At 26.4% G+C, this 57,671-nt stretch carries 56 protein-coding genes, 1 tRNA gene and 1 pseudogene (2 of these 58 only partly in view); 33 read left to right on the top strand and 25 right to left on the bottom strand.

Annotated features, from left to right (window positions below):
- The 4 genes in view from trpC to H0H47_RS01110 are tightly spaced (at most 6 nt apart) and all read right to left on the bottom strand, a layout consistent with a single transcriptional unit that may run on beyond the window.
- Positions 1–787, bottom strand: the 5' portion of a protein-coding gene (gene trpC, locus H0H47_RS01095) for an indole-3-glycerol phosphate synthase TrpC (RefSeq protein ID WP_185866201.1). The gene continues 5 nt to the left of window position 1, outside the view; 787 of the gene's 792 nt are visible here — the first part of the coding sequence; its start codon is at positions 785–787; its stop codon lies beyond the left edge, outside the window.
- The gene (gene trpD / locus H0H47_RS01100) at positions 784–1,785 is read right to left on the bottom strand and encodes an anthranilate phosphoribosyltransferase (RefSeq protein ID WP_185866202.1); all 1,002 of its coding nucleotides are present in this window, start codon (positions 1,783–1,785) and stop codon (positions 784–786) included. The genes trpC and trpD overlap by 4 nt, the downstream gene beginning before the upstream one ends.
- Before the next feature lie 2 nt (positions 1,786–1,787).
- On the bottom strand, positions 1,788–2,363 hold the full coding sequence (locus tag H0H47_RS01105) for an anthranilate synthase component II (protein WP_185866203.1): 576 nt from the start codon (positions 2,361–2,363) through the stop codon (positions 1,788–1,790).
- A gap of 6 nt (positions 2,364–2,369) precedes the next feature.
- Complete coding sequence (locus tag H0H47_RS01110) at positions 2,370–3,779, bottom strand: anthranilate synthase component I family protein (protein WP_185866204.1); 1,410 nt, start codon at positions 3,777–3,779, stop codon at positions 2,370–2,372.
- Positions 3,780–3,942: 163 nt separating this feature from the next.
- Between H0H47_RS01110 and H0H47_RS01115 the strand changes: the two genes are divergently transcribed.
- The 10 genes from H0H47_RS01115 (at position 3,943) to H0H47_RS01160 (ending at position 15,524) form a co-directional block, all read left to right on the top strand.
- Positions 3,943–5,799 carry a putative porin gene (locus H0H47_RS01115; protein ID WP_185866205.1) on the top strand — a complete coding sequence of 619 codons (1,857 nt, stop codon included), beginning with the start codon at positions 3,943–3,945 and terminating at the stop codon, positions 5,797–5,799.
- A 41-nt stretch (positions 5,800–5,840) separates the two neighbouring features.
- Positions 5,841–6,536 carry a glycoside hydrolase family 73 protein gene (locus tag H0H47_RS01120; RefSeq protein ID WP_185866206.1) on the top strand — a complete coding sequence of 232 codons (696 nt, stop codon included), beginning with the start codon at positions 5,841–5,843 and terminating at the stop codon, positions 6,534–6,536.
- A gap of 15 nt (positions 6,537–6,551) precedes the next feature.
- Positions 6,552–6,950: a glycine cleavage system protein GcvH gene (gcvH, locus tag H0H47_RS01125; protein WP_185866207.1), complete on the top strand. Its 399-nt coding sequence runs from the start codon at positions 6,552–6,554 to the stop codon at positions 6,948–6,950.
- 21 nt (positions 6,951–6,971) lie between these two features.
- A complete protein-coding gene (locus H0H47_RS01130; protein WP_185866208.1) occupies positions 6,972–9,197 on the top strand; it encodes a heavy metal translocating P-type ATPase in 2,226 nt (741 codons plus the stop codon).
- Between the two features lie 20 nt (positions 9,198–9,217).
- Entirely contained in the window at positions 9,218–9,367 is a 150-nt protein-coding gene (gene ccoS / locus H0H47_RS01135; protein ID WP_185859510.1) for a cbb3-type cytochrome oxidase assembly protein CcoS, read from the top strand.
- 17 nt (positions 9,368–9,384) lie between these two features.
- Entirely contained in the window at positions 9,385–11,580 is a 2,196-nt protein-coding gene (gene ccoN / locus H0H47_RS01140) for a cytochrome-c oxidase, cbb3-type subunit I (protein ID WP_185866209.1), read from the top strand.
- Positions 11,581–11,587: 7 nt separating this feature from the next.
- Positions 11,588–11,782: a CcoQ/FixQ family Cbb3-type cytochrome c oxidase assembly chaperone gene (locus H0H47_RS03225; protein WP_185866210.1), complete on the top strand. Its 195-nt coding sequence runs from the start codon at positions 11,588–11,590 to the stop codon at positions 11,780–11,782.
- Positions 11,772–12,656 carry a cbb3-type cytochrome c oxidase N-terminal domain-containing protein gene (locus tag H0H47_RS01150; protein ID WP_185866211.1) on the top strand — a complete coding sequence of 295 codons (885 nt, stop codon included), beginning with the start codon at positions 11,772–11,774 and terminating at the stop codon, positions 12,654–12,656. Before H0H47_RS03225 ends, H0H47_RS01150 begins: the two co-directional genes overlap by 11 nt.
- Positions 12,657–12,734: 78 nt before the next feature.
- Positions 12,735–13,184, top strand: a complete 450-nt coding sequence (locus tag H0H47_RS01155; protein WP_238785096.1) for a FixH family protein — start codon at positions 12,735–12,737, stop codon at positions 13,182–13,184.
- A gap of 60 nt (positions 13,185–13,244) precedes the next feature.
- A complete protein-coding gene (locus H0H47_RS01160; RefSeq protein WP_185866212.1) occupies positions 13,245–15,524 on the top strand; it encodes an NADP-dependent malic enzyme in 2,280 nt (759 codons plus the stop codon).
- Here the strand turns inward: H0H47_RS01160 and murI are convergent.
- From murI to H0H47_RS01180, 4 genes are all read right to left on the bottom strand, one after another.
- Entirely contained in the window at positions 15,511–16,320 is an 810-nt protein-coding gene (gene murI, locus H0H47_RS01165; RefSeq protein ID WP_185866213.1) for a glutamate racemase, read from the bottom strand. The two genes, H0H47_RS01160 and murI, sit on opposite strands and share 14 nt — an antisense overlap.
- A gap of 10 nt (positions 16,321–16,330) precedes the next feature.
- Complete coding sequence (locus H0H47_RS01170; RefSeq protein ID WP_185866214.1) at positions 16,331–16,756, bottom strand: hypothetical protein; 426 nt, start codon at positions 16,754–16,756, stop codon at positions 16,331–16,333.
- A 7-nt stretch (positions 16,757–16,763) separates the two neighbouring features.
- Positions 16,764–17,003 carry a 30S ribosomal protein S20 gene (gene rpsT / locus H0H47_RS01175; RefSeq protein ID WP_185866215.1) on the bottom strand — a complete coding sequence of 80 codons (240 nt, stop codon included), beginning with the start codon at positions 17,001–17,003 and terminating at the stop codon, positions 16,764–16,766.
- A gap of 20 nt (positions 17,004–17,023) precedes the next feature.
- Positions 17,024–17,095: transfer RNA gene (locus H0H47_RS01180), tRNA-Glu, on the bottom strand.
- A 335-nt stretch (positions 17,096–17,430) separates the two neighbouring features.
- On the opposite strand from H0H47_RS01180, the gene H0H47_RS03140 reads away from it, so the two are divergent.
- Complete coding sequence (locus tag H0H47_RS03140) at positions 17,431–17,781, top strand: C40 family peptidase (protein ID WP_238785097.1); 351 nt, start codon at positions 17,431–17,433, stop codon at positions 17,779–17,781.
- Here H0H47_RS03140 and H0H47_RS01190 read toward each other — a convergent pair.
- Genes H0H47_RS01190 through H0H47_RS01205 form a run of 4 tightly spaced genes read right to left on the bottom strand, consistent with a single transcriptional unit; the run spans position 17,772 to position 21,214 of the window.
- Positions 17,772–19,022: a 3-phosphoshikimate 1-carboxyvinyltransferase gene (locus H0H47_RS01190; RefSeq protein WP_185866216.1), complete on the bottom strand. Its 1,251-nt coding sequence runs from the start codon at positions 19,020–19,022 to the stop codon at positions 17,772–17,774. The two genes, H0H47_RS03140 and H0H47_RS01190, sit on opposite strands and share 10 nt — an antisense overlap.
- 3 nt (positions 19,023–19,025) lie before the next feature.
- Positions 19,026–19,355, bottom strand: a complete 330-nt coding sequence (locus H0H47_RS01195; RefSeq protein ID WP_185866217.1) for a MazG nucleotide pyrophosphohydrolase domain-containing protein — start codon at positions 19,353–19,355, stop codon at positions 19,026–19,028.
- Positions 19,356–19,358: 3 nt separating this feature from the next.
- The gene (locus tag H0H47_RS01200) at positions 19,359–20,327 is read right to left on the bottom strand and encodes a transketolase family protein (protein ID WP_185866218.1); all 969 of its coding nucleotides are present in this window, start codon (positions 20,325–20,327) and stop codon (positions 19,359–19,361) included.
- Positions 20,328–20,350: 23 nt separating this feature from the next.
- Positions 20,351–21,214, bottom strand: a complete 864-nt coding sequence (locus tag H0H47_RS01205; RefSeq protein WP_185866219.1) for a transketolase — start codon at positions 21,212–21,214, stop codon at positions 20,351–20,353.
- A gap of 93 nt (positions 21,215–21,307) precedes the next feature.
- On the opposite strand from H0H47_RS01205, the gene smpB reads away from it, so the two are divergent.
- Both smpB and H0H47_RS01215 read left to right on the top strand, forming a co-directional pair.
- Entirely contained in the window at positions 21,308–21,757 is a 450-nt protein-coding gene (gene smpB, locus H0H47_RS01210; protein WP_185866220.1) for an SsrA-binding protein SmpB, read from the top strand.
- A gap of 56 nt (positions 21,758–21,813) precedes the next feature.
- Positions 21,814–23,046, top strand: a complete 1,233-nt coding sequence (locus H0H47_RS01215; protein ID WP_185866221.1) for an OmpA family protein — start codon at positions 21,814–21,816, stop codon at positions 23,044–23,046.
- A gap of 39 nt (positions 23,047–23,085) precedes the next feature.
- On the opposite strand, the gene tatC is transcribed toward H0H47_RS01215, so the two are convergent.
- Positions 23,086–23,886, bottom strand: a complete 801-nt coding sequence (gene tatC / locus H0H47_RS01220; RefSeq protein ID WP_185866222.1) for a twin-arginine translocase subunit TatC — start codon at positions 23,884–23,886, stop codon at positions 23,086–23,088.
- Positions 23,887–23,967: 81 nt separating this feature from the next.
- Between tatC and H0H47_RS01225 the strand changes: the two genes are divergently transcribed.
- Positions 23,968–24,984 carry a redox-regulated ATPase YchF gene (locus H0H47_RS01225; RefSeq protein ID WP_185866223.1) on the top strand — a complete coding sequence of 339 codons (1,017 nt, stop codon included), beginning with the start codon at positions 23,968–23,970 and terminating at the stop codon, positions 24,982–24,984.
- Here the strand turns inward: H0H47_RS01225 and H0H47_RS01230 are convergent.
- Together H0H47_RS01230 and dapF are read right to left on the bottom strand one after the other, a co-directional pair.
- Positions 24,974–26,059 carry a M42 family peptidase gene (locus H0H47_RS01230; protein ID WP_455737537.1) on the bottom strand — a complete coding sequence of 362 codons (1,086 nt, stop codon included), beginning with the start codon at positions 26,057–26,059 and terminating at the stop codon, positions 24,974–24,976. The genes H0H47_RS01225 and H0H47_RS01230 overlap by 11 nt on opposite strands.
- A 2-nt stretch (positions 26,060–26,061) precedes the next feature.
- Positions 26,062–26,874, bottom strand: a complete 813-nt coding sequence (dapF, locus tag H0H47_RS01235; protein WP_185866225.1) for a diaminopimelate epimerase — start codon at positions 26,872–26,874, stop codon at positions 26,062–26,064.
- Between the two features lie 79 nt (positions 26,875–26,953).
- Between dapF and H0H47_RS01240 the strand changes: the two genes are divergently transcribed.
- Positions 26,954–28,456 (top strand): Do family serine endopeptidase, encoded by a 1,503-nt coding sequence (locus tag H0H47_RS01240; protein WP_185866226.1) that lies wholly within the window; start codon positions 26,954–26,956, stop codon positions 28,454–28,456.
- Here H0H47_RS01240 and H0H47_RS01245 read toward each other — a convergent pair.
- Both H0H47_RS01245 and tgt read right to left on the bottom strand, forming a co-directional pair.
- Entirely contained in the window at positions 28,453–29,523 is a 1,071-nt protein-coding gene (locus H0H47_RS01245; RefSeq protein ID WP_185866227.1) for an LptF/LptG family permease, read from the bottom strand. The two genes, H0H47_RS01240 and H0H47_RS01245, sit on opposite strands and share 4 nt — an antisense overlap.
- Complete coding sequence (gene tgt / locus H0H47_RS01250; RefSeq protein WP_185866228.1) at positions 29,520–30,644, bottom strand: tRNA guanosine(34) transglycosylase Tgt; 1,125 nt, start codon at positions 30,642–30,644, stop codon at positions 29,520–29,522. The genes H0H47_RS01245 and tgt overlap by 4 nt, the downstream gene beginning before the upstream one ends.
- An 84-nt stretch (positions 30,645–30,728) precedes the next feature.
- Here tgt and rsmH point away from each other — a divergent pair, with 84 nt between their 5' ends.
- The 13 genes and pseudogenes from rsmH (at position 30,729) to hisS (ending at position 46,603) form a co-directional block, all read left to right on the top strand.
- On the top strand, positions 30,729–31,619 hold the full coding sequence (gene rsmH, locus H0H47_RS01255) for a 16S rRNA (cytosine(1402)-N(4))-methyltransferase RsmH (protein ID WP_185866300.1): 891 nt from the start codon (positions 30,729–30,731) through the stop codon (positions 31,617–31,619).
- 29 nt (positions 31,620–31,648) lie between these two features.
- Positions 31,649–31,984 (top strand): FtsL-like putative cell division protein, encoded by a 336-nt coding sequence (locus H0H47_RS01260; RefSeq protein ID WP_185866229.1) that lies wholly within the window; start codon positions 31,649–31,651, stop codon positions 31,982–31,984.
- Positions 31,985–31,990: 6 nt separating this feature from the next.
- Complete coding sequence (locus H0H47_RS01265; protein ID WP_185866230.1) at positions 31,991–33,964, top strand: penicillin-binding protein; 1,974 nt, start codon at positions 31,991–31,993, stop codon at positions 33,962–33,964.
- Positions 33,965–33,966: 2 nt separating this feature from the next.
- The gene (locus tag H0H47_RS01270) at positions 33,967–35,466 is read left to right on the top strand and encodes a UDP-N-acetylmuramoyl-L-alanyl-D-glutamate--2,6-diaminopimelate ligase (RefSeq protein WP_185866301.1); all 1,500 of its coding nucleotides are present in this window, start codon (positions 33,967–33,969) and stop codon (positions 35,464–35,466) included.
- 4 nt (positions 35,467–35,470) lie between these two features.
- Entirely contained in the window at positions 35,471–36,655 is a 1,185-nt protein-coding gene (mraY, locus tag H0H47_RS01275; RefSeq protein WP_185866302.1) for a phospho-N-acetylmuramoyl-pentapeptide-transferase, read from the top strand.
- 2 nt (positions 36,656–36,657) lie between these two features.
- Positions 36,658–38,018 (top strand): annotated as a pseudogene (gene murD, locus H0H47_RS03215) (UDP-N-acetylmuramoyl-L-alanine--D-glutamate ligase).
- On the top strand, positions 38,015–39,202 hold the full coding sequence (locus tag H0H47_RS01285) for an FtsW/RodA/SpoVE family cell cycle protein (RefSeq protein ID WP_185866231.1): 1,188 nt from the start codon (positions 38,015–38,017) through the stop codon (positions 39,200–39,202). Before murD ends, H0H47_RS01285 begins: the two are co-directional and overlap by 4 nt.
- Entirely contained in the window at positions 39,192–40,298 is a 1,107-nt protein-coding gene (gene murG, locus H0H47_RS01290; protein WP_185866232.1) for an undecaprenyldiphospho-muramoylpentapeptide beta-N-acetylglucosaminyltransferase, read from the top strand. Before H0H47_RS01285 ends, murG begins: the two co-directional genes overlap by 11 nt.
- A complete protein-coding gene (gene murC, locus H0H47_RS01295) occupies positions 40,295–41,671 on the top strand; it encodes a UDP-N-acetylmuramate--L-alanine ligase (RefSeq protein WP_185866233.1) in 1,377 nt (458 codons plus the stop codon). The genes murG and murC overlap by 4 nt, the downstream gene beginning before the upstream one ends.
- 48 nt (positions 41,672–41,719) lie before the next feature.
- Positions 41,720–42,394 (top strand): cell division protein FtsQ/DivIB, encoded by a 675-nt coding sequence (locus H0H47_RS01300; protein WP_238785098.1) that lies wholly within the window; start codon positions 41,720–41,722, stop codon positions 42,392–42,394.
- Positions 42,395–42,398: 4 nt separating this feature from the next.
- Positions 42,399–43,769, top strand: coding sequence for a cell division protein FtsA (ftsA, locus tag H0H47_RS01305; RefSeq protein ID WP_185866235.1), 1,371 nt, complete (start codon positions 42,399–42,401; stop codon positions 43,767–43,769).
- A gap of 11 nt (positions 43,770–43,780) precedes the next feature.
- Positions 43,781–45,160 (top strand): cell division protein FtsZ, encoded by a 1,380-nt coding sequence (gene ftsZ, locus H0H47_RS01310; protein WP_185866236.1) that lies wholly within the window; start codon positions 43,781–43,783, stop codon positions 45,158–45,160.
- Between the two features lie 24 nt (positions 45,161–45,184).
- On the top strand, positions 45,185–46,603 hold the full coding sequence (gene hisS / locus H0H47_RS01315; protein WP_185866237.1) for a histidine--tRNA ligase: 1,419 nt from the start codon (positions 45,185–45,187) through the stop codon (positions 46,601–46,603).
- 3 nt (positions 46,604–46,606) lie between these two features.
- Here hisS and pnuC read toward each other — a convergent pair whose 3' ends face one another.
- Together pnuC and H0H47_RS01325 are read right to left on the bottom strand one after the other, a co-directional pair.
- Positions 46,607–47,236 (bottom strand): nicotinamide riboside transporter PnuC, encoded by a 630-nt coding sequence (pnuC, locus tag H0H47_RS01320; protein ID WP_185866238.1) that lies wholly within the window; start codon positions 47,234–47,236, stop codon positions 46,607–46,609.
- 9 nt (positions 47,237–47,245) lie between these two features.
- On the bottom strand, positions 47,246–47,881 hold the full coding sequence (locus tag H0H47_RS01325; protein ID WP_185866239.1) for a 4'-phosphopantetheinyl transferase family protein: 636 nt from the start codon (positions 47,879–47,881) through the stop codon (positions 47,246–47,248).
- 61 nt (positions 47,882–47,942) lie between these two features.
- Between H0H47_RS01325 and H0H47_RS01330 the strand changes: the two genes are divergently transcribed.
- Positions 47,943–48,956 carry an Mrp/NBP35 family ATP-binding protein gene (locus tag H0H47_RS01330; protein WP_185866240.1) on the top strand — a complete coding sequence of 338 codons (1,014 nt, stop codon included), beginning with the start codon at positions 47,943–47,945 and terminating at the stop codon, positions 48,954–48,956.
- A 9-nt stretch (positions 48,957–48,965) separates the two neighbouring features.
- On the opposite strand, the gene H0H47_RS01335 is transcribed toward H0H47_RS01330, so the two are convergent.
- Entirely contained in the window at positions 48,966–49,769 is an 804-nt protein-coding gene (locus H0H47_RS01335) for a purine-nucleoside phosphorylase (RefSeq protein ID WP_185866241.1), read from the bottom strand.
- A 104-nt stretch (positions 49,770–49,873) separates the two neighbouring features.
- Positions 49,874–50,896: a UDP-N-acetylmuramate dehydrogenase gene (gene murB / locus H0H47_RS01340; RefSeq protein WP_185866242.1), complete on the bottom strand. Its 1,023-nt coding sequence runs from the start codon at positions 50,894–50,896 to the stop codon at positions 49,874–49,876.
- A gap of 87 nt (positions 50,897–50,983) precedes the next feature.
- On the opposite strand from murB, the gene H0H47_RS01345 reads away from it, so the two are divergent.
- Positions 50,984–51,253 carry a YtxH domain-containing protein gene (locus H0H47_RS01345; protein WP_185866243.1) on the top strand — a complete coding sequence of 90 codons (270 nt, stop codon included), beginning with the start codon at positions 50,984–50,986 and terminating at the stop codon, positions 51,251–51,253.
- A 365-nt stretch (positions 51,254–51,618) separates the two neighbouring features.
- Positions 51,619–52,380 (top strand): 23S rRNA (guanosine(2251)-2'-O)-methyltransferase RlmB, encoded by a 762-nt coding sequence (rlmB, locus tag H0H47_RS01350; protein ID WP_185866244.1) that lies wholly within the window; start codon positions 51,619–51,621, stop codon positions 52,378–52,380.
- Here the strand turns inward: rlmB and pheS are convergent.
- Positions 52,364–53,347, bottom strand: coding sequence for a phenylalanine--tRNA ligase subunit alpha (gene pheS / locus H0H47_RS01355; RefSeq protein WP_185866245.1), 984 nt, complete (start codon positions 53,345–53,347; stop codon positions 52,364–52,366). The two genes, rlmB and pheS, sit on opposite strands and share 17 nt — an antisense overlap.
- A 2-nt stretch (positions 53,348–53,349) precedes the next feature.
- Positions 53,350–53,697 carry a hypothetical protein gene (locus H0H47_RS01360; protein WP_394366930.1) on the bottom strand — a complete coding sequence of 116 codons (348 nt, stop codon included), beginning with the start codon at positions 53,695–53,697 and terminating at the stop codon, positions 53,350–53,352.
- Between the two features lie 26 nt (positions 53,698–53,723).
- Between H0H47_RS01360 and H0H47_RS01365 the strand changes: the two genes are divergently transcribed.
- The gene (locus H0H47_RS01365; protein ID WP_185866246.1) at positions 53,724–54,242 is read left to right on the top strand and encodes a CvpA family protein; all 519 of its coding nucleotides are present in this window, start codon (positions 53,724–53,726) and stop codon (positions 54,240–54,242) included.
- A complete protein-coding gene (locus H0H47_RS01370) occupies positions 54,239–55,213 on the top strand; it encodes a LuxE/PaaK family acyltransferase (protein WP_185866247.1) in 975 nt (324 codons plus the stop codon). Before H0H47_RS01365 ends, H0H47_RS01370 begins: the two co-directional genes overlap by 4 nt.
- A 3-nt stretch (positions 55,214–55,216) precedes the next feature.
- Here H0H47_RS01370 and H0H47_RS01375 read toward each other — a convergent pair whose 3' ends face one another.
- Together H0H47_RS01375 and ruvA are read right to left on the bottom strand one after the other, a co-directional pair.
- Positions 55,217–57,517 carry an inorganic phosphate transporter gene (locus H0H47_RS01375; RefSeq protein WP_185866304.1) on the bottom strand — a complete coding sequence of 767 codons (2,301 nt, stop codon included), beginning with the start codon at positions 57,515–57,517 and terminating at the stop codon, positions 55,217–55,219.
- 91 nt (positions 57,518–57,608) lie between these two features.
- Positions 57,609–57,671, bottom strand: partial view of a Holliday junction branch migration protein RuvA gene (ruvA, locus tag H0H47_RS01380; RefSeq protein WP_185866248.1) — the final stretch only. It continues 540 nt past the right edge of the window; the window shows 63 of its 603 coding nt (coding positions 541–603); its start codon lies off the right edge, out of view; its stop codon occupies positions 57,609–57,611.

Here is a 57,671-nt window from a genome sequence, read left to right on the forward strand (position 1 = left end):
AAATGATTTCAAATAAAGATTTTATAAAATTTCGACAAATTTTTCCAGGATCTTTTCTTTTCATAAAATATTCTCCAATTAAAAAACCTTCAAACCCTTGTTTTCTTAATTCAAGAATAATATTTCTATTATTTATCCCGCTTTCTGCTATTTTTATATAATTATCAGGAATTTTTGAAGATAATTTCAAACAATTATCATAATCTACAATAAAAGTTTTTAAATCTCGATTATTAATTCCCACAATATCTAATTCATCTGTTATTTTATCAATTTCAAATTCATTATGAATTTCAATAATTACTTCTAAATCAATACTTTTTGCAATTTTAGAAAAGTTTTTTATTTGACTTCTAGAAAGAATCCCAGCAATTAATAAAATCACATCCGCTCCTATAGATTTAGATTCTATAATCTGATATTCATCTATAATAAAATCTTTTCTGAGTATAGGAATGGAAACGATAGAACGTGATTTTTTTAAATCTTCATTTTTTCCAGAAAAAAAATTTTTGTCTGTAAGAATAGATATTCCACTAACTCCTGATAATTCATAATCTTTGACTACTTTTTCTATTGAAACTATATTGTTTATAACTCCTTTAGATGGAGATTTGGATTTAAATTCTGCAATAATACCAGTTTTGCTTTTCTTTAGACTTTTAACTAAAGAAAAATTTTTTCTTTTGAAGAAAAAACTATTTTCCAATTCTTTTATAGGGCGGAGGATTCTATTATTAAAGACTTCTTTTTGTTTAACAGATACTATTTTTTCAAGAATATTCATAAGCTCAATAATTTTTTGAGAATATTCTTTGCTTTTCCACTTTTTAAAGATCTTTTTGCCTTATCATAATTATTCTCAAGACTGTCTTGATTGATCAGACCCAATGCAAATGTAGCATTTATCAAAACAACTTCATTTTGAGCTAAAGTTCCTTCTCCTGATAAAATACTAATGAATATACGAATATTTTCCTCTGTATTTTTTCCTCCTTTTAATTCATCAGGATTCACTTTAATCTTATTTTTTTTCCCTATTCCCAATTCTTCTATAGAATAGAATTTTTCCCCTTTTGGGGTATAACATTTCATCCCACTAGTAAGTGTTATTTCATCATAACCGTCTAAACTATGAATAATAGCATAATTATTTTTTGTATTTTGATACATATAATAATATATTCTGGCTAATTCTAAATTAGAAACTCCTAATAATTGACTTTTTGGTTCTCCTGGATTGATAATTGGACCAAGTGTATTGAAAATAGTCCTAATTCCTAATTCTTTTCTTGTTTCAGATATAATATTTAAAGCTGGATGGAATATAGGTGCATGCAAATAACAAAAACCAACTTTATCCAACTGATTTTTTAAATTGTCTTCTTTATTCGTGAAATGATATCCTAACTCTTTTAAAATACTTGAAGAACCAGTTATAGAGGAAGAACTAAAACTTCCATGTTTAATCACTTTTTCTCCTGCTCCTGCTACTATAAAACATGCTAAAGTAGAGATATTAAAAGTGTTTTTTTTGTCTCCACCTGTTCCTACTATATCAACAGCATTAAATTCAGTGAGATTTACTTTTATGCATAATTCCATTAATGCTTGTCTAAATCCTACTATTTCTTCTAATGTAGGCGTTCTCATGTTATATATAGTAGTTATAGCCACAGCTTGGGTTTTATTAATTTTTCCTTTTGATAACTCCAGAATAAGATTCTTAGACTCTTGTTTTGTTAAAGTTTTTTCTAAAAAAAGATTTTCTAATATTTCTTTCATTTTTACTTCATTTTTAACCAATTACTTATTATTTTTTCTCCATATGGAGTTAAAATAGATTCTGGATGAAATTGGACTCCACGTATATCATAAAATTTATGACGCAAAGCCATAATTTCTCCTTTATCTCCAATAGCTGTAATCTTAAGTTCTTCAGGAAAATTATGTGGAGATATAATCCAAGAATGATAACGACCAACTTTAATCTCTCTAGGTAATTTTTGAAAAAGAATTTCTTTTGGATCTACAATTTTTATAGAACTAGCTATTCCATGATAAACTTCTTTTGTATTAAGAAGCTTAGCGCCAAAAACCTCTCCTATAGCTTGTTGTCCTAAACAAACTCCCAAAATACTTTTGGTAGAAGCAAAAGTTTTTACTAAAGGTTTTAAAATATGTGCTTCATCAGGAATTCCTGGTCCTGGAGAAAGAATAATTTTGTTATATTTTTCTATATCAGAAAGTTTAATCTCATTATTTCTATATACTTGGACAGGATTTTTTGTTAATTTTTTTACAGCATGAACAAGATTATAAGTAAAAGAATCATAATTATCTAAAATCAGTATTTTATTCATAATACTTCATATATTTTTAGCTAATTCTATAGCTTTAAATAAGGCCATTAGCTTATTATTTACTTCTTCTAACTCTTTTTCTTCTTTAGAATCAGAAACGATTCCTGCTCCAGCTTGAAAAAAAAGAGTATTATTTTTGCTGACAAAAGAACGAATTACTATAGCTGTATTCATACAAGAATTATTCAATCCAAAAAAACCAATAGCTCCTCCATATATTCCTCTATGTTGATTTTCCATTTTATCTATCAATTCCATTGCTTTATACTTAGGAGCCCCTGATAAAGTTCCTGCAGGAAAAGTGTCTCCAAATACTTTTATAATAGATATATTTTCTTCCAGTTTTCCAGATACTTTAGATACCATATGTAGGACATGAGAAAAAACTTGAATTTCTTTAAACCCTTCTACTTTTACATTGGAAGAATTTTTACTCAAATCATTTCTTGCTAAATCTACTAACATGACATGTTCTGCATTTTCTTTTGGATTATTAGATAGATTTTCAGACAATTTTTTATCCTTTTCTTTGTTTCCTGATCTTCGTATAGTTCCTGCTATTGGATTAATATAAGCTATTTGATTATTAATGATTAATTGTGATTCTGGAGAAGAACCAAACAATTTATAACTTCCATAATCAAAATAAAAAAGATATGGAGAAGGATTTATAAATCGCAAAGCACGATATACATTAAACTCATCTCCTGTAAATTTCTGTTGAAACTGACGAGATAATACTATTTGAAAAACATCTCCCCGTAAACAAGCTTTTATTCCTTGGGATACCATTTTTTTGTATTCTATATCAGTAACATTTGAAGAACGATTTCCTACAGATTTAAATGGAAAATCAGGAAAATTTTTCTTTTTTATTAATTCTACTAATTGATTTATATAAGTTTTTTTATCATTATTAATGAATTGATGTTCAATTAAGTAGATTTCATTGTGAAAATGTCGGAATACAATTAGGTTTCTATAAAAACTAAATCGTATCTGAGGAAGATGATATATTTCTTTAATTGGAGCATGAAACCGAATATTTTCAAAATATTGAATACTATCATAAGATATGTATCCATATAAACCGGAATAAGAAAAAGAAGTATTTTCACTTTCAAATCTTTTAAAAAATTCCTCAATTAAAATTTGTATGTCCAATCGATCATTTATAAAAATGTGTTTATGAACATCATTTGGATATGATATTCGCAATACATTTTTATCTAGAATAAATTCTGAAACTGGATTAATACAAAGAATAGAAGAATTGTTTTTGGTAATTTGATAATCAGAAGATTCTAATAATAATGTATTTGGAAAACTATCTCTTAGTTTTAAATATAATTCTATTGGTGTAGTACTATCAGCTAAAATTTTTTTCTGAATAGTTCTAAAATTAAATTTAAACATAGTTTATGGTATTTTTATATGATGAAAAAAGGCCGTCATAAAGACAAGCCTTCTTGTAAGTAAATATTGTTGGGAGATGATCTTACCTCAATTAATTTAAGAATACCATTTACTTTAGAAATGACATTAACCTCATGCAAATATAAATAAATTTTTATATCTTATGAAAATATTCATTTTTGTTTGTTTTCTTTTTATATTTTCTTATTCTATAGAAGGGATAGAAAGAAAAATTTGGAATCAAAACGAAGATTCTGTTAATACGGAAAAAGAAAAAAATTATGTAGATGTTTATCTTCCTACTTCTCAGGATTACAGATTTTGGACAGAGGAAAATAATTTTAAAAAAACTTTATTAAACATAGAATCTTTTTCTATTGAAAAATATTATTCTCATAATTTTTTTAAACATGATGATTTCGGTTTTTTTTATAATCGAGGAAAAGAAAAAAATTTATTAATTCCCAACAGAAATTTTACACAAAAAAACCTCTATCATTCTCAAAAAATTCTTCTTTTTAAGGATCCTTTTTTTTCTCGTGAAAAGGTTCAATATTTTGATGTTAAAACTCCTCTTTCAGAAATTTTTTATGAAAGTAATTTATTTCAAGAAAGAGGATTGGGCGGTTTTTTTTCTCAGAGTCCAAATGAAAAAATGAATTATTCTATGGAATATAGGGCACTTAATTTTAAGGATAAACTTGATTTTGAAAGAAATCAAAATTTCTTACTAACTACTTTTAGTTTTCAGGATCAATATGATTATTATTATAAATTATGGGGACATTATATTTTCCAAAATTTTTTTCTCAAAGAAAGAGAAGAAGTCTTCAAATGGAATAATATTAAAAATTATAAAAATGTTTTTTTAGATCAAAAAAAATTTGTTCATAACAGATTTTACATAAGTTTTATTCAAAAGATTTTTCCTAATAAATTGTTTTTTTTTAAGACATATATGGAATATGAAAAATATTCTAAAAGTCATTATTTTTCTGAACAAAAAAATAAAATTAATCATTTTTATTTGAAAAACAGTTTTTTCTTAATGTTTAAGAAAAATAAATTTGAAATAGAAGTAGGATCAATTTTTGATAAAATATATTATCAATTGTTTTTAATTAATGATTATAACAATAAAATGATTCCTAAAAATAAGTATATAAACAATCTTTCTATAGAAACTAAAATAAATTATCCTATTAATAATTTTTTAAAATTTTATTCTCACACTAAATGGATAATGGAATATAATAATTTGAAAAAAACATATTTTCAAATGGACATGAAATTTAATACACTTTTGTTTTCAAAATTTGATTTTTCTAGCAAAATACATATATCTGATAATAAAGGAGTTTCTTCTGATTTTATTCATCTTTATATTCTAAAAAAAAATGAAGATTGTTATAACAATCAACGAAGTAATATGTTGGTTTTTGATAAAGAAAAAACAATGGATTTTTCTTTATTTTATAAAGATAATTTTCATGTTTCTTTTTATATTTCTAAATTGGATCATTCTTTTTTAGACGAAAAAAAAGAAATGGAAAAATTTTTATATCGTAAGGATATTCAATCATACGGATTAAAAATAAAAACAACACAAAATATATGGAAATTTCAATTTAATAATCTTTTTTTGTATCAAAAATATAACTCTGATCCATTAATTTTTTCTATACCCAATTTTTTATCAAGAAGCACAATTTCTTATCAAGATAATTATTTTAATAAGGCATTATCAATAAAAACGGGGGTTTCTGTTCATTATTTCAGCAATTTTTATTATCAAAAAATTTATTATCCTTTTGATGTTTCTCTTTTCCCTTCGGAAAAAGAATGTTATCCATATAAAATTGGAGGAAATCCTTTTATGAATTATTTTTTAAACTTGAAAATATATAGAACTATATTTTATCTTAGTATTCAAAATATAGGAGTTCATTCCATTTATAGTCCTCTTAACAAAAAAGAATTATTTATCAGAACTGGATTTTCATGGACTCTTTTTACTTGATTCCAAAAATTTTTATAAAAAAACGTAATTTTACTCATTGAATGAAAAAATTTTTTTATTTTATATTGCTTTTTTTGATGCCTTTATTTTCGTCTTTCTCAAAAGATTCGTCTTTCTCAAAAGAAAGAAAAGAAATAGAAAGAGTCATTGAATACATTAAAAAATATGCTGTTTTTGCTGTTGAAGAAATGGAAAAATTTGGAATACCAGCTAGTATTAAATTAGGACAAGGAATTTTGGAATCTTCTAGTGGAAATAGCCATTTATCCAAAGCTACGAATAATCATTTTGGAATTAAATGTGGTAAAAATTGGATGGGAGATATTTATTACCATAATGATGATCTTCCAAAAGAATGTTTTCGTAAATATAATTCTGTACGAGAATCTTTTCAAGATCACTCTAAATTTTTGCAACATCCACGTTATTCTAAATTATTTCTTTTAAAAAAAAATGATTATCAATCTTGGGCAACAGAACTGAAACAGGCTGGTTATGCAACATCGTTAAATTATGCCGATTTGTTAATTAATCAGATAGAAAAGTATCTTCTATGGAAGTTTGATGAAGAAAATTCTTGTGGAATAGAAAAAAGAATAAACTTATACTTGACATCTATTATGCAAAATAATCAAAAAAACGATTCTTTTTTCAAGAAAAAAATACATTTTCTTTATAAAATTTTTCTTTTTATTAAGAAAAAATTAAACTGTACAAAAACAAGTTTAAATAATTAAACATTATATATATATATGAACCCTAATAATTTGAGGTACAGTAAAAATCATGAATGGATAGGATTAGATTCCCAAAAAAATAGAAAAGCTTATATAGGAATTACTCATTTTGCTCAAAATGAGTTGGGAGATATTGTTTATCTAGATGTAGAAAATTCTATAATAGGAGAAAAAATAAAAGAAGGAGATCTATTTGGAACAATAGAAGCGGTAAAAACTGTTTCAGATTTGTTTATGCCTGTTTCAGGTTGCATCCTTTCAATTAATAAAAAATTGTTATTACAACCAGAACTTATCAATAAAAGTTATTATGACGAAGGATGGATTATACAAATAGAAATCTCAGATATAGAAGAATATAATAGATTGATGTCTTTGGAAGAATACAAAAAATATATACAAGAACCTAATTAATTAGAAATTAGAATTTTTATTATGAATAAAAATGATTTTTTTGATTTTCTTAATAATAAAAAAATTGCAGAAAAAATAATTGATTTTAATCATAATAATATTACGACTGTTCGTTTTTTAATTCCTTCCATTCATTGTAGTTCTTGTGTTTTTGTTTTGGAAAGTTTATCTAAGTTTCATAAAAATATTCTAGAATCTACTGTTGATTTTTCCAGTAAACAAATTTGGATAACATTCAATAATGTTGAATTGAAATTAAGTCATTTAGCTAGAATTCTTGATAAGATGGGGTATAGACCTTCTATTAATTTTGAATCAATAGAAAAAAGGGGAAAGAACACATTTGATAGGAAATTAATAGGAAAATTAGCTGTTTCCTTTTTTTGTTTTGGAAATATAATGCTTTTGTCTATTCCAGAATATGTTGGTGCTTATCAAGATACATGGTTCTTGGAAAATAGGAACTTTTTTCGTTATTTAATGTTATTTTTATCTTTACCTGTTGTAATATTTTCTTTTTCAGATCATATAAAATATGCATTTTTGGGATTAAAGAAACATGTTCTGAATATAGATGTTCCTATTTCCATTGGAATATTGGTTCTTTTTTTATGGAGTTGTTATGAAATTTTTTTTGATTTAGGTTCTGGATATTTTGATAGTATTTCTAGTTTTTCTTTATTTCTACTTGTGAGTAGAATATTTCAAATTTATACTCATAATAAGATTCTTTCTTTTGAAAAAAATTATAAATCTTTTTATCCAGTTTTAATAACAAAAATACACGAAAATAAAAAAGAAGAAAAAATTTTACTTTCTTCTTTAAAAAAAGGAGACACTATTCTAATTAGAAATGAAGAGATTATTCCTTCCGATTCTATCCTAATGAAAGGAAACGCAGTATTGGATAATAGTTTTATTACAGGTGAATCTTATTTAATAAATAGGAAAATAGGAGATAGGATCTATGCTGGTTCTAAACAAAGAGGAGAAGCTATTTTTCTAAAAGTGATTAAAAATGTGGATCACAGTTATTTGAGTTTATTGTGGAACAAAAATAAATTTAACAATCATAAAAAATTATTTTACTTAAACTCAATATCCACTAAATTTAGTCAGTATTTTACTCCTATCATTTTAATGATTTCTATAATAACTGGAATATATTGGTTTTTAAATAATGATATATCAAAAACATTTCAGACTACTTTTTCAGTTTTAATCATCACTTGCCCTTGTGCTTTGGTTCTTTCTACTCCATTGATATTTGGAAATATAATACGTTTTTTTTCTAAAAAAAGTTTTTATATCAGAGATATTTTCACAATGGAAAGGATTTCTACAATCAAGACTTTAATTTTTGATAAAACAGGAACTATAACTGATCCAAATAAAGAAAAGATATTTTTTATAGGAAATATAAAATATGAGGAAAAAAAGATCATAGCTTCTTTATTAAAAAATTCTAGGCATCCTTTAAGTCAAAGAATATTATCAGAGTTATCTATAAGAGATTTTTATTCCATAAAGAAATTTAAAGAAGTAATGGGACAAGGATTAGAAGGGATCATAAAAAATATACCGATTAAAATAGGGTCTAGAAAATATTTAGGAATTTCAACAAAAATAAATGATAAAAATAAAACAACAGTCTTTATTTCTATAAATGAAAAATTTGTAGGTTACTTTTTATTTAGAAATTATTATAGAAAAGGAATAAAGAATATTTTTCAAAAATTGAAAGAGTATAAAATAATTATCCTTTCTGGAGATCAGAACGAATTAGAAAAAAAATACTTGAAATCTATCTTGCCAAAATCTGGTGAAGTATTTTTTAATCAGAGTCCAGAAAATAAACTAAATTATGTTAAGAGATTACAAAAAAAAGGAGAGAAAATAATGATGTTTGGAGATGGAATTAATGATTGTGCAGCTCTAAGTCAAAGTGAAGTAGGGGTTTCTGTTTCTGAAAATCCAACTAACTTTTTTCCAAGTTGTGATGCTTTTTTGCAATCTAATTGTTTGAATAAAATTTTCTTATTTTTGAAAATATCCAGAATTTCTAGGAAATTAGTGATTGTCAATTTTATGATTAGCTTACTTTATAATGTTGTAGGTATTTTTTTTGCTGTTACCGGTAATTTAAAGCCTATTATAGCCGCTATTCTGATGCCTTTAAGTTCTTTTTCTGTTATTTTTTTTTCTATTATATCTACTTGGCTAATTTCAAGAAAATTTATTTTTTAAAAAATTCTGAAATTTTTATTATGGACATATTAATTATTATGATATTATCTAGTATTTCTTTAGGAGCGTTTTTTCTCATATTTTTTTTAATTGGTCTTTATTCTGGACAATTTGATGATTATGAATCTCCTAGAATTAGAATCTTAATTGATGATATTGAAAAAAATTAATTAATAATGATTTTATAATGAAATTAATAAATGCATCATATTATTACAATAATCGTATTGTAAAAGCTTTTTTATATGCTACGATGTTTTGGGCTTTTATTGGATTTTTAGCTGGATTGTTTATAGCCTTGTTATTATTTTATCCTGAAATTCCTGAATCTATTTTTGGGAACAGACTTAAGGATTCTCAAGGAATCATAGGGTTTGGAAGATGGAGAATGTTGCATACTAGTACTGCTGTTTTTGCTTTTGTGGGGAATATAATTTTTACAGGCTATTATTATTCTTTACAACGTTTATTAAAGACTAGAATTTTTAGTGATGTTCTTAGTTGGATTCATTTTTGGGGATGGCAAATATTTATTATTTCTACTTGGATTACTTTTTTATTAGGAATAAACACTAGTAAAGAGTATGCTGAGCATGAATGGCCTATAGATATAGGAGTTTTTTTAATTTGGATTGTTTATGGAATTAATATGATAGGGACTATTTTAAAAAGAAGAATAAAACATTTGTATGTTAGCATTTGGTTTTTATTAGGGACATGGGTTGCTGTAGCTATGTTACATTTATTTAATAATCTAGAGTTGCCTATATCTCTTTTATCTTTTAAAAGTTATTCCATATATGCTGGAGTACAAGACGCTTTAATGCAATGGTGGTATGGTCATAATGCTGTTGCATTTATTTTGACCACCCCTATATTGGGATTAATGTATTATTTTGTTCCGAAAGCATCCAATCAACCTATTTTTTCTTATAAACTTTCTATTATTCATTTTTGGTCCTTAATATTTGTATATATATGGGCAGGACCTCATCATTTAATGTATACATCGCTTCCTAATTGGGCTCAAATGTTAGGAACTATTTTTTCAATAATGTTAATTGCTCCTTCATGGGGTGGAATGTTGAATGGATTACTTACACTAAGAGGAGATTGGAATCAAGTAAAAAAAAATCCTATTTTGAAATTTTTTGTGGTGGGAATTACTTGTTATGGAATGGCAACCTTTGAAGGGCCTATGCTTGCTACTAAAACTTTGAATTCTATTGGACATTTCACAGATTGGGTAATAGCTCATGTCCATTTAGGAACTTTAGGATGGAATGGTTTTATGGCTTTTGGAGTTATATATTGGTTAACACAGAAGATATGGAATACTAAATTATATTCTATATCATTGGCTAATATTCATTTTTGGTTAGGTGTTTTAGGAATCGTATTGTATATTTTTCCTATGTATTTTGGTGCAATATTACAATCTATGATGTGGAAGAAGTTTAACCCTGATGGAACTTTAGCTTATAAAAATTTTTTAGATTCAGTGTTATCTATTATTCCATTTTATAAAATTAGATTTATAGGTGGAATAATTTACTTTTTGGGTTTTGTTTTAATGATTTATAATGTTTTTAAAACAATAAAAAAAGGTTATTCAATTGATAATGAAAAATTTAAATGTGATCCATTTTATGGAAAAATAAAAGAAAAAAATGAAAAATTTCACAGTTGGTTAGAAAAAAAACCAATACAATTAACAATTCTTTCTTTTATAGCAGTGGCCATTGGAGGTTTTATAGAAATAATTCCTACTTTAGTGATTAAATCTAATATTCCTACTATTCATAATGTAAAACCTTATAAAGCTCTTGAATTAGAAGGTAGAGATTTATTTGTTAGAGAAGGATGTAATTCCTGTCACAGTGCTCAAGTCCGTCCATTTAGAGATGAAGTGGTTCGTTATGGAGAATATTCTAAAGCCGGAGAATTTGTATATGATCATCCATTTCTTTGGGGATCTAAACGAACAGGTCCAGACTTGGCTAGAGAAGGAGGGAAAAACCCTAATTCTTGGCATTATAATCATATGTTCAATCCTAGATCAACTTCTCCTGGATCTATTATGCCAAGATATCCCTGGCTAATTTATAATAAGTTAGACAGGTCTAATACAGAAAAAAAAATAAAAGCAATGATCAAATTAGGAGTTCCATACACTTTGGAATATATAAAGAATGTGAATCAAGATATGGATCGTCAAGCAAATAAAATTGTGTCTGATATTTATAATGAGTATCCAAATATAAAAATAGAAATTGATCAACAAAAAAAAGTAGAAAAAGAAAAATTTGTTTCTTTAGAAAAAAGAGAAATTATAGCTATCATTGCTTATTTACAGAGACTGGGGACAGATATTAAATCTTAGAAAAAACATGATAAGTTTTTTTAAAAAATATTTTACAGAAGAAAAAAATGTGGGAATTTTTCAATCTATTATGTTAATTTTATTTTTGTTAGTTTTCTTTTTTATTTTATTTTTTGTGTTTTCAAAGCCTAAAAAATATTATGAAGAAATAAGCTTGATTCCTTTAGAAGGAGAAAAAAAAAGAAAAGGGTATGAGATCTAGAGTTCCTTCTTTTATTATGATTCCTTCTTTTTTATCTGTTATAATATTTATGTTCTATGTCTTTTTTAGAAGCTATAATCATATATCGTATTTAGTACATCCTATTACTATCTTTTTTTTGATTATAACTACGATATTATTATGGATTTTAGAATTTATTAATAATTTGATTTTTCGAAAAAAATTACAGTCTCTTGCAGAAGAAGAAAAGAGGAAAATTTTTGAAGAAAACGAAGGGAATTATTTTTATAGACTTTATAAATTTATATTTCATGATCCTAAAAAAATGAATGATGGAGTTAAAAAAATAGATCATGGATTCGATGGAATTATAGAGTTAGATAATCAATTACCAATGTGGTGGGTCCATCTTTTTTATCTAACAATTGTTTTTTCCGCAATTTATTTTTTTGCTTATTTAACAATAGATTTCTCTAATTCTTATAAGGAATATGAGATATCTTATAAGAATCAGTTGAAAGAAATAGAAATTTTTGAAAAGAATACTCCGCAAGTGACTATAGAAAATGCTTGTTTTAAGGATCATTTAATCAGTAGTGGAAAAACTCTTTTTGATGAGAATTGCGCAACTTGTCATAAATCGGATGGAAGTGGAAATATAGGTCCCAATTTAACAGATGATTATTGGATCAATACGAAAGAAAAAGATTTGTTTAAAAATATCTTCTCTATTATATGGAATGGAAGCGATAATAATCAAACTATGCGTGCTTTTGGAAAATCAGGAGAAATTAAAGGAAATGATATTGAAAAGATATCCAGTTATGTTTATTTTATTAATCAAAAATCTAAAAAACCTTTAACATTTAAGGATCCTCAAGGAAAAAAAATAACAGAGTGGAGCAAAATGTAAATACTACTGTATACTTATGTACATTATACATTTCGATTTTTATATTATCGTTTAGTTTTTCTATTTTATAAAATTTGAATGATGAAAATAAAATTCAATTGGGATACCGGAATATTGTTATCTTTAGTTATTTTTATAATCTTTATTATTTATGTTGCCTTTTTTTTCCCCCATGTAGGGAGCCAACTTGTATCAGACAGATATTATGAAGAAGAAATGAAATATCAAGAAATTATAAATGAAAAGAAAAATGTGTTAGAACTCCCTGAGAAAATAAAAATTTTCATTTTATCTTCTGGAATTGAAATTCAATTTCCACTTATTAATTATGATTTTTATGGATTTTTTACTTTATTTAGATCATCTTCTAAAGATTTGGATCTTACGAGATCTTTCAAAATATCGAAGTCTTCAAAAAAAAGATTATTTATTCCTAAAAAATTTTTGAAAAAAGGATATTATAAACTTATAATTAGGTGGAAATCAAATAAAAAATATTTTTTTGAGGAAAATATTTATTGGAAATAAAAAAATTTTTTTCAAAAACCCTATTTCTATTTCAAAATTATTAATAAATATTTTAACATAATGAGAAAAAACATAAGTAGTTTTCGTGAAGAATCTTTAAATTATCATAGCAAATTTCCTTCTGGAAAAATACAAATTACACCTACAAAAAAATATAGCAGTCAAAGAGATCTTTCTCTTGCTTATTCTCCAGGAGTAGCAGAGCCTTGTAAAGAAATAGCTCGTTCTTCTAAAGAAGTATATAAATACACTTCTAAAGGAAATCTTGTCGCAGTCATTACTAATGGATCAGCAGTATTAGGACTTGGAGATATTGGAGCATTAGCTTCTAAACCGGTTATGGAAGGAAAAGCTCTTTTATTCAAAATTTTTTCTGGAATTGATGTCTTTGATATAGAAATAGACGAATCTGATCCAGAAAAATTTATAGAAACAGTAAAAGCTATTGCTCCTACTTTTGGAGGGATTAATTTAGAAGATATAAAAGCTCCAGAAGCTTTTGAAATAGAAAGAAGACTTAAAAAAGAATTAAGTATTCCTGTTATGCATGATGATCAACATGGAACAGCTATTATTTCAGGAGCGGCATTACTTAATGCAATCGACTATGTTGGAAAAAAAATTCATGAAATTAATATGGTTGTTAATGGAGCAGGAGCAGCAGCCATATCCTGCACAAGAACTTATAAACAACTTGGGATTAACTCTAAAAATATTCTTATGTTTGATAGTAAAGGCTTGTTACATTCTTCTAGAACTGATTTGAATCAAGAAAAAAAAGAATTTGCTGTAAATACTTATCCAATCCAAAAACTGGATAAAGCTATCAAAAATGCAGATGTTTTTATTGGATTATCTATAGGAGGAGTATTAACTCCTAACATGTTGAAAAGTATGGCAAAAAATCCAATTGTGTTTGCTATGGCTAATCCTGATCCAGAAATAGATTACAACTTAGCAATTAAAGTCCGTCCAGATGTTATTATGGCAACTGGAAGAAGTGATTATCCAAATCAAGTTAACAATGTTTTAGGGTTTCCTTATATTTTCAGAGGAGCACTAGATGTTCATGCTAGTGTAATTAATGATGAAATGAAATTAGCAGCTGTACATGCTATAGCTTCTTTAGCGAAAGAATCTGTTCCAGAACAAGTGAACATTGTTTATAATAAAAAAAATATTTCTTTTGGAAAAGAATATATTATTCCAAAACCTTTTGATAATCGTTTGATTACTCGTGTTGCTCCTGCTGTAGCAAAAGCAGCTATGGATTCTGGAGTAGCAAGAAATCCAATATTAGATTGGAAAATCTATCAAGAAAAATTACTTGATAGAATGGGATATGAAAGTAAAATGCTTCGAATGATTCAAAATCGAGCGCGTACAAATCCTAAAAAAATTATTTTTTGTAATGGAGAAGAATACGATATATTAAAATCTGTTCAAATTCTTCATGAAGAAGGAATTATTTCTGTTCCTGTCGTTTTAGGAAATGAATATCGAATCAAACGTTTAATAAATGAAAATAAACTGGACGTTGAATTAGAAATTATAGATCCAGAAAAAGAAGAAAATAGAAAGAAAGTAGAATACTTTTCTCAAATTCTTTGGAAAAGAAGAAACAGAAAAGGTTTGACTTTATACGATTCAAAAATACGTATGCGTAGCAATGATCACTTTGGAGCCATGATGGTAGATCAAGGAGAAGCAGACGCAGTAATTACAGGATATTCAAGAAGCTTTTCATTAAGTTTACGTCCGATGTTAGAAGTTATAGGTAGAGCAAATTCCGTTCACAAAACAGCAGGAATGATGATTTTATTAACAAAACGTGGTCCTTTATTTTTAGCAGATACGGCTGTAATTCCAGATCCAACAAGTGAAGAATTAGCTAGAATAGCTTTAATGGCTTCTCATGTAGTTAAAGGATTTGATATTGAACCGCATATAGCAATGTTATCTTTTCAAAATTTTTCATCTAATTCAAAAACATCTTCTAAAGTATCTAAAACAGTAGATTTTTTGCATAAAAAATATCCAAACTTAATAGTAGATGGAGAATTACAACCTGATTTTGCTTTAAATGAATTTTTATTAGCTAGCAAATTTCCTTTCTCTAAGCTAGTTAAAAAGAGAGCAAATATTTTTATTTTTCCAAATTTAGAATCAGGAAATTTAACTTATAAATTTATTAGAGGATTAGGAGACGTTCAAACTATTGGACCTGTTATGTTAGGAATGCGAAAACCAGCACATGTTATGCAAATGCAATCCAGTATAGAAGAAATAGTTAATTTAGCAACTTTGTCTGTAATTGATGCACAAATTAGGAAGAATTAAAAACATGTGTTTTAATAAATACTTTTTTTCCAAAAAGAATTCTAACTTTTTTTTCAAAAAAAGTAGGAATAGAACTAGATGTATAAAAAATAGGAAACTTACTATTCCAGTTTGGATGAATACACAATAATTTTTCTTCATATAATTTTTTTTTTATTTCCTGTACTACTATTTTTTGTATATCAATTAAGTGAACTTTTCCATGATAAAATTTATCTATTTCTTGTTTAAGAAATAGATAATGAGTGCAGGCTAGTAAAAGTGTATCTATTGATTTAAAATGATTTAAATAATTTTTTAGAACATTTTTTTTAATTTTCAACCCTTTCTCAATCATTGGAGCCAATAAAGGTGTAGATATTTGAAATACATCTAAATGATGATAATATTTTTTTATTTTTTTTATATAAAAATTTGAACGTATTGTAGCAGGCGTGGCAATTATTCCTATTCTTTTGGAAAAAAGAAAAATTTGATTTTTCACTATAGGATCTATGACATTAAATATTAATATTTTTCTATGAAATATTCTGTGAATAGATTCTAAAGAATTAGATGTTATTGAATTACAGGCAATAACTAGAGCTTTACATCTTTTTTTATAAAGAAAATAAGCTATTTTCATAGAATTCTCTATAATAAATTCCTTAGACTTTTCTCCATAAGGCATATTTTCAGTATCTCCAAAATAAATAAAATCTTCATTAGGCATACGAATTTTTATTTCTTTAGCTATAAGAAGTCCGCCTATTCCAGAATCAAATATTCCTATTGGAGATAATGGACTTATTTTCATATTATAAAATTTAATTATTGAAAGGAAAACGAATCATTATGGTCAATACAGATAAAAAAAACAAAAATAAAATCGTATTAGTAATTTTTCCTTTTTGATATAATTTATTGTAGAAAAAAATGAATATCAAAAACCCAATCATCATCATAATTGGATGTTCTATAAATTTAAAACGATTTTTTTCTTGTTTTAAAATCTGAATCATTCCATTATTCTTGTATAAAGAAAAAAAGTAGGAATTAATTAGCAATAAACCGATAAAAATTTGAATAATCATAGTGAATACGGTCCCATTCAATATAATTTTAAAAAAAAACGTTCCTTCATTAACTTTTAGTCCGTAACATTTTCTCCATAAAAGATGGATCATTAGCATGACTAAAAAAGTAAGAACTAAAAAAGCTGTGTAATGATGGAATTTTAAAAAATATTTCATGCAAAAATCAATTAGAAAATAATTTTCTATTGAATTTTTTTTTCAATCTAGATGCTTTATTAACATGTATAATATTTTTTTTAGCTAATTTATCTATCATAGAAATTACAATATAATGTTTTTCCTTGTTTTTTTCTTTTAATAATTTTTTCATGGATGTTTTTGTGCTCTTATATGCATATTTGTTACGTAAACGTCTAGTATAGTTTTGTCTAATTCTTTTTAGAGAAGATAAATGATTTGCCATAATCACTAAAATTATAGTAGTAGCCCATAGGGGAATCGAACCCCTCTTTCCAGGATGAAAACCTGACGTCCTAACCAATAGACGAATGGGCCTGATCAAAAAAATAGGAATACAAATTAAATTTTTTTTGTATTTAATACAAGTATTTTGTTTATATTTGGTAAGCTATTGGAATTTCTTTTAAATAGTAAAAAATATCTTTGTTATAAACTCTAAAATTGTTTTACTTATAGTTTTTTATTATCATTTTATTTCTTTTTCATTATATGGAAATATAGAACATAAAAAAAAATATGAAAGAATTTTTTCCAGAAAAAAAAAGGAAACGCCATACAGTAATAACTGTAAAAATTATTTTCAAATCATTAATCAAAAACTTTTTTTTAAGGAGAAAACAGAATGTATTATAGAAAAAGCTAAAAATTATATGTTTACTCCATATCTATATGGAGGAAAGACTAAAACAGGAATAGATTGTTCTTCTTTTATAAAAAATATTTTCGATTCTTATAAAATATCTTTACCACGTATTTCTTATCATCAAGCCAAAAAAGGTTTTTTCGTTCCTAAAAAACAAATAGGAAAAGGAGATCTATTATTTTTTGCTACAGGAACGTCTAGAAAAATAAATCATGTAGGAATGGTAATCCACGTTAGTCCCAGAAATGTATTTTTCATTCATGCTTCTACGTCTAATGGTGTAACTATCTCTCAATTATATCAAAAATACTGGAGTCATCGATTTATTATGGCAAGAAGAATTCTTTATTATTCATGATAATCAATTGAAAATCCTAAAAATTTTAAATCTTTCCAAAAGTTAGGATATGATTTTTCGACAACATTTGGATCCTCTATTTGTAAAAAAGAAGAACATAATCCAAATGGAGAAAAAGACATTGCCATTCTGTGATCCTGATAGGTTTTTATTCTTACAAAAGAATTGATTTTTTTAGAAAAAAAATCAGTGATCTCTAGACAAGAATCTGTAATTTTTGTTATTACTCCAAATTTTAATAATTCTTCTTTTAATGCTTTCAGCCTATCTGTTTCTTTAATTTTTAATGTCTCCAATCCTTTTAAACTACATTTGATTCCAAGTGCAGCACAAGTAACAACAATAGTTTGTGCAATATCTGGAGTTTTATTTAAATTTAATTCAATGAATTTTTGGGAAAAAAAATTAAATTTTTTATTTAACGTAATTGCATTTTTTTCAAAAACAGTAGAAACCCCAAAATTTTTATCATATATAGAAGCAACTTTTCTATCTCCTTGTAAACTTTCATTGCTATATGAAGATAAAGTAATGTGACTTTTTCTTGAAATCGCCACCATAGAATAGTAGTAAGAAGCAGAGCTCCAATCTGATTCTATATAAAAGTATTTTTTTCCTTCATATTTTTTTGGATAGATATGGATTACTTTTTCTTTCCAAGAAGTTTTTACTCCTGATAAAGTTAGTAAATCAAAAGTCATTTTGATATATGGAATAGATGTAATATTTCCTTTTAGATAAATTTCGAGTCCTTTTTCAAATTGACTTGATATTAACATCAAAGAACTAATATATTGACTACTGATTTTGGCATCTATATCTATTTTTCCTCCTAAAATTTTTTTTCCAAGAATTTTTATTGGAGGATATCCCTTCTTTTCCAAATAATAAATTTCAGATCCTAGTTCTCTTAGAGCTTCTACAAGTACAGAAATAGGTCTTTCTTTCATTCTATTTGATCCTGTTAAAACGATTTCTTTTCCCTCTTGGATAGCGAAATAAGAGGTCAAAAAACGCATAGCAGTTCCAGCATGATGAATATCTAATATGTTAGAAGTACTATTTAAACTTTTTTTTAAGACTTCTGTATCTTCAGAATTTGAAATATTTTCAATCTGAATATCGTCCTTATAAATGGCCTTTAAAATTAAAAGACGATTAGACACACTTTTAGATCCAGTTATAGATATAGAACCGAATAAAGAACTTTTTTCTTTATAAATCTTAATGTAAGAAGACATATTTTACTTTAATTTTTCATTTTCATGGTGTCTCATATGATCTCTAATTTGTTTTTTCTTTAGTTTTTTGTGAAAAGATTTTTCTAAATTAATTCCATTTTGATTCGCTAAACAAACTAGAACAAACAAAACATCTGATAATTCTTCTCCAAGATCCTCATTTTTTTGACAATTTTTTTTATTAGATTGTTCTCCATAGTGTCTAGCAATAATTCTAGAAACTTCACCGACTTCTTCCGATAAAAGAATAGTGTTGGTCAATACGTCAAAATAACGAACTCCATGATTCATAATCCAATTATGAACTAATTTTTGTATATTTTTGATTTCCAAATTTTATTGTTTTTTCTTTTTTTTCAATAAAGACTTTACGTTATTGACAATAGAATCACGATCAACATTATATTTTTTCAAAAGTTCCATGGGTTTTCCACTTTCTCCAAAAATATCATTAACAGCTACTAAATTTTGAGGAACATAACATTTATGAGTGGTAAGTATTCTTGCTATACTCTCTCCTAATCCTCCCCAATAATTGTGTTCTTCTGCAGTTACAATACATTTTGTTTTATTTACAGATTTTAAAATTGATTCTTCATCCAACGGTTTGATCGTATGAATATTAAGAACTTCACATTCTATTCCTTTTTCTTTGTACAAAATTTTAGAAGCTTCTAGAGATTCCCATACTAAATGTCCTGTGCAAACAATGGTAACATCTTTTCCTTCTGTTAAAAGAACAGCCTTTCCGATTTCAAATATTTGATCTTCATCTGTAAAATTAGCTACAGCAGGACGTCCAAAACGTAAATATACTGGACCTAAATAATTAGCTATAGCCAAAGTCGCAGCATAAGTTTGATTGTAATCACACGTATTAATAACTGTCATTCCAGGCAACATTTTCATCATTCCAATATCTTCTAAACTTTGATGTGTCGCTCCATCTTCTCCTAAAGTTAATCCAGAATGAGAAGCACATATTTTTACGTTTTTATAAGAATAAGCAATAGATTGACGTATTTGATCGTATACACGGGATGTAGCAAAATTAGCAAACGTTCCAGCAAAAGGAATGTATTTTCCAATGCTTAGTCCAGCTGCTATTCCAATCATATTTGCTTCTGCTATTCCTATTTGGAAAAATCTTTCTGGAAATTCTTTAGAAAACTGATTCATAAACAAAGAGCTAGTCAAATCTGCACACAATGCTACCACTTGATTATTTGTTCTTCCCAAAAAAGTCAATGCTTGACCAAAACCAGCTCTAGTTTCTTTTAGCCCTTTATTTTTATATTTTTTCATATACTACATTTGTTTTTTTTTAATCAATCAGATAAAGGATAATCTAATAAAGATGTTTCATGAATTTGAGATAAAGCTCTTTCTAATTCTTCTTTATTAGGATATTTTCCATGCCATGCATTGTTTCCTTCCATAAAATCTACACCCTTTCCCATTTGAGTATATAATATAATTAAAACAGGTTTTCTTTTTCCAGTTTCATTTTTTGCTTTTTTTAAAACATCAATCACTTTTTCAATATTATTTCCTTCTAATTCTTCTAAAACTTTCCAATTGAACGATTCAAATTTTTTTTTCAAATTACCAAGAGGTAATACTTCATCTGTTGTTCCATCTATTTGTTGTCCATTATAATCAACAGTTGCTATATAATTATCTATATTTCTAGATCCTGCATATAATACAGATTCCCAAATTTGTCCTTCATTTAACTCTCCATCTCCATGTAAACTATAAATAATGCTATGAAATTCTTTATTTAATTTTTTTGACAAAGCTGCACCAATAGCTACAGACATTCCTTGTCCTAGAGAACCCGAGGAAATGCGTATTCCGGGGAGTCCTCCATGTACAGAGGGATGTCCTTGTAAACGTGAATTTAACTTTCTGAAAGTAGATAATTCTTTTACTGAAAAAAAACCAGAACGAGCCAGTATACTATAGTAAACAGGGGAAATGTGTCCATTAGATAGAAAAAAAAGGTCTTCTCCTTCTCCATCCATAGAAAATTTTTTTGAACTATAATGCATTATCTCTTTATATAAAGCGACAAAATATTCTGTGCAACCCAAAGATCCTCCTGGATGCCCAGATTTTGCATCATTGACCATTCGTAGAATATCTCTTCTCACTTGAGAACATAAATCCTTTAAATAACGTACATTCATTTTTTTTTTTTGAAAAAATTTTTGTTTGTATATTTTCGTAATTTCGTTTAATTATCTTATACATCTTATACAAAAGTAAGAATTAATTAAATTATGAGTATTCTAAATAGAAAAGCAAGATTTCAATATCAGTTTTTAGAACATTATACAGCTGGAATACAACTTCTTGGTACTGAAGTGAAATCAATCAGACAAAATAAAGCTAATATCATGGAAAGTTTTTGCCAAATGAAAAATGGAGAATTGTTTTCTATGAATATGTACATAGCCGAATACAAATTCGGAACAAACTGTAATCATTCAAGCAGAAGAGAAAGAAAATTATTATTGAAAAAAAAAGAATTGATAAAAATAGATAAAAAATTGAAAAACAAAGGATTAACTGTTGTCCCCATTGAATTATTTTTTAATAATAAGGGATATATAAAAGTAAAAATAGTTTTGGCTAAGGGAAAAAAAATATATGATAAACGTGAATCTTTGCGAAAAAGAGATTCTTTGAGAGAAATTAAACAATCTTTAAAAATTAAAAATTGTATTTAATTTATTTTTGAAATCAAATATTTATATTTGTTTAGATTCAAAGAAATTATAGTTTTATGAAAAACGTCAATTTTTTTATTATTGCTTTATTCGCTTTTTTTTCGTCTGTGTTTTCTCAAGATTCGTCTCAAGATTCGAAAGAAAAATGGACTGTTCGAATAGGAGCACACGACATTAATTATTTTCCTATAAAATCTCCTTTTAAAGGTTTTTTTCTTAAAAAGAATAATAGTTTTAATCCTATTATTTCTAATATAGAATTAGAGCATAATGTAAAAAAACATATTGGTTTATATTTAAATGCATCATTAGGTTTGGCTGACAATAACAGATGGAGAATAGGAAAGTGTACTTTCGTAAAATTGAGTCATGGGGTAAATTTATACATTTTCCCTCATCACAAATTTGATCCCTATTTGCGATTAGGTGCAGGGTACCATAAATTTAATGGATATATAGATAGAGAATTAAGAATTTCAGATACCAAGTATTTTAAAACAAATAAGAAGGATTTTTTTGTATTAGATGGTGGATTAGGTTTAAATTTTTGGATAGTTTCTAATTTTGGGGTTAACTTACAAAGTACTTATAACCAAGTTTTTGCCTATCAATCGAGTGACTTTCTAAATTTTTGGAAACATAATGTAGGAGTCGTTTTCCGTTTTGGAAATTTCAAGCTTGCAGAGGATAATAAGGATAAAAATCAAGAAAACAAAAAAATAGTAGAAATTAATAAAGATCATTCTTATTTACCACCAATAATGGAAGATAAAAAAGAAGAAGAAAAAATTTGTTGTCAGAATAAAAATCAAAAAGATTCAGATAATGATGGAATTTTAGATCAAGAAGATTTATGTCCCAATCAATTTGGATTAAAAAAATTCAAGGGTTGTCCTGATACCGATTCAGATAATATTCCGGATAATGAAGATAAATGTCCTAAAGAATTCGGAAAAAAAGAAAATAAGGGATGCCCTGATATAGTTTTTAACCCTGTTTTATTTAATTTAGATAAATTTTCATTATCCCATAGTTCTATAGCTGTTGTTAATGAAATAGCTGAAATAATGATTAATAGACTTCCAAATTCTAAATTCTATATAAATGGATATGCAGATGCTCATGGAAAACTCTATTATAACAAAAAATTGTCTATAAAAAGAGCAAATTCAGTATTTGATGTTTTAGTTTCGAAAGGAGTAGATCCTTCTAGAATAGAAGTGAGAGGATTGGTAGGAAAAAAATATAACAAAAAAGGACGACGTGTTGAAATAACAATACGAAAATAATAGCAATACGAAAATCATGAATAAAAAAACCTCTTGGAATCAAGAGGTTTTTTTATTTGCGGAAAACGATACATATATACTTACTTGATAAAGAAGGAACAGTGGAATGAAAACGACTATCGTGCTTAAAATATCTCCAGGTGTAATAGCAGAAGCTATAATTAACATTATAAGAAAAGCATGTTTTCTGTATTTTTTTAAAAAATTATAAGAAATTAATTCAATTTTAGTAAGAATAAATATGAAAAATGGAAATAAAAAAATAATTCCCATAGACAGTACAGAATTTATGATCAAAGAGATATAATCCGATAAATCAAATATATTTTTTGGAACGTAACTTATTCTAAAAGAATATCCAAATTGAATTAAAAATGGACATAACACAAAATAACCAAAAAGAACTCCTAATCCAAATAGAATGGTTACTATTATCAGTATTCCTCTGAAATACTTTTTTTCTTCATCCGAAAGAGCAGGTCTAATAAATTTCCAAAACTCATAAAAAACATAAGGAAACGATAAAATAACTCCTCCTATAAAACAAGTCCATACATAAATGTTGAATTGTCCAAATATTTGTCTATTTTGTATTTCCAAATCTCTAGAAAAAAAAGAAACAGGATTCAAATGAATGCCTAAAAAGGTATTTGTTAATTTATAAAATATACGGTAAGTAATGAAATTCTTTTTGGATGGACCAAAAATGATATAATCAAATATAATATCTTTATTATTCATTAAAATAATCATTGCAATGATTATTGCACAAAAACAGTGAATAATATGTTTTCTCAGTTCTCCAATGTGTTTCCAAAACGACATTTTATTTTCTTTCATTTATCAAAATTGATAATTAAAAATGATTAAATTTATCACAATATTGATAAAATTTGTAATTTCAATGTTAAAATTAAATTAATGAAATGTGGGATTATTGGTCTTCCAAATACAGGAAAATCAAAATTTTTTAACTTTATTTCTAACTCAAAAGCTTTATCAGAAAATTTTCCTTTTTGTACTATAGAACCCAATTATGGAATGACAAAAGTTCCAGATAAAAGACTATATGAACTCAAAGAAATTATTCAACCAATAAATTCAATTCCATCCGAAATCAAAATAGTAGATATAGCTGGCCTTATAAAAGGATCTCATAAAGGAGATGGATTGGGAAATAAATTTTTGTCTCATGTTCGTGAAACAAATGTAATCATCCATATGATACGTTTTTTTAACGACACGAACGTTATCCATGTAGAAGGATCTATAAATCCTATTAGAGACAAAGAAATTATTGATATGGAATTACAATTAAAAGATCTAGAAACAATAGAAAGTAGATTAAAAAAAATCACAAGAAAAGACAAAATGGATAGATCTATAAATACACTCCAAAAAGTTTTTTCTTTCTTAAAAAAAGGAAATAATATTAGAATGTATCCATTTCAAGAAGAAGAAAAAAAACATATAAAGGATTTGCAATTATTAACTATCAAACCTGTTCTTTATATATGTAATACTGATGAAAAATTAAATGATAAGACTCTTTTCCATATAAAAAATCTGAAAAAGATAGCAGAGATGGAAAATTCCCCTTTGGTGGTTTTACCTTTGAAAAAAAATTTAATTTTCTATGAAGTTGAAAAAGTTCTGAAAGAATCCTATAAATTATTAAACTTGCAAAGTTTTTTTACGATAGGAAAAGAAGAAATACGAGCTTGGGCTATACCCAATCAATGTACAGCTTATGAAGCTTCTTCTGTCATTCATACGGATTTTAAAAAAGGATTTATCAAAGCAGAAGTCATTCATTATAATGATTTTATCAAATATAGATCAGAAGAAAAAGTAAAAAAAGCGGGAAAAATTTTTCTGGCAGGAAAAAATTATCTTATTCAAGATGGAGATATCATTCGTTTTCGATTTAATCGATAAAAAATTTTTTAGAGTTATTAATTTCTTGTAACGTTTCAAAAATTAATAATATAGTTTTTTCCACATCTTTTTTATGAACCATTTCTACTGTAGTATGCATATATTTTAGAGGAATGGATATTAAAGCAGATGTAACTCCTTTATTGGAATAAGCAAAAGCGTCTGTATCTGTTCCTGTATATCTAGATGAAACTAAACGTTGAAAGAGTATTTTTTTACTGTTAGCAGTATTAATAATAAGTTCTCTAATATCTTTTTGTATTGATGGAGCATATCCAATGACAGGTCCTAATCCACATTTAACATCTCCTTGTATTTTTTTATCAATCATAGGGCTATATGTATCATGCGTTACATCCGTAACAATAGCCATATCTGGTTGTATGGTTTGAGAAATCATTTTAGCTCCTCTCAATCCGACTTCCTCTTGAACAGAATTAACTATGTATAATCCAAATTTTAAATTAACATCATTTTTCATAATCATCTTTGCAATTTCTGCTATTATAAAACCTCCTATTTTATTATCTAATGCTCTAGATACAAAATAATTGTTATTCATAATAAAAAACTCATCAGGATAAGTAATAATACAACCTACATGAATCCCTAAATTTATTGCTTCAGTTTTACTAGAGACACCAATATCCACAAATATATTGTCTATACTAGGATATTTTTCTTCTGAAGATTTTCTTGTGTGAATAGCAGGCCATCCAAATACTCCATGAACGAATCCTTTTTCTGTATGAATAACGACTCTTTTAGATGGTGCAATTTGATGATCTGATCCTCCATTTCGAGAAACATATATAATTCCATCTTCTGTGATATAATTCACAGACCAAGATATTTCATCAACGTGAGCTTCAATAATTAATTTATATGTAGAACTCGGATTGATGATTCCTACTGCCGTTCCATACAAATCTGTTTGAATTTTTTCTACATAAGAATTAATGTAATTAATCCATATTTTTTGTCCTTCACTTTCACATCCTGTTGGGGAAGAACTATTTAAATATTTTTTAAGAAATTTTAAAGAATCACTACTAATTGAATAATTATTTTTCATATTCATATTAAAATATATCCTTGATATATAAAACACACATTTCCAGTTAAATAAATGTCTTTATATTCGTCTTTTGTTTCTTTTAATGAAACCCATAATTTTCCTCCAAGAGCATAAACTGGAATTTCTTCAATAGAGGAAATTTTATTCATTTTATATGCCGCAATGACAGAAGCCGTCACTCCTGTTCCGCAGGATAAAGTTTCGTTTTCTACTCCTCTTTCATAAGTACGAACTTGTAAAGTATTATTTTCAAGTATTTCTACAAAATTCACATTGACTCCTTTTTTCAAATAAAAATTTTGAAATCTAATTTTTCTTCCTTCTTTATACACATCTATTTTTTTGATGTTTTCTACAAAAAGTATATGATGAGGAGACCCAGTATTCAAAAAAACGTGTTCTGGATGAATTTCTATTTCATTTTTTTTTATATTTAGTAAACTCATAGAAACTAAATCCTTATCCTTGTTTTCGTTTTCTTTTATCAATCCATAATGATATCCATCTATAGCTCTAAAATGAATTTTATTTCCTCTGGAAATTCCTAATTTTTTAGCAAAATGAATGGCACATCTTCCTCCATTTCCACACATTGTACTTTCTTTTCCGTCGGAATTGTAATATTTCATATAAAAATCACTTTTAAAATCATTATCATTTTGAATCAAAATGATTCCATCTGCACCAATTCCAAAATGTCTATCACATAATTTTTTTAAAATAGGATATTCTTTTACTATTTTTTCTTTTCTAGAATCTATGAGTATGAAATCATTTCCTGTCCCATGGTACTTAAAAAAATTCAATTTCATGAAAACGAAGTTAACATTATTTTTTATAATAATAAAGTTATGAATCTTATATTTGTGCGGAATAACTAACTGTCAAAATATGAAGAGAATAGTTTTTTATATTGTACTTAGCAGTATGATGAGTTCAATCATAACCATTGCTGGATATAAACAATACACTAAAGCTAAAGAAGATCCTTTTCTTTTTCCATATGCATCTTCTTTGTCAAAAACAAAGTTAACCTCATCAGATTCTTCTCCATTAGTCAGTTCTGCTGGGGTCCCTGATTTTACTAGAGTCGTAGAAAAAACAATACATGCAGTAGTTAATGTGAAAAATTACTCAAGAAAATATAATAATCAATTTGATCCATTTGATTTCTTTTTTGGATTTCCTGATGATTATAGAGGAAAAAAACCTCAAAAAAATGACCTTCCTGGACTTCATGGATCAGGAGTAATCATATCTCCTGATGGATATATTGTAACGAATAACCATGTGATCAAAGATGCAGAAAAGATTGAAATCACTCTTAATGATCAAAGATCTTATAGGGCTAAGTTGATAGGAACAGATCCTAGCACGGATATAGCGTTATTAAAAATAAGTGATAAAAATTTACCTTTTATTTATTTTTCAGATTCTAACAAAGTTCAAATAGGAGAATGGGTTTTGGCTATCGGAAATCCTTTTGATTTAAATTCTACTGTAACAGCAGGTATTATCAGTGCAAAAAATAGAAGTTTAGGAATATTAAGAGGAGAAACACAATCAGCTATTGAATCTTTTTTTCAAACAGATGCAGCTGTCAATCCTGGAAATAGTGGAGGGGCTTTAGTTAACACCAATGGTGAATTAATTGGAATTAATACAGCTATATCTTCTTCTTCAGGAAATTTTATAGGATATAGTTTCGCTGCACCTTCTAATTTAGTGTCAAAAGTTATACAGGATATAAAAAAATATGGAACAGTACAACGTGCATATTTAGGAGTTAGAGGAATGGATCTTTCTAAAACAGAATACTTGAAAGCTTACAATAAAGAAACACATCAAAATATAAAATCACAACAAGGATTTTTAATAGGAGAAGTATTTGATCAAAGTGGAGCTTCAGATGCTGGTCTTAAAAAAGGAGATATCATAAAAAGCATAGACGGAAAAACAATACAAAATATTGCAGATTTATCATTTATTGTAGGGACAAAACATCCAGGTGATAAGGTTAAAGTAAATATTATACGTAACAAAAAGAAAAAAACTTTTAAAGTAACGTTAAAAGATTTACAAGGGAGAACAAAAATAAGAAAGAGAGAACAAATTAGTCCATCTGAATTATTAGGAGCAATATTTGAAACACTTAGTAAAGAGTCTAAAAAAGATTTTGGGATTGATTATGGAATTAGAATAAGAGAAATTAGAACTGGTCGTTTAAGTTCTATAGGGATGGAGGAAGGAGATATTATTTTATCTATTAATGGAGAAAAAATGAAAAAACCTAATGATGTTGATCGCGTTTTAAAAAAATACTCAGGAGATGTTACTATAAAATCTATTAAACAAAACGGACAAATATATATAGCAGGATTTGAAATGAATTAATTATTCCAATAAAAAAACAATGTAATTATTCCAAAAATCACATTTGGAAGCCAAACAGATAAATAAGAAGGAATATAATCTTTTACAGAATATATTTTCGTAATTTCCATAAAAAAAATATAAAAAACAGCTAATATAACTCCTATAATCATATTATGACCTATTTCTTTTTTTTTTAAAGAAAGAGATAATCCTAAAATAGTGAATATGAAAGTGGAAAAAGGTAAGCTCGTTCTTTGATAATATTCATTTAAATAAATATTGACATTTCGATTTATTTTTTCTGTTTCTATAAATTTTTTCAGTTCAGAAATATTCATAGTTTCTGCTATGTATTCTTCCGGCAAAAGTTTTTCAGGAGTAAAAGGGAATTTTTTGATTTTATAATCACCTTTAATAAAAAAATCATGATTTTTTTTTATTGTAGTCTCTCTATAATCAAACAAAACGTATACTCTATTTTTTTTGGACCAAAAAATATTTTTAGATTTCAGAATATATATTAATTTTTTACCATCAAATTTTTGATAAACAAACTCTTTTCCTATATTTTCTTTTCTTGAAAAATTTCTAATAAAAATATATTCATTATTTGAAATTTTAGCGCTTATAGTTTGATTTTTTTCGTATTTTTTTTTATATCTTGAACTCAATAAATATTGATAATGAAATTGATTTTTCCTTTTGTTAGCCATAGGAAGAAAATAATAGTTTATTAGTAAGGATACAATACCTATTATGAGAGCTGATATTAAATAAGGAATAGTTAATCTATTCAAACTTATTCCACTTGACAGAATAGCCAGAATTTCTGAATTCTTTTCTAATTTGGATGTGAAAAAAATAACAGATAAAAAAACGGAAATAGGAGAAAAAGTATTAGATAACCATATGGACCAAAAAGGATAATAAAAAATTAAAGCTTTTTTAATTGATCCTTGATTGTATTCCAAACGATGCATACGTTGAGATATGTCTATTACTATAGATAACAATTGCAGAGAAACAGTAATAAATAAAAAAGTTAACAACAGATTACGAATAATATAACGATCAAGAATTTTCATAAACGTTCTTTTAACAAAGGAGTTACCAATTTTTTCCAAGAAGAAAATTTATTCTGCATAATATGAACTCTTGCTTGTTTAATTAAATTTGAGTAAAAAGATAGGTTATGTATAGAAACGATTTCTTTTGCCAAGTTCTCTCTGGATAGAAAAAGGTGTCTTACATAAGATTTGCTATATAATTGATCTACATAAGAATTTCCTAATTCATCTAAACAGGAAAAATCTTTTTCCCATTTTTTATTTTTTATATTCATGATTCCTCTCCATGTAAATAACATTCCGTGACGTCCATTTCTTGTAGGAAGAACACAATCAAACATATCTATTCCAAGAGAGATTCCTTCCAAAATATCGACAGGATTTCCTACTCCCATTAAATATCTAGGTTTGTCTTTAGGCAAAAGATCTGTTAATAAATCAGTGATATTATGTGTTTGTTCTTTTTCTTCTCCTAAACTTAATCCACCTATGGCATACCCTTCAGCTTCTAACAAGGAAATCTCTTCTGCAGAATATTTTCTTAAATCCGTATAAATACTTCCTTGAATAATAGGGAAAAAACTTTGTTTGTAATTATATATTTCTGGATTATTTTGTAAATAGGAACAACATCTTTTTAACCAAATATGCGTTCTTTTTATAGATTTTTTAGCATATTGATGACTACAAGGAAAAGGTGGACAATCGTCAAAAGACATAATAATATCTCCTCCAATAAAACGTTGAATCTTCATAGATTTTTCCGGAGAAAAAAAATGATAGGATCCATTTATTATAGATTTAAATACTACTCCATCTTCTGTGATTTTATTCAATTTTCTCATAGAAAAAATTTGAAAACCTCCACTATCCGTTAATATAGATTCCTTCCAATTCATAAAAGAATGAATTCCACCTGCTTTATGGAATACTTCAATTCCGGGTTGTAAATATAAATGATAAGTATTTCCAAGAATTATTTTTGATATTTTATTCAGATCATGTATTGGAACAGTCTTTACATAACCTTTTGAAGCTACTGGCATAAAAATAGGAGTTTCTATTTTCCCATGATCTGTTTCTAAAATTCCAGCTCTTGCTTTAGAAAAAAAATCCGTTTTAATTAAATTAAATTTCATTTGAAAAAAAATTTTTTAAATTTTAAGATGCAACATATATTGAATAAAAAAAAAAAAATGGGATTTCGACATTTTTACTCCCATATTCACTCCCATCATGAGCCAGTTCTTTTAAAAGAAAGTATAGAAAATTTAATTACAGATCAAAATGGAATTTATATAGATGCAACATTTGGTGGAGGAGGACATTCTTATTCTATTTTAAAAAAATTAAATAAAGGAGGAACTTTAATAGCTTTTGATCAGGATAAAGAATCTATAAAAAGGAATTTTATTGAGGATAAACGTTTTCATCTATTTCATAATAATTTTATTCATATTCGTGATATTTTAAATAAAAATCATATCGAAAAAGTATCAGGAATATTAGCAGATTTAGGTATTTCATCTTTACAAATAGAGAATCCTGAAAGAGGATTTTCAAATCAATTAAATTGTCCTTTAGATATGAGAATGAATCAGGATTCTTCTTATTCTGCTCAAAATGTTCTTAACGAATGTTCAAAAAAAGAGTTATTTAATATATTTTATGAATATGGAGAATTTAAAAATGCAAGAAAAATTGTGAAAAAAATACTCAAAAAACGTTTTCAAAAAAAAATTACTACTACTTTGGATTTAATTAATCTTTTTTTCATTCATGGATCTTTCAAAAAAAGAAAAAGGTTTTTTGCTAGACTTTTCCAATCAATACGAATAGAAGTGAATAATGAAATAAACATTTTAAAGGATTTTTTATTGGAATCTTCTAAAATTATACGACCAGGAGGCAGAATAGCTATAATTTCATATCATTCTCTTGAAGATAGAATCACAAAATTTTTTTTCAAAAAGGGAATTTTATTAAATAAAATAAACTTAAGAACTCTTCCATTCAGAATGATACATAAAAAAGTAATTAAACCAAGCCTTCAGGAAATCATAAGAAATCCAAGATCCAGAAGTGCTAGATTAAGAATAGCGGAAAAATCTTAATAATTATTCTCAAATAAAATGAAAAAAATATGAAAACAAACATCAAAGATATCCTGAAAGGAAAGTTTTTAGTTAAAGAAGACGCCTATAGAAGTTGGAATTTTATTGTTTTTCTAACTGTCCTATCTTTAATCAGCATTACTAGTTCACATCTGATGGACAGAAAAATCCGAAAAATAACTAAAATTAGTGAAGAAATTAAAGAATTAAAATCTGAATATGCAGATATACATAGAAAATGTATGAAAATGCAATTAGCTTCTTTTCTCAGAAAAAAATTGGTTAATGGATTAAAACATTTAGAAGAACCTCCATACGAATTAATTGTAGAAAATCAACAAGAAAAAGAGATGAATATAAGATAATAAAGTATGAAACGAGAAAGATATATTTTATTATATAAATCTTACTTAATTGGTTTTTTATTCATTTTTATTGCAGCATTAATTATTTTCAATTTGTTCTATATTCAAAATTCTTCAGAAGTATACAAAAAATCTGTTATAGAAAAAGCGATTAGAACCAATTTAATTAAGTCTAAACGGGGAAACATTTATGCTTCAGATAGTAGTATTTTAGCTATGTCTATCATAAGATATGATATTCACATTGATTTTAGATCTATATCTGAAAAATTATTTCAAGAAAACATTTATTCTTTATGTAATTCATTGGAATCTTTGTTTAAAAAACCAAAATTTTTTTTCTATAAAAAATTTCAGTACGAAAAAAAAAAGGGGAATAGATATTTTTTGTTAGCAAAAAATTTAGATAATCCACATTTCAAGATTTTACGAAATCTTCCTATTTTCAATAAAGGACAAATCAGGGGGGGGTTTATTGTGGAAAAAAAAATATGCAGAGTTCATACATTAGAAAATATTGGAAAAAGAACATTAGGATATGATGATCATAGAGGAAAAGTAGGACTAGAAGGAGCCTTTAGTAAATATTTGAAAGGGAAAGATGGAAAAAGGTTAGAACAACGGATCAGTTCTAAGATCTGGAAACCATTAAAATCAGTAAATGAAATAGATCCAGAAGACGGAAAAGACGTTTATTCTACTATAGATATATATTTGCAAGATATAGCTTATCATGCATTACTTCAAGAATTATCCATTTCTCAAGCAGATCATGGATGTGTTATTATTATGAATGTCAAAAGTGGAGAAATCCCTGCTATGATTAATCTAGAAAAAACCAAAAAAAATACTTACGAAGATTTAAGAAATTTTGCAGTATGGGAAGGAAGTGAACCAGGGTCCACGTTTAAAACAATGGCTATTCTTGCAGCTTTAGAAGATAAAAAAATAGATCTTGATATGATTGTCAATATCAAAGGAGGAATCATGAAATTAAGAGGAAAAAAAATACGTGATAGTCACTATAGTGGATATGCAGAAATGAATCCAAAACAAATTTTGGAATTATCTTCAAATGTAGGAATAGCAAAAATTATTTATGAAAATTATAAAAAAAATCCAGAAAAATTCATAGAACACTTATGTAAATGGAAATTAGATAAAAAAATAGGAATAGATATTCCAGGTGAAAGTATGCCTTTTATTCCAAAACCTGGAAAAAATAATTGGAGTAGCATTACATTACCATGGATGACTTTTGGATATAATATCAAACTAACTCCCTTACAAATACTCACTTTTTATAATGCGATAGCTAATCAAGGGAAAATGATTAAACCATTATTTATTAGAGAAATAAAACATCATGGAAAAATCATAAAAAAATATACAAAACCTATCATAATGAATCCTTCTATAGCAGAAAAGTCTTCTCTCATAAAAATTCAAAATATGTTAGAAGGGGTAGTGAAAAATGGAACAGCTAAAAAATATTATAATCCAGAATATCCATATGCAGGAAAAACTGGAACGACACAGTTAAACTACTGGATAAAAGGAAAACCTTTAACTTACAATAGTTCTTTTGTAGGATACTTTCCTGCTAAAAATCCAAAATATTCTTGTATTGTAGTCATTTCAAAACCAGAAAAAGGATATTACGGTATTGAAGTAGCAGTTCCTGTATTTGACAAAATTGCTAAATCTATCTATCCCAGAATAGAAAAAAAAACACTTTCCAAAAAAAAAGAAAATCAAGAAGATTTATTTAAAAAGATTAGAGAATCACAAAATTTTTTTGTTGAAAAATGGATCATGCCTAATGTAATATCCATTCCTGGAAAAGAAATTATTCCTATTCTGGAAAATAGGGGTTTTAAAATTCGATATCAAGGAATTGGAAAAGTTATAAAACAGTCTGTTCAACCAGGAAATAAGTTGAAAAAAAATCAGATTATATTTCTAAAACTAGAAGAATGAAAATGAAAAAGAGATTAAAAGATATTCTAAAAAAAGTAGATGTTTTAAGAATAATAGGAAGAAATACTTCTAAATTGATAGAAGGAATTTCTATGAATTCCAAAATCATACAAAAAAATATGATCTTTGTAGCCAAAAAAGGAAAAATAACAGATGGTCATGAATTTATTATAGAAGCCATACAAAACGGAGCTAATAGCATAGTTTGTGAAAAAATGACTTCTCCTATTAATCAGGATATTACCTATGTTGTGGTTTCAGATTCTACGTATGCTTTAGGTATTATCTCCTCAAATTTTTATGATCATCCTACAAAAAAGATAAAATTAATAGGAATTACGGGAACAAACGGAAAAACCACTGTAGCTACAATACTTCATCAATTATTTTCTAAAATGGGAGAAAAAAATATTCTAATTTCTACTATGGGAATCAAAATATTGTCTAAAATATATCCTACAATACATACAACTCCAGATATTATTGAAATCAATAAATATTTAAATATATCAATCCGTAAAGGATGCAGATATGCTTTTATGGAAGTGAGTTCACATGGAATCCATCAAAAAAGAATTACAGGATTATTATTTCAAGGAGGTCTTTTTACTAATATTACACATGATCACTTAGATTATCATGAATCTTTTCATCATTATCTGTCTACTAAAAAATTTTTTTTTGAAAATTTATCTAAGAATGCTTTTGCATTAATGAATTCAGATGATAAAAATTCGTATAAAATCATAAAAGATATTTTCTCTAAAATCTATTTTTACGGTTTTAAAAAAAATGCAAATTTCAAAATTCAAATTTTGAAAAAAAGCATTCATGGAAGTCTATTACTTATTGATGGTCATAAAATTTTTACTCATTTAATCGGAACATTTAATGTTTATAATCTATTAGCCAGTTACGCTACAGCCATTTTGCTAGGTAAAAATAAAAATGATATTCTGAAAATCATAAAAAATATAAAACCTATCAGAGGACGTTTTGAACAATTTGTATCCAATTCAGGAATTCGCGTCATTGTAGATTTTGCTCATAATCCAGATGGATTAAAAACTGTTTTAAAAACTCTTAAAGAAATCAAAAACAATAATGAAAAATTAATTTGTGTTATAGGTTGTGGAGGAAATAGAGATATAAAAAAACGTCCTTTAATGGGAAAAATTGTTTATGAAACATGTGATGTATCTATTTTCACATCCGATAATCCTAGAGAAGAAAATATGGAAAAAATATTATTTGATATGAAAAATTTTAAATCATATCTCAACAAAGAATCTATTTTAACTTTTGTAAACCGAAAAGAAGCTATTCAAACCGCAATTCAAATTGCAAAAAAAAAAGATATTATTCTGATTGCTGGAAAAGGACATGAAACTTATCAAGAAATAAAAGGAAAACGTTTTCCTTTTAATGATATGAAAATAGCTAAAGATTTATTAAAAACTTATGATCAGTTGAAATTTTGTGTGAAATGTGAAATGAAATAAGATGATGATTGCTAATTTTTTAAAAGACTTAATTCGTATCTATTTTTTGATCAATATCAATTCTGTTTTTTTCAGAGCTGTAATAGCTTTTTTTTTATCGTTTTGTATAGCGTTGGTTTTTTATAAAAAAATTATATGTTGGAAAAAAAAAAATAGCATAGGAGAACATGTACGAAATCTTGGACTCATTGGACAAAAAGAAAAAGAGGGGACTCCAACAATGGGAGGAATTATAATGATATTTTCCACACTAATTTCTACAATACTTTTCTCTTCTTTGAAGAATATATATGTACTTATGTTGATTATGACAACATTGTGTATGGGGAGTATTGGATTTGTAGATGATTATATTAAAATAAAATATAACAAAAAAGGACTTAGTATAATGGGAAAAATATTAGGTCAAATTTTATTAGGACTTATTATTGGAAGCTCTATGTATTTTTTTAATACAAATGTTTCTATTCAAAAATTAGATTCAAACTTTTTGATAAAAAAAGAACATGGGTTCAAGACCACTCTCCCCATTTTTTCTAGTCATAATAATGAATTTGATTATGCTTATCTTTTAAGTTGGTATAATCAAAAATGGAAAAAATACACATGGATTGTTTTTATTCCTATGGTGATTTTCATTATAACATTTTTATCTAACGGAGCTAATTTAACCGATGGAATAGACGGATTAACAGCTGGAATTTCTTTTATTATTTTTTCTACTCTATCTTTATTATCTATCATATCAAGTAATAAAATATATTCATCCTATCTTCATTTTATATATATTCCTCATTTAGATGAAATAATCATATTTTCTTTTTCTTTTCTAGGATCTTTAATAAGTTTTCTTTGGTACAATACTTATCCAGCTCAAATTTTCATGGGAGACACTGGAAGTCTAACTATAGGAGGAGTTATAGCAACTCTAGCTATTATAAACAGAAAAGAATTAATATTACCTATTCTATGTGGAATTTTTTTTATAGAAAATATTTCTGTTATAATACAAGTATTGTATTTTAGATATTCTAAAAAAAAATATGGAATAGGAAAAAAAATTTTTCTCATGACTCCTTTGCATCATCATTTTCAAAAACTAGGATATCATGAAAATAAAATTTTCAATCGTTTTCTCATCATACAAATGATGCTTTCGATGTTGGTATTGATTTTATTAATTATATAACAATGAAAAAAAAATTAATAGTAATATTGGGAGGAGGAGAAAGTGGTGTAGGAGCCGCTTTATTAGCTAAAAAAAATGGATTAAAAATATTTTTGTCTGATTCAGGAATTATTTTGAATAAATACAAAAAAATTTTAATTCAAAATGAAATTCCTTTTGAGGAAAAAGGGCATACAGAAAGTATAATAGCTCAAAACCCTATTAAAGTAATAAAAAGTCCTGGTATTTCTAGAAAAAATTCTTTTATAAAAAGAATTAACTTTTTAGGAATTCCTATTCAATCCGAATTAGAATTTGGAAAAAGTTATCTAAATCACTCTTATGTAATAAGTATAACAGGAAGTAATGGAAAAACAACGACCAGTTCCATAATTTATCAAATTCTTAAAAGAGAAGGAATTGATGTTGGAATAGCGGGAAATATTGGACGTAGTTTTTCTAAAGAAGTTATAAAAAAAAAAACGTTTATGTATTAGAAGTAAGCAGTTTCCAATTAGATGATAGCTCCATTTTTCGATCAAATATTGCAGTTTTATTAAATATTACAAAAGATCATTTAAATAGATATGATGATATTGAAAGTTACATGTCCTCTAAATTTAAAATAGCAACTTTGCAAAAAAAAGAAGATATTTTCATTTATAATCATGATGATCCTCTTATAAGAAAGGGATTAAAAAAGTTTCCTATTTTTTCTCACTGTATTCCTTTTTCTATAAAAGAAGAATTACATATTGGCGCTTACATAAAAGATAACAAAATATTGATTCGAAATCAAAAAAATCAAGAAATATTTCTTTTAAATGTGAAAGATATTCCTCTAATAGGGGATCATAATCTATACAATATTATGGCTTCATTAATGATATTCAAAATATTAAACATTAAAAAAAAATCAATAATTCCTATGATATTAAAATTAAAACCTATAGAACATCGTATGGAAAAAATACTCAATATCAATGGAATTCAATTTATTAATGATTCTAAAGCCACGAATGTTAATGCTGTTTTTTATGCATTAAAAAGTATAAATGGACCTGTTATATGGATAGCAGGAGGAAAAGATAAAGGAAATGATTATATAGAATTAATTCCCTTGGTTAAAGAAAAAGTAAAAGCTATAATTTGTTTAGGAATAAATAATGAAAAAATTATAAATTCTTTTAAAGATATTATTGATATCATTTTGGAAACTAAAAGTATTCAAAAAGCTGTTTACATGGCTTATATATTGTCTTTTCATGGATATAATATTTTGCTATCTCCTGCTTGTTCTAGTTTTGATCTTTTTAAAGATTATAAAGAAAGAGGAAACAAATTTAAAAAAGAAGTTAAAAAACTTTTTTCTGAAAAAATATGAGAAAAATAGATGTTTTTTTCAATAGATATCTAAAAGGAGACAGATATCTATGGGCTTTCATCTCTTTATTGGCTATATTTTCTTTTTTACCAGTATATTCCGCTAGTACTAATTTGGTGACTACATATGGAGGAACAAATACAGTTTTTAGTTATTTGTTAAAACATGCTCTTTTTTTGTTAGTTGGATTTTGCATTCTTTTTTTTACTCAATTTATAGACTATAAATATTTTTATCGTATGTCTATGCTTTCTATGCCTGTAGTGTTCATTTTATTAGTTTTTACTATTAGTCAGGGAAAAGAATTGGATGGAGTTAATGCTTCTCGTTGGTTGCACATTCCCATTCTTAACATATCTTTTCAAACTTCCAGCATTGCTGGATTAGTTCTTTTTATTTATTGCGCTAGATATTTGGCTCAAAAAAAGAAAAAACGTATAAATTTTATAAACTCTTTTTTTTCTTTATTGTTTCCTATATTTTTTATTATTGGATTAATTTTCCCAGCTAATGGTTCTACTGCAATTATTGTTTTTATTTCCGTTTTAATTTTACTTTTTATAGGAGGATATCCATTAACAGGTGTTATCGGAGTTTTATTAATGGGAATTCTATTTGCAGGAATCTATATTTATTCTGTTATAAAATGGGGAGATAAAAATCCTATGAATAGAGTTTATACATGGAAAAGTCGTATAGAAAAATTTTTGGATCATGAATCTGAAGAAAGTTATCAAATGAAACAATCTAAAACGGCTATTGTTTTAGGAAATAAATTTGGTCGTGGTCCAGGAAAAAGTGTTCTAAAGGCTTTTCTTCCGCAATCTTCTTCTGATTTTATTTATGCTATTATAATAGAAGAATATGGATCTGTTGGAGGAGTGATTCTTTTATTTATTTATTTACTTATTTTACTTAGAATTATGGTCATAGCTACTAAAGTTAAAAATTATTTTTGCTCTTTATTGGTATTATCTGTTGGGTTCCCTATTATTAATCAAGCACTCATTAATATGGGAATAGCTGTTGGTTTATTTCCAGTAACAGGACAAACTTTACCACTAATTAGTGCTGGAGGGACTTCCATGTGGGTTACTTTTTTTAGTTTTGGGATCATATTAAGTGTTAGTCGAATTATATATGATAATTCAACTAATAAAATTATAATTCATCATGAACAATAATATTTCACCTAGAATAATTATTGGGAGTGGAGGGACTGGTGGACACATCTATCCGGGAATAGCTATTGCAGACGAACTGAAAAAACAAATTCCAGAAATCAATATTTTGTTTATTGGATCTAAAAATCATATGGAAATGAAAGAAATTCCTAAGTTTGGATATTCTATTGAAGGAATTTGTATTTCAGGAGGAAAAGATAAATTTTTATCTATAGAAGGATTTATTTTATCTATACAATTGATTTATAGTTTTTTTTTGGTAAATAAAATTATCAAAAAATTTTCTCCAGATATAGTTGTTGGAACAGGTGGATTTGTAAGTTTTCCTACTTTATATGCTGCAAAAAAAAATAAAATTCCTATTCTTATTCAAGAACAGAACTCTTTTCCTGGATTAACTAATAGAATATTTTCTCGTTATGCTCATAAAGTATGTGTTGCTTATGAGCAATCCAAGAAATATTTTCCAAAAGGAAAAACCATAATAACTGGAAATCCAGTTAGATCTGAAATATTCCAATTACCTAGTAAAGAAAAAGCTTGTATTCATTTAGGATTAAAAGTAGAAAAACCTATTATTTTATCTATAGGAGGGAGTCAAGGGGCCAATAGTATGAATAACGCTTGGATAAAAGGTTTAAAAAAACTAATAGAATTAGATATGCAACTTATTTGGCAAGTTGGTAAATTTGATATTCATAGAATTAAAAAGAATAAAATGTCTCATCATTCCAATTTTATTTTAATGGATTTTATTGAAAATATACCGACATGTTATGCTGCTGCAGATATTATTGTCTCTAGAGCTGGAGCTTTAACTATATCAGAAATATGTTTAATAGGAAAACCATACATATTAATTCCTTTTCCTTGGTCTTCCGATGATCATCAAAATAGAAATGCTAAAATATTAGAAGAAAAAGAGGCGGCTTTAATTATTAAAAATGAGGAAATAGAGAAAAAATTAGTGGATTCAACTATACAATTAGTGAATGATTCCAGCATGAAAAAAAAAATGAGTAGAAATATTCTGCGATTAGGAAAACCTGAAGCGACAAATGATATTGTCAATGAGATTTTACAAATTATTTTATGAACTTAAATCAAGTTGATTCTTTTTATTTTTTAGGAATAGGAGGGATGGGGATGAGTTCCCTTGCTAGATATTTTCATGCTATGGGAAAAACAGTTTGTGGTCATGATCAAAGTAGAACTTTTTTGACTAAAAAATTAGAAAAAGAGGGGATCTCCATAAATTATCATGATTGTATAGAAATATTACCTAAATGGGTCCTGTCTAAACAATGTTTGATTGTGTATACTCCAGCTATTCCGAATAATCATCAACAATGGATCTATTTAAAAAAATATGGGAAAAATATAAAAAAACGTTCTCAAGTATTGTCCTTGATCATAGGAAATGAAATTTGTATAGCCATAGGAGGAACACATGGAAAAACAACCACTTGTACCTTATTAGGACATATTTTATATAGTGCAGGAATTCATATTACTGCTTTTTTAGGAGGAGTCTCTGAAAATTATCAATCTAATATCATATTGAATGGAACTAAAATTTTTTTGGTAGAAGCAGACGAATTTGATCGTTCTTTTTTATACTTATCTCCTAATATTGCATGTGTTACGTCTTTTGACCAGGATCATGTGGATACTTATCCAAAAAAAGAAACTTTGAAAAATGCTTATATAGCTTTCTTAAACAGAATAAAAAAACCATATAAAAAAATATTTCTTTGTCAAGAAGAGTCTTTTCCATCAAAAAACGCAATCTATTATTCAGTGATAGAAAAAGCAAATTATTATTCGAATCATCTTTCTATAAAAGGAAATAAATGGTATTTTGATTTTCATACTCCTACAGAAACATGGAAATCTTTACCTTTGCCTATTCCAGGAATACACAATTTAAAAAACGTCACAGCAGCATTAGCCATATCTGATTATCTAAAAATTAATAAAGAAAAAGTAAGAAAAGCTTTGTTTCTATTTAAAGGAATAAAAAGAAGATACTCCATACATTATCAATCCAAAAAGAAAATATATATAGATGATTATGCACATCATCCTACAGAAATAAATTCTTTGATTCAAACTGTTAGAGAATGTTTTCCAAATAAAAAAATATTGGGGATTTTTCAACCTCATTTATTTAGTAGAACTAAATTTTTTGAAAAATCTTTTGCGAGAAGTTTAGAACATCTTGATCTTTTAATCTTATTAAAGATTTATCCAGCTAGAGAATTTCCCATGGATGGAATTAATTCAAGTAGTTTATTAGAAAAAATAAAAATGAGTTCTAAAAATAAAGAAATATCTACCTTATCCAAGGTTTTAGAAAAAATTAAAGAAAAACATAAACATTTTGATATTATTCTTACAATAGGAGCTGGTGATATAGATACCTTAATTCTTCCTATAAAAAAATGGTTGTATAAACGATATGGATAAATGAAAAATAAATCCTTTATCCTGATATTATTATTATATATAATTTTTATGTTTTCCCTTTTTTGTTTTTCTCAAAAAATACATAAAAACAGAAACCTAAAAAAGGTCAATATAGTCATTGATACATTATCCAAAAACCATTTTTTAAATGAAGAAATCATTAAAAATATTCTATTTTCTAAAATAGAAAAAATTGAAAAAAAAATCGGTCAATTATGTATATTGAGGATGGAAAAAAAATTAAATAATTATCCTTTTGTAAAAAGATCTGAAGTTTTTCTTAGTGTAGATGGCACCCTAAATATAAAAATTTGGCAGAAAGAACCTATTTTAAGAATAAGAAATGGAAATCAAGAATATTATCTGACCAAAGATGCAGAAGTTTTAGAACTTTCTCCTTTTTATTCTTCAAAAGTTATTTTAGCAAAAGGACCTTTTTCAAAAAAAGAAAAAAAATATTTAGCTGACTTGGTCAAATTTATAAACTCTGATGAACTACTCAAAAACCAAATCATTAGCATCAAAAAAAATGATTATAACTCATTTATTTTAATCCCAAAAATAGGAAATCATCATATTATATTAGGAAATATCAAGGATTTTAAAAATAAATTAAATAAATTAAAAGCATTTTATAAGCAGTACCTAAATAAAATAGATACTAATCAATATAAAAGTATTGATTTGCAATATAAAGACCAAGTAGTCGCAAAAAAAAGATAAGTCTATGGAATATCAAGATATAGCTATAGGTCTTGATGTGGGAACCACAAAGATTGTAGCTATGGTAGGAAGGAGAAATGAATATAATAAAATTGAGATCTTAGGCATAGGAAGATCTAAAAGTATAGGTGTGCATAGAGGGGTTGTAAACAATATAACTCAAACGATTGAAGCTATTCGTGAAGCCGTATCTGAAGCAGAACATAGTTCTGGTTTAAAAATAAAAGAAGTTATTGTTGGAATAGCTGGGCAACATATTAGAAGTCTACAACATAATGATTATATTACTAGATTAGATTTTGAAAATGTAATCAATCAAAAAGATATACAAAAATTAATAGATCAAGTTCATAAATTGTTGATGCTTCCAGGAGAAGAAATAATTCATGTCCTTCCACAAGAATATAAAGTCGATAGTCAAGCAGAAATAGGAGAACCAATAGGAATGTATGGAAGTCGTTTAGAAGCAAATTTTCATGTAGTGGTAGGACAAATTTCTTCTATTCGTAATATTGGAAGATGTGTGAAAGCAGCAGGATTGAATTTATCTGGAATGACTTTAGAACCTTTAGCCTCTGCAGAAGCTGTATTAAGCACCGAAGAAAGAGAAGCTGGTGTTGCCTTAGTGGATATAGGAGGAGGAACCACTGATATTGCTATATTTAAAGATAACATTATTCGTCACACTGCAGTCATTCCTTTCGGTGGAAATGTTATTACTGAAAATATTAAAACAGATTGTTTGATTATTGAACGACAAGCAGAATTACTAAAAATCAAATTTGGATCTGCATGGCCTGGAGAAAATAAAGAAACAGAAATTGTTTGTATTCCTGGATTAAGAGGTCGTGATCCTAAAGAAATTTCTTTGAAACATCTTTCTCAAATTATCCATAAAAGAGTATGTGAAATAATGGAACAAGTCAATGTGGAAATCAAAAATTATGGAAATGAAGAACAAAAGAAAAGACTGATTGCAGGATTAGTTATGACTGGAGGAGGTTCTCAATTAAACCATATTCGTCCTTTAACGGAATATATTACTGGGATGGATGTACGTATAGGTTATTCTAATGAACATATTGCAGGAGGAGAAAACGGTCTTATAAGTAATCCAGAATATGCAACGTCTATAGGTTTAGTAATTAAAGGACTTGATGATAAAAAAAAATATCTTTGTACAACAGATATGGGACATAGACATGATGAAAATCACACTTCTGAGTTTATTTCTACAAAATTTTATAATAAAAACCGGAAATTAAATTATGAAGAAAATTCGGATTATTCAAAGAAAAAAAATAAAACAAAATCAAAATCTTTTCTTGAAATTTGGGCAGATAAGTTCCGTCAAATATTGAATGACACAGAATAATAAACAATGAAATGAAAAAAGAAGATTTTATACAAAAAAAAGAGAACGTTCAATTTGGATTTCCGAAAAATCGTTCAGCTGCAATCAAAGTCATTGGAGTAGGAGGTGGAGGAAGTAATGCTTTAAGTCACATGTTTGAACAAGGAATTACTGGCGTAGATTTTATAGCATGTAATACGGATGCGCAAGCCTTAAATAATAATCCAGTTCCTGTAAAAATTCAATTAGGAGCTTCGATTACGGAAGGACTAGGAGCTGGAGCAGACCCAGAAGTAGGAGAAAAGGCTGCTTTAGAAAGTCTGGAAGAAATAAAAAGTGTTCTAGATTCTAATACTAAAATGACATTCATTACAGCAGGAATGGGAGGTGGAACGGGAACAGGTGCTGCACCAATTATTGCAGGAATTTCTAAAGAAAAAGGCATTTTGACTGTAGGGATCGTAACAATTCCATTTCATTTTGAAGGAAAAATGAGATTACAACAAGCTCAAAAAGGAATAGAAGCATTAAGAAAAAATGTGGATTCTCTCATTGTGATTAATAATGATAAATTGAGAGAATTATATGGAAATCTAGGATTTAAAGCTGGATTTGCAAAAGCAGATGAAGTTTTGACTACTGCAGCTAAAGGCATTGCAGAAGTAATTACTCACCATTATAAACAAAATATAGATTTAAGAGATACTAGAACTGTTCTTAAAGAAAGTGGAACTGCCGTTATGGGGTCGGCTATTTCTGTTGGTGAAAATAGAGCAAAAGAGGCTGTTGGGCAAGCCTTGGATTCTCCATTATTGAATGATAATAAGATAACGGGAGCTAAAAATGTTCTTTTGCTTATTGTTTCAGGAAGAATAGAAATTACTATAGATGAAATTGGAATTATCAGTGATTATATCCAAGCAGAAGCAGGAAACAATGCTAACATTATTATGGGAATAGGAGAAGACGAAAGTTTGGAAGAAAGTATTTCAGTTACTATAGTAGCTACAGGATTTCCTACGGAAATTCAGAGAGCCATTAATCATGAAGAAAAAAAAATTTTTCATAGGTTGGAAGAACCTTATGAACAAAGATTAACAAAAGTAGAAGAAATTCATTCTTATTCTAAACGAAAAGATCCTTATTCTTCTACAAATTCAAATCATTCAGAAAAACCTTCAAATCAACCTTATTATAAGAATAAGAAAGAAAAATTTTCATTAAATCAAAAAAAAAGCATTTTTGATCAAGCTATTGATTCAAATTTTGTCGAAACAAAACATAAAAAATATATGATGCTAGAAGACAGTTTTGATCTTCCTATTTCATACAATGAAAATGATGAGAAAATATTCAAAAAACGTACTCGTAAAAAAGAAAATCATAAAAATGAAAAGTTCAATGACTTTTAACATTTTTCATAAGATTCATTGATTATGGAATTACCTAATATTCCCAAAGGGACCAGGGATTTTTCATCAATTGAGATGAGTAAACGAAATTATTTAATTCAAGTTATTAGAGAAAAATTTGAACTTTTTGGTTTCTATCCTATAGAAACCCCTTCTTTTGAAAAGATTTCTACTCTTGTTGGTAAATATGGAGAAGAAGGAGATTATTTGATGTTTAAATTACTTCATTCAGGAAATGTTTTAAAAACAATAATTTCAGATGTTTTCAGAAAAATCAATAGTAAGGAAAAAAAGGAAAAAACGGTTAATGTTGAAAAATTTTTGGAAGAACATCTATCTAATAAAGCTCTTCGATATGATTTAACGGTTCCTTTTGTACGTTATGTGATAATGCATAAAAATGAAATCGTTTTTCCTTTTAAAAGATATCAAATACAACCTGTATGGCGTGCTGATAACCCTCAAAAAGGAAGATTTAGAGAGTTTTATCAATGTGATGCAGATATCATTTCTTCTTCTTGGTCTTTATGGGAAGAAATAGAATTAATTCAACTTTGTGACGAGATTTTTACAAAATTGAATTTTCCTATCATAATCTATATTAATCATAGAGATATATTAGGAGGATTAGTTGAAATTTCTGGTATAAAAAATAATTTATGGAAAGATTTTACTACATCTTTAGATAAATGGAATAAAATTGGAAGAGATTTAGTCAAAAAAGAAATGCTTCGTAAAGGAATATCATCTCAATCATTTGAAAAAATAGCATTTTTTTTTGATATGAAAGAAAATTTTTCTAAAAAAGAAAAAGATTTGACTGTAGCCTTTCAATATTCTAAAAAAGGAAAAAAGGGGATCAAAGATCTGAGTTTTATTTATCAAAATATAAAGAAAATTTCTTTACAAAACACAAAATTGGAATGGAATATTTCTTTAGCTCGGGGGATGAATTATTATACAGGGACAATCTTGGAAATTGTTCCATTCCATAATAATGGTCATTCAAATTTAATTTCTATTGGTGGAGGAGGAAGGTATGATCAATTAGCTAATTTATTTGGAATGAAAAATACTTATGGAGTAGGATTTTCTTTAGGTTTAGATAGAATTTATTTAGCTATGGAAAAAGAAAATTTGTTCCAGACTATTTCTAATTATCCTTCAAAAGTTTTGTTTATTAATTTTGGAGATGAAGAGGTTTTGTATGCATATAAAATGATAAAGTTTTTGAGAAAAAAAGGAATTTCCACTCAATTATATCCTCATACGGTTAAAATAGGAAAACAATTTAGATATGCTAATGATAATAATATTCCATTTACTATTAGTATAGGTAAAAATGAAATTAAAAGAAATAAAATAAGAGTCAAAAATCTTAAAAAAAGGATAGAAAAAGAATACGATAATATCAATGAAGTTGTGAATCAATTAATTCAATAATAACTATAAAATTTCATTGAGTGCTTTTTTCTTCCAAATAAAAAATCCTGCTATAGCCAATAATACAAGAATGATAAATAAAATTCCTGTCAATACAAAGCCTTTCAAAAAATAAAGAGGAACGGAAATAACGTTTCCAACCATCCAAAATATCCAGTTTTCTACTTTTTTCATAGACATTTGATACATTCCAGAAAAATAAATACCTGTTGTCAATACATCCATCCAATCAAAATGGGATTGAAGTTTTCCATGAAAATAATAAACCATTATACTGAAAATACAGGTAGAGAAAAACAAAATAAACGTGTAAAAATAATCTTTTTGATTGCAAAAAGTGATAGGCATTTCTTTATTTTTTTTATCCTTTTTATACAGCCATACATACCATCCATAAAAACTCATCACCGTGTAATACAGATTAATAATAAAATCACCATAAAGAGAAGTCACAAAAGTTAAATAGCTATATATTATAGTACTTACTATTCCTATTGGATATCCCCATATACTATTATTTTGAGCAAAAAAAACACTAAATACTGTAAATGATACAGCTGTAAATTCTAAAATTACATAAAAAATGTTACTATTATAATAGGGGGAAAAAAGGATATCTATCCAATCATTCATTAGATTGATTCATTTATCTATAATATAAACGAGATAATGTTCTTCTATTTTTCTATAAAAAGCAGAAAATTTCTTACTATAGGTATTTTTTAGAATCCAGCATGATATCCTATCATCTTTTTTAAGACAAAAAGGAGAAACTTTATAATGATCTAAAAAACTATAAAAAAGACCTCCTTCTAGTTTATACAAACTTTCTTTAATTCCCCATATAATATGCAGATAATCTTCTTCATAATTTGGATTAATAAAAATAGATTCATCCTCTCTAATAAATTTTTTCTTTATTTTAACTATTTTATTGTCTTTTCGTAATTTTTCTATGTCTATACCTATCTGATAAGAGCTTATAGCTATGGCTATTTTTTCAAAAGAATGACTTAAGGAAATATATTTCCCTTCAAAAAAAAGAAAAGGTTTTCTTTTTTCATTATAAAATATATTTATTTTCATTCCTATATATCTCAGGACATAACGAATTCCTAAAAACTCTCTTTTTCGTTTTTTTGATAAAGATAAAAAAAACATTTTTTCTTTATCGGAAATAATTCTCTTTTCTAAAAACGTTGTTTCTAAAAAATGGGCCCATCTAAAAACTATAATCTTTGTATGAAGATTATGAAATTTATAGGAATAGAAATTCATACTATTTTATAATTTTTTTTTGTACTATTGTGAGTCAAAAAAAATAGAATATTCTTTATGTATGAAAGAAATAATTGAAAAAGCATTAGAAAATGTTATTATTATTGATAATAAAAATATTATTGAATCTGGTTTTGTAAAAAAGATAGATTTATTAAGTAATAAGATAATAATCTATTTGAGTTTATCCAATCCCGCTATGCATTTCAAAAATAAACTAATAAAAGATATAACTCATTCGATAAAAAATCAAAATATATTAGATCCAATATCCATCAAAATAGAAATGAAATCAGATATCAAACCTGTAATCAAAAACATAATAGCTGTTGCGTCTGGAAAAGGAGGAGTTGGAAAATCCACAATATCAACTAATATAGCTGTTTCTTTAGTAAAAATGGGTTTTCATGTTGGATTATTAGACGCTGATATATATGGACCTTCTATCCCATTAATGTTTAATCTTGAAGAGGAAGATATTAATGCAAGGATACATAAAAATGGGATTATAAATCCTATTATTAGCTATGGTGTTAAAATTCTGTCTATAGGTTTTTTTTCAAAATATGGAGAGGCTATTGTTTGGAGAGGCCCTATGGTCACTAAAGTTTTGAGACAATTTATTCATGAAACTGATTGGGGAGAATTAGATTTTTTAATTGTAGATTTACCACCAGGAACAGGGGATATCCATTTATCTATTTTGCAAGAAATTTCATTAAAAGGAATTGTTATAGTTAGTACATCTCAAAAAATTGCATTGTCAGATGTAAATAGGTCTGTAGGAATGTTTCGTATTCAATCTATTTCTGTTCCAATTCTTGGAATTATAGAAAATATGTCTTATTTTCTTCCAAAAGAAAGCAAAGAAAAATGCTATTTTTTTGGAAAAAATGGAGTCAAGAATTTTTCCAAAAAAATGAATCTTTTTTTTCTTGGAGAAATTCCTATGTTACAAGAAATCCGAGAATATTCAGACTTGGGAATTCCTGGAGTTTTAGAAAACGATAAAATTAAAAATATTTTTATGAAAATTACGAAAAATATTATCAATCAATTGAGTATGTTTATATGATATGAATTATCAACAAAGTTTTATAAATTCTTTAACTATCAATATTAGAATAGATATAGATTTTTCCGTTTCATGAAAAAATGGATTTCTAGAATCTGCATTTTTCTGAATTTTAGGTTCAGAGACAGATCCTCCCATCACAATAATAGACATGGCAAATACTCGTAAATTCATACATCTAGCAGTGATTACATCTGTGACTATATTCATTCCAACACTATCTCCACCCATAGATCGTATCATAGAATGTTCTGCGTAGGTTTTATAATTAGAATAGGGAAAAGCTACATATACTCCTTTTTGGATAATTATGTTATGATTCATGGCTATGTTTTCTGCAATTTCTAGCATGTTTTTATCATATGTTTCTGTGATTTCAAAAAATCTATTTTTGATAAAATCTTTTACATTAGGATTTTCTGGAAAAAGATTTATATGATCTTTAACCAACATAACATCTCCCATTTTGTAATTTGGATTAACCCCTCCAGAAATATTAATTAATATTAATTTATCGATTCCTATATTTTTACACAAAACAATAGTAAAATAGTTTGTCCCATTTTCTTCAGAAAAAGGTTCTATTAAAAAAACTACATTTTTTCCTTCTATTTGACCAAATAGAAATTTTCCATATAATTTTTCTTTCGAAAAAAGGGGTATTTCTTCATAAGAAATGCATATAGGATTTTGGATCTCCTTTATTAGTTTATCAAACTGACTTCCTAATAATAAAATTCCAAAATCAGGTTTTTCTTTGATTTTGTTTTTTATGTATTGTTTTGATTTTTCTAAAGTCATAGTCATTGACATAAATTCAAGTTTTTATCAAGTTATACGGAACGGAACAAACCAACATTCCTTGAAAAGGGGAAATAAAAAGAAAAAAAAGGTCAAATTGTTTCATTTGATTCATTTTATCGTATAATATTTACTTCTCTTGAGAAAGGAATACTAAACTTTTTTTTTATGTCTTTCGTTATTTTTTCTGAAAAATAATATATATCCATTCCACTAGCCTTTCCATAGTTTACCAAAATTATAGGTTGTTTCTCATATACTCCTACATCTCCAATTTTTTTTTTTTTCCATTCTGTGTTTTTAATTAATGAGTTAGCAGATAGTTTGATTTTATCATGAGAAATATCATAACCAATAATAGCGGGATATCTATATTTTAGTTTTTTAAAATCCAAAATACTTACTATAGGATTCATAAAAAAACTCCCAGCATTTCCAATTTTTTTTGGATTTGGAAGTTTACGATTTCTAATATTAAAAATAGCTTTACTTAAATCATGAGTAGTAGGTTCTTTAATATTCATATTTTCTAATTCCTTTTGAATTTCCACATAGGATGTATTCAATTTTTTATATTTTTTTCTTAAAAGAAAAAAAACAGATAAAATTAGAAATTTATTTCTGTAATGAGGATGTTTGAAAAAAGAATAACGGTATTGAAGTTTACATTCTTCACGTGTAAATTCTCTTATTTTTTGATGTTCCGTTTCATATGCTTGTACTTTGAATAAAGTATCTTTCACTTCTGCTCCATATGCTCCAATATTTTGAATAGGTGCAGCTCCAACTGTACCAGGAATAAATGATAAATTTTCTAACCCGATAAATCCTTTTTTTATGGTCCATTTTACAAATTCATTCCAATTTTCTCCAGCAAAAGCTTGGACAATGACTTTATAATCATTTTCTTGGATCACCTTTTTTCCTTTTATCCCCATTTTCATGACTAATCCTGGATAATAATTTTTTAAAAAAAGAATATTACTTCCATCTCCCAAGAAAAGTTTTGGAATAGATGGATATATCTCAAAGATTTTTTGAATATCTTCTATATTTTTCACTTCTACAAAATAACGAGCATAAACATTTATTCCAAATGTATTCAATTTTTTGAGAGAAAAATTTTTTTTAATTAGCATGTAAAAAATATTTCATAAATACACAAATACAATTTTGTGCGTAAATTGATTAAATTTATCTGTAAAAATATAAAATTGTTATTCTTTATGAAAAGAGGAGGAAATTTTTTTTGGGGAGTTATTCTAGGAACCATGGCTGGTTTAATAATGGGAATTCTGTTAGCTCCAAGAAAAGAGGAAAAAATAAAAAATATACTAGGAAAAAAAACAGAAGAATTAAGAGATAATTTTCAAAAAATTAGCAAAAAAATTGGGGAAAGAGTACATCGTATGAAATCTGATTTTGAAGATAGGTGGAAAAGAAATAAAATAGATAAAGAAAAAATGGACCAAGTAGAAGATGAATTGGGAACTTAAGAAGTTTTTTATTTTTTTATGTTCATTTTTATTAGAAACTTTATCCATAAAAAATGGTGTATTTTAAAAAATGAATTCTTTAGAATATTGATTTACATCATGACAGAAATTTTTCTGAATTTTTTTTTGTTAATATTTTGTATTATTATTTTTTTTTTAGGAAGTCTTTCTTTATGTTTTTTTCTTTCCTTTTATTTCAAAAATTATGTGATTGGATTTGGACTTCTAACTATTTTTTATTTTTTTATTTTCCTTTTTATATTTTTTTTCTGTAGAAATATTCCACGATTTTTTATCAAAAATTTATTAAAAAAATCTATTTTTAGAATTTTTGATAAAAATCAAAAAGATTAGAATTCTTGTCTATGAATAAATTAGAAATTGTTTATGGAATACATCCATTGATAGAGGCTATTCGATCTAAAAAGACTATTAGTAAACTTTTTTTTCAAAGAGGATTGAAACAAGGATCAAATGCTTACAAAAAATTAATAAGTATTTCCAAAAAAGAAAATATCCCAATTCAAATTGTTCCGAAACAAAAATTTTATCAATTAAAAAATAAAAATCATCAAGGAGTTTTCGCTATTCTTTCTCCTATAAAAACTTATCAAATAGAAGATTTGCTTCCTATATTTTATGAAAAAGGGATAAACCCTCTTTTGGTCATTTTAGATAGGATCACAGATGTCCGAAATTTTGGATCTATAATACGTACTTCTGCATGCGCAGGAGCAGATGCTATTATTATTCCAAAAAAGTATACAGCAATGATTGGATCTGATTCTATCAAAACTTCTTCAGGTGCTTTATTTAAAGTTCCAATATGTCAAGAAAAAAATATAAAGAACACTATAGAGTTTTTAATGAACTCTGGATTAAAAATTGTTTCCGCTACAGAAAAATCTAATATCTATTGGTACAATATTGATTTTTCAGGGCCAACAGCTTTAATACTAGGAAACGAAGAAAAAGGAATTTCTCATAAATATTTAGAAATTTCCTGCGAAAAAGCAAAAATTCCATCAATAAAAGGAATTTCTTCTTTGAATGTATCTGTGGCTTGTGGAGTGATTTTATATGAAGTTTTCCGACAAAGAAAATTTCAGTCTAAAACTCACTTTTAAATTGTCTCAAAAAACGAATATCATTATCAAAATAAATTCTAATATCTTTCATCTGATAAATCATTAAAGCTAAACGTTCTATTCCTACTCCAAAAGCAAATCCAGAATAAATTTCTGGATCAATATCTACATTTTTCAAAACTTTTGGGTCTATCATTCCACAACCCATAATTTCTAACCATTCACTATTACAATATATATCGACTTCAGCACTAGGTTCTGTAAATGGAAAATAAGAAGGACGAAATCTGATTTTTGCTTTTCCAAAAAGAGAAGTTATTAAATAATGAATCGTTTGTTTTAAATCAGAAAAGGAAACTTTTTTATCTATATAAAATCCTTCTGCTTGATGAAAAATGAAATTTGAACGAGATGAAATAGTTTCATTTCTATATACTTTTCCTACAGATAAAACACGAAAAGGAGGATGATGTCTTTTCATATATCGTATTTGTACAGACGAAGTATGTGTCCGTAACAAAATCTCTGGATTTTTGCATAAAAAAAATGTATCTTGCATATCTCTGGAGGGATGAGAGATTGGAATATTTAAAGCCGTAAAATTATGCCAATCGTCTTCTATTTCAGGCCCATCTACATAAATGAATCCAATTCTTAGAAAAATATCTATCATTCTATTTTTTATCATAGATAGTGGATGAATAGATCCTATTTCTATAGACTTTCCGGGTATAGTAGGATCATACTTGAGTATTTTTTCATTTTGAATGTTATTTTTGGATTGAAAACTCAAAATTTTTTCTTGAACTTCTTTTTTTAATTCATTAATAATTTTTCCATAAATTTTTCTTTTATGGATGGATATTTTTTTTAATTCTTTAAATAAGATTGTTATGATCCCTCTTTTTTTTCCTAAAAATTTAATTCGAAATGTTTCTAAATCATCATATGTTTTCATATGAAAACATTTTATTTTTTTTTTGATTTGATCTATTTTATTATCCATATTTATTCAATAATATTTTCGTCATTCATATAACGAATGATAGCTTTTTTAATCAAAAACAATTGTTCTTCCTGATTAAAAGGAATCTTTGTTTTCAATACATAATGAGGCCATCCTTCCTTATCTCTTCCAAGAAACGAATAATAACCAAAAGGTTCTAGTATTCTACATATTGCGATATGTAAAATATTGATTTTATCTTCTTTATTTGAAAATCTATTTTTCCCTTTCCCCAGCTCTTGAATTCCTATTAAGTAAATAATTCCAATAATATCAATTTTTCCTTCTATGGAAAAATGATTTCGTATATATAACATTACTTTATTCCAATTGATATGAAATTTTTGCATAAATTTTTTTTCTATTTTATTAAGTTATGTTAGCATCAGATATAATTATTATAATTTTAGTTTTCTATGGAGGATATCAAGGATATCAAAAAGGTTTAATATCTCAATTTTTTGTATTCATGATATTTATAATTATTATTTATAAAGGGATCTATGTATTTGATTTTGTCAAAAAAGTCAATGTAGTAATAGTAAGTAAAGAATCCTATTTTTTTGTAATTTTTTCTCTAATTTTTTCTTTTTTTTCTATAATTTTTTTAGCTTTTTTAGCCAAAAAAATTATAGAATTTATTATGATGATTACATGGATGAAACCTGTGGATAGATTGTTTGGAGGAATATTAGGCATGATTAAATATTTTTTTTATATTTCAATATGTCTTTTTTTTCTAAAAGAAGCAAATCAAAAAGTAGATATAATTCCTTATAATTTTTTTCAAAATTCTTTTGAAAAAGAATTTCAATTTCTTTTCTCTAGAAAAGGATATTTATTTAATAAATTGAAAGAATTATATTTTTATTTACAAATTTTATTTTTTAAATGAACTTTAAAAAAAAGATTTTTTCGGTATTATCAAAAAATGAATTTGAAAATTTAACATTGGATATATTTCATTATCAAATTGATAATAATAAAATTTATAAAAACTATCTTCAATCATTAAAAATAGATCCATTGGAAATCAAAAATATTTCTGAAATTCCTTTTTTACCTATTTCTTTTTTTAAAACACATTGTATTTGGAGCAGTAAAACGAGAATTCCAGATATTATTTTTACTAGTAGCGGAACGACAGGAATAAAAAGTAAGCATTATGTAGCAGATTTAAGTGTTTATATTAACAGTATTAGAAAAGGATTTGAATTTTTTTATGGACCAATAGAAAAATTTAAATTTTTAGGATTTATTCCTACTGATAGAAAGGATTCTTCTTTAATTTATATGGTAAAATATTTAATACAAGAAACTATTCAAAATGGAAGTGATATTGTTTCTTCCTATTCCAATTACAAGTATAAAAATTGGATTATCCCTGATCAAAAAAATGTTTTAATTTTTGGACTTAGTTTTTATTTATTAGATTTTATAGAGAAAATGGAAAAAAATGGATATAAAGAAAACGTAATTATTATGGAGACAGGAGGAATGAAAGGAAAAAGAAAAGAAATCATTAGAGAAGAATTACACAATATTTTAAAAAAATTTTTTTGTGTAAAGGAAATTCACTCGGAATATGGAATGACAGAATTGCTTTCTCAAGCATATGCAAAAAAAAACGGTGTATTTCGATGTCCTCCTTGGATGAAAATATATATCAGAGATCCGGAAGATCCTTTTATTCATATAGATAACAATAAAATAGGAGGTGTTGATATTATAGATTTATCGAATTACTTATCTTGTCCTTTTATTTCTACCGAAGATTTAGGAAAGAAAATAAATGACTATGAATTTGAAGTATTAGGAAGAATGGATTTTTCAGACATACGAGGATGCAACATAATGACCATTTGATTTTTAGAAAGCGAGAAAAGATGCGTCTTTTTTTGATGATATATGGGATAAGTTGTTTTTGTACAACAGGATGATATCTTCTACACTTTCTGTTATTTTTTTTGATTGCAAAAGAATATCTAGCATCAAAAAAGTGTTTTTTGTTCCATATTTTTTATAAATAATTCCCATAACCTGTTGATTCATTTGTTCCTCTATTTTTTTTAGAATTTTATTTTGGATTGGACAAGGTAATTGGATTTTTTTACAATTTCTATCTATTGTTATTTTTTTTATTATGTTAAAATGTTCTATCATAAGATCTTCAAGTGTTAAAAGATTTTTCTTTTGTTGATATTTTAAAGGTTTATGGCTATTTATCACATGAAATAATGTATGATTAGTAATCATATCTGAGGATTCAATAATCTCTTTAGTTTTGTTATATATCTGTAGATAAAAAATTCCAGCAATAGGTTCGCTTTTTTTCGTTTTTCGAATCACTTGAGTTAAAGAATTTTGTATGTTTGTAAAATTTTCTTTTACTTTTAAAAAAGAATTTCTACTAAATTGAAGAGTTTTTAAATTTTCTTGAGTAATTCCTTCTATACTATTTTTATAAATAACCTCTATATATTCAAGTATAGGGTTAAGAATATCAAAGGTTTTATTTAAGGTGGTTTCCAATGTCATATTTACTATAATATCAAAAAGAGGTTTTTCTTCTTTTATTTTTTTATGATAGTTTTTATAACTTTTGTAAAAAACAAATACAATTAAAAAAATAAGAGAGTATAAAGCCCATGCTTTAAAAAAGTATAAAAAAGCAGCCGTTACTCCTGCCATTGTGAAAGCGATTAATCCTGTTAAGAACCATCCTCTTATAACTTTTAACACTCCTGAAACTCTATAAACAGCACTTTCTCGATCCCAAGCTCTATCTGAAAGAGAAGTCCCCATAGATACCATAAAAGTAACGAAAGTCGTAGATAATGGTAATTTTTGAACCGTAGCTATAGATATCAATATGCTAGATATAGTTAAATTAGCAGAAGCTCTAACTAGGTCGAAAGCTACGATTTCTTTTTTTTGTGTTTTTTTTTGTTTAAAATTTTTTTCTATTCTCACCAAAAGTCTTTTCGGAAAGAATTTAAAAAAAGAATTTCCGAAACATAAAAAAAATCTAACAATTCCTCTAGAAAAAGAATTGGATAAAAATTTCTCTGGCCCTTCATTTTGTCTACTTAAATTAATTTCTGTGCTAGTGATGTTTTTTGTTTTTTTGGAAAACCAAAGTGTCAATATCATAATCATCCCTGCAAAAATCAAAACCAAAGATGGAACTTGTACATTTCCAGATAAACTTTTCATATTGAATTTTTCAGCGGGAGGACTTCCCGCTTCTTTCCATATGTTATAAGACTGTATTCCAGCTATAGGGATTCCGATAAAGTTGACTAAATCATTTCCTGCAAAAGCCATAGCCAAAGAAAAAGTTCCATATAGTACGACAAATTTTAATATGTTGTATCCTAAGGAAACAAATATTTTTGCTACGATTGTCCATGTTAAAAATAATATGAGCAAAAAAATAAAAAAATTATGGTGAATCCATTTTATCAAATGTTGAATGAATAAGGAAAATCCTGTTAAATAATTATCATTAATAAATCCTTGTAATGTACTATGCAATCCTTTTACAATAAGGAAATAAGTCATCCCGCTCAATGAAATAGCAGCCCATATTACTCCTGCATATTTTAATTTACTCTCATATTCAAAACTAAATAAATAACGAATGAAATAATGAATGAAAGCACCAGAAGTAAAAGAAATTATAATAGATAAAAAAATACCTATACTAATATTTAATGTTTTTTCTGCTTTAATATATAGAGTTAAATGATGAAAGGGCTCATTATTTAATGGAGAACTCATTTTAATCATTGCTATACTGAAAGCTCCACCTAATAAACAAAAAACCATAGATACTGTAGTAGAAGTGGGTAACCCTAAAGTGTTAAAAATATCCAGTAAAAGAATATCGGATATCATAACCGCCAAAAAAATAAAAATAATATCTGAAAAATAAAAATAAGAAGGATCAAAAACACCTTTTCTTGCTACTTCCATCATTCCGCTAGATAAAAAAGCTCCTAATAAAATACCTAAGCTAGCAAAAATCATGATAGTTCTACGAGAAGAGACTTGAGATCCAATAGCAGAATTGAGAAAATTAACGGCATCATTAATTAAACCAACAATCAGATCAAATATGGATAATAAAAAAAGAACCACTATAATTGATGGATAAAAAAATTTCATAATAATAGGTATTATTGAATTCACAAAAAAAGCAAAAGTATATTATTTTTCAGGTTTGTTTTTTTATAAATCAGAAATCATTTTTCTGATTTTACAATTTTTTCAAAGATTCTTTAATGAGATTTTCTACAGAAAATTCTGGATGTTCATTCAA

This window comes from Blattabacterium cuenoti (genome assembly GCF_014252075.1).
Lineage (GTDB): Bacteria > Bacteroidota > Bacteroidia > Flavobacteriales > Blattabacteriaceae > Blattabacterium > Blattabacterium cuenoti_AC.

What these genes read in the sequence shown, in the direction of transcription:
- trpD (WP_185866202.1), bottom strand. Translation starts at nt 1,785, where the DNA reads ATGAAAGAAATATTAGAAAATCTTTTTTTAGAAAAAACTTTAACAAAA.
- H0H47_RS01105 (WP_185866203.1), bottom strand. Translation starts at nt 2,363, where the DNA reads ATGAATAAAATACTGATTTTAGATAATTATGATTCTTTTACTTATAAT.
- H0H47_RS01110 (WP_185866204.1), bottom strand. Translation starts at nt 3,779, where the DNA reads ATGTTTAAATTTAATTTTAGAACTATTCAGAAAAAAATTTTAGCTGAT.
- H0H47_RS01115 (WP_185866205.1), top strand. Translation starts at nt 3,943, where the DNA reads ATGAAAATATTCATTTTTGTTTGTTTTCTTTTTATATTTTCTTATTCT.
- H0H47_RS01120 (WP_185866206.1), top strand. Translation starts at nt 5,841, where the DNA reads ATGAAAAAATTTTTTTATTTTATATTGCTTTTTTTGATGCCTTTATTT.
- gcvH (WP_185866207.1), top strand. Translation starts at nt 6,552, where the DNA reads ATGAACCCTAATAATTTGAGGTACAGTAAAAATCATGAATGGATAGGA.
- H0H47_RS01130 (WP_185866208.1), top strand. Translation starts at nt 6,972, where the DNA reads ATGAATAAAAATGATTTTTTTGATTTTCTTAATAATAAAAAAATTGCA.
- ccoS (WP_185859510.1), top strand. Translation starts at nt 9,218, where the DNA reads ATGGACATATTAATTATTATGATATTATCTAGTATTTCTTTAGGAGCG.
- ccoN (WP_185866209.1), top strand. Translation starts at nt 9,385, where the DNA reads ATGAAATTAATAAATGCATCATATTATTACAATAATCGTATTGTAAAA.
- H0H47_RS03225 (WP_185866210.1), top strand. Translation starts at nt 11,588, where the DNA reads ATGATAAGTTTTTTTAAAAAATATTTTACAGAAGAAAAAAATGTGGGA.
- H0H47_RS01150 (WP_185866211.1), top strand. Translation starts at nt 11,772, where the DNA reads ATGAGATCTAGAGTTCCTTCTTTTATTATGATTCCTTCTTTTTTATCT.
- H0H47_RS01155 (WP_238785096.1), top strand. Translation starts at nt 12,735, where the DNA reads ATGATGAAAATAAAATTCAATTGGGATACCGGAATATTGTTATCTTTA.
- H0H47_RS01160 (WP_185866212.1), top strand. Translation starts at nt 13,245, where the DNA reads ATGAGAAAAAACATAAGTAGTTTTCGTGAAGAATCTTTAAATTATCAT.
- murI (WP_185866213.1), bottom strand. Translation starts at nt 16,320, where the DNA reads ATGAAAATAAGTCCATTATCTCCAATAGGAATATTTGATTCTGGAATA.
- H0H47_RS01170 (WP_185866214.1), bottom strand. Translation starts at nt 16,756, where the DNA reads ATGAAATATTTTTTAAAATTCCATCATTACACAGCTTTTTTAGTTCTT.
- rpsT (WP_185866215.1), bottom strand. Translation starts at nt 17,003, where the DNA reads ATGGCAAATCATTTATCTTCTCTAAAAAGAATTAGACAAAACTATACT.
- H0H47_RS03140 (WP_238785097.1), top strand. Translation starts at nt 17,431, where the DNA reads ATGTTTACTCCATATCTATATGGAGGAAAGACTAAAACAGGAATAGAT.
- H0H47_RS01190 (WP_185866216.1), bottom strand. Translation starts at nt 19,022, where the DNA reads ATGTCTTCTTACATTAAGATTTATAAAGAAAAAAGTTCTTTATTCGGT.
- H0H47_RS01200 (WP_185866218.1), bottom strand. Translation starts at nt 20,327, where the DNA reads ATGAAAAAATATAAAAATAAAGGGCTAAAAGAAACTAGAGCTGGTTTT.
- H0H47_RS01205 (WP_185866219.1), bottom strand. Translation starts at nt 21,214, where the DNA reads ATGAATGTACGTTATTTAAAGGATTTATGTTCTCAAGTGAGAAGAGAT.
- smpB (WP_185866220.1), top strand. Translation starts at nt 21,308, where the DNA reads ATGAGTATTCTAAATAGAAAAGCAAGATTTCAATATCAGTTTTTAGAA.
- H0H47_RS01215 (WP_185866221.1), top strand. Translation starts at nt 21,814, where the DNA reads ATGAAAAACGTCAATTTTTTTATTATTGCTTTATTCGCTTTTTTTTCG.
- tatC (WP_185866222.1), bottom strand. Translation starts at nt 23,886, where the DNA reads ATGAAAGAAAATAAAATGTCGTTTTGGAAACACATTGGAGAACTGAGA.
- H0H47_RS01225 (WP_185866223.1), top strand. Translation starts at nt 23,968, where the DNA reads ATGAAATGTGGGATTATTGGTCTTCCAAATACAGGAAAATCAAAATTT.
- H0H47_RS01230 (WP_455737537.1), bottom strand. Translation starts at nt 26,059, where the DNA reads ATGAAAAATAATTATTCAATTAGTAGTGATTCTTTAAAATTTCTTAAA.
- dapF (WP_185866225.1), bottom strand. Translation starts at nt 26,874, where the DNA reads ATGAAATTGAATTTTTTTAAGTACCATGGGACAGGAAATGATTTCATA.
- H0H47_RS01240 (WP_185866226.1), top strand. Translation starts at nt 26,954, where the DNA reads ATGAAGAGAATAGTTTTTTATATTGTACTTAGCAGTATGATGAGTTCA.
- H0H47_RS01245 (WP_185866227.1), bottom strand. Translation starts at nt 29,523, where the DNA reads ATGAAAATTCTTGATCGTTATATTATTCGTAATCTGTTGTTAACTTTT.
- tgt (WP_185866228.1), bottom strand. Translation starts at nt 30,644, where the DNA reads ATGAAATTTAATTTAATTAAAACGGATTTTTTTTCTAAAGCAAGAGCT.
- H0H47_RS01260 (WP_185866229.1), top strand. Translation starts at nt 31,649, where the DNA reads ATGAAAACAAACATCAAAGATATCCTGAAAGGAAAGTTTTTAGTTAAA.
- H0H47_RS01265 (WP_185866230.1), top strand. Translation starts at nt 31,991, where the DNA reads ATGAAACGAGAAAGATATATTTTATTATATAAATCTTACTTAATTGGT.
- H0H47_RS01270 (WP_185866301.1), top strand. Translation starts at nt 33,967, where the DNA reads ATGAAAAAGAGATTAAAAGATATTCTAAAAAAAGTAGATGTTTTAAGA.
- mraY (WP_185866302.1), top strand. Translation starts at nt 35,471, where the DNA reads ATGATTGCTAATTTTTTAAAAGACTTAATTCGTATCTATTTTTTGATC.
- H0H47_RS01285 (WP_185866231.1), top strand. Translation starts at nt 38,015, where the DNA reads ATGAGAAAAATAGATGTTTTTTTCAATAGATATCTAAAAGGAGACAGA.
- murG (WP_185866232.1), top strand. Translation starts at nt 39,192, where the DNA reads ATGAACAATAATATTTCACCTAGAATAATTATTGGGAGTGGAGGGACT.
- murC (WP_185866233.1), top strand. Translation starts at nt 40,295, where the DNA reads ATGAACTTAAATCAAGTTGATTCTTTTTATTTTTTAGGAATAGGAGGG.
- H0H47_RS01300 (WP_238785098.1), top strand. Translation starts at nt 41,720, where the DNA reads ATGTTTTCCCTTTTTTGTTTTTCTCAAAAAATACATAAAAACAGAAAC.
- ftsA (WP_185866235.1), top strand. Translation starts at nt 42,399, where the DNA reads ATGGAATATCAAGATATAGCTATAGGTCTTGATGTGGGAACCACAAAG.
- ftsZ (WP_185866236.1), top strand. Translation starts at nt 43,781, where the DNA reads ATGAAAAAAGAAGATTTTATACAAAAAAAAGAGAACGTTCAATTTGGA.
- hisS (WP_185866237.1), top strand. Translation starts at nt 45,185, where the DNA reads ATGGAATTACCTAATATTCCCAAAGGGACCAGGGATTTTTCATCAATT.
- pnuC (WP_185866238.1), bottom strand. Translation starts at nt 47,236, where the DNA reads ATGAATGATTGGATAGATATCCTTTTTTCCCCCTATTATAATAGTAAC.
- H0H47_RS01325 (WP_185866239.1), bottom strand. Translation starts at nt 47,881, where the DNA reads ATGAATTTCTATTCCTATAAATTTCATAATCTTCATACAAAGATTATA.
- H0H47_RS01330 (WP_185866240.1), top strand. Translation starts at nt 47,943, where the DNA reads ATGAAAGAAATAATTGAAAAAGCATTAGAAAATGTTATTATTATTGAT.
- H0H47_RS01335 (WP_185866241.1), bottom strand. Translation starts at nt 49,769, where the DNA reads ATGTCAATGACTATGACTTTAGAAAAATCAAAACAATACATAAAAAAC.
- murB (WP_185866242.1), bottom strand. Translation starts at nt 50,896, where the DNA reads ATGCTAATTAAAAAAAATTTTTCTCTCAAAAAATTGAATACATTTGGA.
- H0H47_RS01345 (WP_185866243.1), top strand. Translation starts at nt 50,984, where the DNA reads ATGAAAAGAGGAGGAAATTTTTTTTGGGGAGTTATTCTAGGAACCATG.
- rlmB (WP_185866244.1), top strand. Translation starts at nt 51,619, where the DNA reads ATGAATAAATTAGAAATTGTTTATGGAATACATCCATTGATAGAGGCT.
- pheS (WP_185866245.1), bottom strand. Translation starts at nt 53,347, where the DNA reads ATGGATAATAAAATAGATCAAATCAAAAAAAAAATAAAATGTTTTCAT.
- H0H47_RS01360 (WP_394366930.1), bottom strand. Translation starts at nt 53,697, where the DNA reads ATGCAAAAATTTCATATCAATTGGAATAAAGTAATGTTATATATACGA.
- H0H47_RS01365 (WP_185866246.1), top strand. Translation starts at nt 53,724, where the DNA reads ATGTTAGCATCAGATATAATTATTATAATTTTAGTTTTCTATGGAGGA.
- H0H47_RS01370 (WP_185866247.1), top strand. Translation starts at nt 54,239, where the DNA reads ATGAACTTTAAAAAAAAGATTTTTTCGGTATTATCAAAAAATGAATTT.
- H0H47_RS01375 (WP_185866304.1), bottom strand. Translation starts at nt 57,517, where the DNA reads ATGAAATTTTTTTATCCATCAATTATAGTGGTTCTTTTTTTATTATCC.